The organism is Oceanobacillus bengalensis, from assembly GCF_003628445.1.
GTDB lineage: Bacteria > Bacillota > Bacilli > Bacillales > Amphibacillaceae > Oceanobacillus > Oceanobacillus bengalensis.
In genome coordinates this window covers 173,015-230,685 of the sequence record NZ_RBZO01000001.1, presented here as the reverse complement: position 1 = coordinate 230,685, position 57,671 = coordinate 173,015, and the positions used below count along the sequence as shown (strand labels likewise).

At 36.3% G+C, this 57,671-nt stretch carries 58 protein-coding genes, 1 tRNA gene, 1 other RNA gene, 1 pseudogene, 3 riboswitches and 1 other annotated feature (1 of these 65 cut by a window edge); of the genes and pseudogenes, 13 read left to right on the top strand and 48 right to left on the bottom strand.

Annotation, left to right across the window (positions count from 1 at the left end; all coding sequences use genetic code 11):
- From D8M05_RS01125 to D8M05_RS20860, 12 genes are all read right to left on the bottom strand, one after another.
- On the bottom strand, positions 1-110 hold the 5' end (the start) of the coding sequence (locus D8M05_RS01125) for an acetylornithine transaminase (RefSeq protein ID WP_121127768.1). It extends 1,084 nt beyond the left edge of the window; 110 of the gene's 1,194 nt are visible here — the first part of the coding sequence; its start codon is at positions 108-110; its stop codon lies off the left edge, out of view.
- The gene (gene argB, locus D8M05_RS01120) at positions 103-906 is read right to left on the bottom strand and encodes an acetylglutamate kinase (RefSeq protein ID WP_342772214.1); all 804 of its coding nucleotides are present in this window, start codon (positions 904-906) and stop codon (positions 103-105) included. Before argB ends, D8M05_RS01125 begins: the two co-directional genes overlap by 8 nt.
- A gap of 7 nt (positions 907-913) precedes the next feature.
- Complete coding sequence (gene argJ, locus D8M05_RS01115) at positions 914-2,137, bottom strand: bifunctional glutamate N-acetyltransferase/amino-acid acetyltransferase ArgJ (protein WP_121127766.1); 1,224 nt, start codon at positions 2,135-2,137, stop codon at positions 914-916.
- Between the two features lie 16 nt (positions 2,138-2,153).
- Complete coding sequence (argC, locus tag D8M05_RS01110; RefSeq protein WP_121127764.1) at positions 2,154-3,194, bottom strand: N-acetyl-gamma-glutamyl-phosphate reductase; 1,041 nt, start codon at positions 3,192-3,194, stop codon at positions 2,154-2,156.
- A gap of 636 nt (positions 3,195-3,830) precedes the next feature.
- A complete protein-coding gene (locus tag D8M05_RS01105; protein ID WP_245985100.1) occupies positions 3,831-4,787 on the bottom strand; it encodes an alpha/beta hydrolase in 957 nt (318 codons plus the stop codon).
- Between the two features lie 379 nt (positions 4,788-5,166).
- A complete protein-coding gene (locus D8M05_RS01100) occupies positions 5,167-6,279 on the bottom strand; it encodes an ABC transporter permease (protein WP_121127760.1) in 1,113 nt (370 codons plus the stop codon).
- Positions 6,276-7,541 carry an ABC transporter permease gene (locus D8M05_RS01095; RefSeq protein ID WP_121127758.1) on the bottom strand — a complete coding sequence of 422 codons (1,266 nt, stop codon included), beginning with the start codon at positions 7,539-7,541 and terminating at the stop codon, positions 6,276-6,278. The genes D8M05_RS01100 and D8M05_RS01095 overlap by 4 nt, the downstream gene beginning before the upstream one ends.
- A 14-nt stretch (positions 7,542-7,555) precedes the next feature.
- A complete protein-coding gene (locus D8M05_RS01090; protein WP_121127756.1) occupies positions 7,556-8,488 on the bottom strand; it encodes an ABC transporter ATP-binding protein in 933 nt (310 codons plus the stop codon).
- 149 nt (positions 8,489-8,637) lie between these two features.
- Entirely contained in the window at positions 8,638-9,450 is an 813-nt protein-coding gene (locus D8M05_RS01085; protein WP_121127754.1) for a cytochrome c oxidase assembly protein, read from the bottom strand.
- A gap of 98 nt (positions 9,451-9,548) precedes the next feature.
- Positions 9,549-10,187, bottom strand: coding sequence for a response regulator transcription factor (locus tag D8M05_RS01080; RefSeq protein WP_121127752.1), 639 nt, complete (start codon positions 10,185-10,187; stop codon positions 9,549-9,551).
- A gap of 1 nt (position 10,188) precedes the next feature.
- Positions 10,189-11,274: a sensor histidine kinase gene (locus D8M05_RS01075; RefSeq protein ID WP_121127750.1), complete on the bottom strand. Its 1,086-nt coding sequence runs from the start codon at positions 11,272-11,274 to the stop codon at positions 10,189-10,191.
- A 106-nt stretch (positions 11,275-11,380) separates the two neighbouring features.
- A complete protein-coding gene (locus D8M05_RS20860) occupies positions 11,381-11,551 on the bottom strand; it encodes an SAM hydroxide adenosyltransferase (RefSeq protein WP_379543546.1) in 171 nt (56 codons plus the stop codon).
- Positions 11,552-11,874: 323 nt separating this feature from the next.
- On the opposite strand from D8M05_RS20860, the pseudogene D8M05_RS20470 reads away from it, so the two are divergent.
- Positions 11,875-12,080, top strand: a pseudogene (locus D8M05_RS20470) (group II intron maturase-specific domain-containing protein); the annotation flags it as partial.
- A gap of 106 nt (positions 12,081-12,186) precedes the next feature.
- Here the strand turns inward: D8M05_RS20470 and D8M05_RS01060 are convergent.
- Entirely contained in the window at positions 12,187-12,708 is a 522-nt protein-coding gene (locus tag D8M05_RS01060; RefSeq protein ID WP_121127748.1) for a hypothetical protein, read from the bottom strand.
- A 695-nt stretch (positions 12,709-13,403) separates the two neighbouring features.
- Positions 13,404-13,676, bottom strand: a binding site (T-box leader).
- A gap of 109 nt (positions 13,677-13,785) precedes the next feature.
- On the opposite strand from D8M05_RS01060, the gene D8M05_RS01055 reads away from it, so the two are divergent.
- Positions 13,786-14,886: an SDR family oxidoreductase gene (locus tag D8M05_RS01055; RefSeq protein ID WP_121127746.1), complete on the top strand. Its 1,101-nt coding sequence runs from the start codon at positions 13,786-13,788 to the stop codon at positions 14,884-14,886.
- 72 nt (positions 14,887-14,958) lie between these two features.
- Here the strand turns inward: D8M05_RS01055 and D8M05_RS01050 are convergent, their stop codons facing one another.
- From D8M05_RS01050 to D8M05_RS01035, 4 genes are read right to left on the bottom strand one after another with little or no spacing between them, the layout of a single operon-like run.
- Positions 14,959-15,471, bottom strand: coding sequence for a DNA-deoxyinosine glycosylase (locus D8M05_RS01050; protein ID WP_342772213.1), 513 nt, complete (start codon positions 15,469-15,471; stop codon positions 14,959-14,961).
- Positions 15,472-15,495: 24 nt separating this feature from the next.
- Entirely contained in the window at positions 15,496-15,912 is a 417-nt protein-coding gene (locus tag D8M05_RS01045) for an HIT family protein (RefSeq protein WP_121127742.1), read from the bottom strand.
- A gap of 22 nt (positions 15,913-15,934) precedes the next feature.
- Positions 15,935-16,666, bottom strand: a complete 732-nt coding sequence (locus D8M05_RS01040; RefSeq protein ID WP_121127740.1) for a class I SAM-dependent methyltransferase — start codon at positions 16,664-16,666, stop codon at positions 15,935-15,937.
- Positions 16,667-16,669: 3 nt separating this feature from the next.
- Complete coding sequence (locus D8M05_RS01035; protein WP_121127738.1) at positions 16,670-17,197, bottom strand: hypothetical protein; 528 nt, start codon at positions 17,195-17,197, stop codon at positions 16,670-16,672.
- Between the two features lie 209 nt (positions 17,198-17,406).
- Between D8M05_RS01035 and D8M05_RS01030 the strand changes: the two genes are divergently transcribed.
- From D8M05_RS01030 to D8M05_RS01020, 3 genes are all read left to right on the top strand, one after another.
- Positions 17,407-18,366: a DMT family transporter gene (locus D8M05_RS01030; protein ID WP_121127735.1), complete on the top strand. Its 960-nt coding sequence runs from the start codon at positions 17,407-17,409 to the stop codon at positions 18,364-18,366.
- A 79-nt stretch (positions 18,367-18,445) separates the two neighbouring features.
- Positions 18,446-18,542: riboswitch (guanidine-I (ykkC/yxkD leader) on the top strand.
- Between the two features lie 70 nt (positions 18,543-18,612).
- Positions 18,613-18,954, top strand: coding sequence for a DMT family transporter (locus D8M05_RS01025; protein WP_121127733.1), 342 nt, complete (start codon positions 18,613-18,615; stop codon positions 18,952-18,954).
- Complete coding sequence (locus D8M05_RS01020; RefSeq protein ID WP_121127731.1) at positions 18,954-19,268, top strand: DMT family transporter; 315 nt, start codon at positions 18,954-18,956, stop codon at positions 19,266-19,268. Before D8M05_RS01025 ends, D8M05_RS01020 begins: the two co-directional genes overlap by 1 nt.
- A 498-nt stretch (positions 19,269-19,766) precedes the next feature.
- On the opposite strand, the gene D8M05_RS01015 is transcribed toward D8M05_RS01020, so the two are convergent.
- The 7 genes from D8M05_RS01015 to sspL all read right to left on the bottom strand — a co-directional run bounded on the left by D8M05_RS01015 (position 19,767) and on the right by sspL (position 25,257).
- A complete protein-coding gene (locus D8M05_RS01015) occupies positions 19,767-21,068 on the bottom strand; it encodes a nucleobase:cation symporter-2 family protein (RefSeq protein WP_121127729.1) in 1,302 nt (433 codons plus the stop codon).
- Entirely contained in the window at positions 21,065-21,649 is a 585-nt protein-coding gene (locus D8M05_RS01010) for a xanthine phosphoribosyltransferase (protein WP_121127727.1), read from the bottom strand. The genes D8M05_RS01015 and D8M05_RS01010 overlap by 4 nt, the downstream gene beginning before the upstream one ends.
- Before the next feature lie 121 nt (positions 21,650-21,770).
- A riboswitch (purine riboswitch) is annotated at positions 21,771-21,872 on the bottom strand.
- A 108-nt stretch (positions 21,873-21,980) separates the two neighbouring features.
- Positions 21,981-22,349: a VOC family protein gene (locus tag D8M05_RS01005; RefSeq protein ID WP_121127725.1), complete on the bottom strand. Its 369-nt coding sequence runs from the start codon at positions 22,347-22,349 to the stop codon at positions 21,981-21,983.
- A gap of 89 nt (positions 22,350-22,438) precedes the next feature.
- Positions 22,439-24,424 (bottom strand): methyl-accepting chemotaxis protein, encoded by a 1,986-nt coding sequence (locus tag D8M05_RS01000; RefSeq protein ID WP_121127723.1) that lies wholly within the window; start codon positions 24,422-24,424, stop codon positions 22,439-22,441.
- A 175-nt stretch (positions 24,425-24,599) separates the two neighbouring features.
- Positions 24,600-24,785, bottom strand: a non-coding RNA gene (gene ssrS, locus D8M05_RS00995) — 6S RNA.
- 64 nt (positions 24,786-24,849) lie between these two features.
- Positions 24,850-25,098, bottom strand: coding sequence for a sporulation protein (locus D8M05_RS00990; RefSeq protein ID WP_121127721.1), 249 nt, complete (start codon positions 25,096-25,098; stop codon positions 24,850-24,852).
- A gap of 18 nt (positions 25,099-25,116) precedes the next feature.
- The gene (gene sspL, locus D8M05_RS00985; RefSeq protein WP_121127719.1) at positions 25,117-25,257 is read right to left on the bottom strand and encodes a small, acid-soluble spore protein L; all 141 of its coding nucleotides are present in this window, start codon (positions 25,255-25,257) and stop codon (positions 25,117-25,119) included.
- 131 nt (positions 25,258-25,388) lie between these two features.
- Between sspL and D8M05_RS20055 the strand changes: the two genes are divergently transcribed.
- Positions 25,389-25,553 carry a hypothetical protein gene (locus tag D8M05_RS20055; protein WP_183072669.1) on the top strand — a complete coding sequence of 55 codons (165 nt, stop codon included), beginning with the start codon at positions 25,389-25,391 and terminating at the stop codon, positions 25,551-25,553.
- Between the two features lie 875 nt (positions 25,554-26,428).
- Here D8M05_RS20055 and D8M05_RS00980 read toward each other — a convergent pair.
- From D8M05_RS00980 to menC, 9 genes are all read right to left on the bottom strand, one after another.
- Positions 26,429-27,907 (bottom strand): DHA2 family efflux MFS transporter permease subunit, encoded by a 1,479-nt coding sequence (locus D8M05_RS00980; protein WP_379543540.1) that lies wholly within the window; start codon positions 27,905-27,907, stop codon positions 26,429-26,431.
- A 2-nt stretch (positions 27,908-27,909) separates the two neighbouring features.
- Complete coding sequence (locus D8M05_RS00975) at positions 27,910-28,461, bottom strand: TetR/AcrR family transcriptional regulator (protein WP_121127715.1); 552 nt, start codon at positions 28,459-28,461, stop codon at positions 27,910-27,912.
- Positions 28,462-28,659: 198 nt separating this feature from the next.
- The gene (locus tag D8M05_RS00970; RefSeq protein WP_121127713.1) at positions 28,660-29,277 is read right to left on the bottom strand and encodes a 3'-5' exonuclease; all 618 of its coding nucleotides are present in this window, start codon (positions 29,275-29,277) and stop codon (positions 28,660-28,662) included.
- 17 nt (positions 29,278-29,294) lie between these two features.
- Entirely contained in the window at positions 29,295-29,981 is a 687-nt protein-coding gene (locus tag D8M05_RS00965; RefSeq protein ID WP_121127711.1) for a CBS domain-containing protein, read from the bottom strand.
- Between the two features lie 17 nt (positions 29,982-29,998).
- Positions 29,999-30,934, bottom strand: a complete 936-nt coding sequence (locus tag D8M05_RS00960) for an MBL fold metallo-hydrolase (RefSeq protein ID WP_121127709.1) — start codon at positions 30,932-30,934, stop codon at positions 29,999-30,001.
- 335 nt (positions 30,935-31,269) lie between these two features.
- A complete protein-coding gene (locus D8M05_RS00955) occupies positions 31,270-32,019 on the bottom strand; it encodes an amino acid ABC transporter ATP-binding protein (protein ID WP_121127707.1) in 750 nt (249 codons plus the stop codon).
- A gap of 15 nt (positions 32,020-32,034) precedes the next feature.
- Positions 32,035-32,739 carry an amino acid ABC transporter permease gene (locus tag D8M05_RS00950; protein ID WP_183072668.1) on the bottom strand — a complete coding sequence of 235 codons (705 nt, stop codon included), beginning with the start codon at positions 32,737-32,739 and terminating at the stop codon, positions 32,035-32,037.
- Positions 32,723-33,556 carry an amino acid ABC transporter substrate-binding protein gene (locus D8M05_RS00945; protein WP_121127705.1) on the bottom strand — a complete coding sequence of 278 codons (834 nt, stop codon included), beginning with the start codon at positions 33,554-33,556 and terminating at the stop codon, positions 32,723-32,725. Before D8M05_RS00945 ends, D8M05_RS00950 begins: the two co-directional genes overlap by 17 nt.
- A 679-nt stretch (positions 33,557-34,235) precedes the next feature.
- Positions 34,236-35,354 (bottom strand): o-succinylbenzoate synthase, encoded by a 1,119-nt coding sequence (menC, locus tag D8M05_RS00940; protein ID WP_183072667.1) that lies wholly within the window; start codon positions 35,352-35,354, stop codon positions 34,236-34,238.
- Between the two features lie 161 nt (positions 35,355-35,515).
- Positions 35,516-35,617, top strand: a riboswitch (SAM riboswitch).
- 95 nt (positions 35,618-35,712) lie between these two features.
- On the opposite strand from menC, the gene D8M05_RS00935 reads away from it, so the two are divergent.
- The 3 genes from D8M05_RS00935 to D8M05_RS00925 all read left to right on the top strand — a co-directional run bounded on the left by D8M05_RS00935 (position 35,713) and on the right by D8M05_RS00925 (position 38,368).
- Positions 35,713-36,477 (top strand): SDR family NAD(P)-dependent oxidoreductase, encoded by a 765-nt coding sequence (locus D8M05_RS00935; RefSeq protein ID WP_121127703.1) that lies wholly within the window; start codon positions 35,713-35,715, stop codon positions 36,475-36,477.
- A gap of 52 nt (positions 36,478-36,529) precedes the next feature.
- A complete protein-coding gene (locus D8M05_RS00930; RefSeq protein ID WP_121127701.1) occupies positions 36,530-37,822 on the top strand; it encodes a Na+/H+ antiporter NhaC family protein in 1,293 nt (430 codons plus the stop codon).
- A gap of 78 nt (positions 37,823-37,900) precedes the next feature.
- Positions 37,901-38,368 (top strand): S-ribosylhomocysteine lyase, encoded by a 468-nt coding sequence (locus tag D8M05_RS00925; RefSeq protein WP_121127699.1) that lies wholly within the window; start codon positions 37,901-37,903, stop codon positions 38,366-38,368.
- Positions 38,369-38,605: 237 nt separating this feature from the next.
- On the opposite strand, the gene D8M05_RS00920 is transcribed toward D8M05_RS00925, so the two are convergent.
- The 3 genes from D8M05_RS00920 to proB are packed head-to-tail and all read right to left on the bottom strand — an operon-like array spanning position 38,606 to position 41,432.
- Positions 38,606-39,028, bottom strand: coding sequence for an OsmC family protein (locus D8M05_RS00920; RefSeq protein WP_121127697.1), 423 nt, complete (start codon positions 39,026-39,028; stop codon positions 38,606-38,608).
- Between the two features lie 41 nt (positions 39,029-39,069).
- The gene (locus D8M05_RS00915; RefSeq protein ID WP_121127695.1) at positions 39,070-40,317 is read right to left on the bottom strand and encodes a glutamate-5-semialdehyde dehydrogenase; all 1,248 of its coding nucleotides are present in this window, start codon (positions 40,315-40,317) and stop codon (positions 39,070-39,072) included.
- Entirely contained in the window at positions 40,314-41,432 is a 1,119-nt protein-coding gene (proB, locus tag D8M05_RS00910; RefSeq protein ID WP_121127693.1) for a glutamate 5-kinase, read from the bottom strand. The genes D8M05_RS00915 and proB overlap by 4 nt, the downstream gene beginning before the upstream one ends.
- A gap of 391 nt (positions 41,433-41,823) precedes the next feature.
- On the opposite strand from proB, the gene D8M05_RS00905 reads away from it, so the two are divergent.
- Positions 41,824-42,594, top strand: a complete 771-nt coding sequence (locus D8M05_RS00905; protein WP_121127691.1) for an NRDE family protein — start codon at positions 41,824-41,826, stop codon at positions 42,592-42,594.
- 144 nt (positions 42,595-42,738) lie between these two features.
- Here the strand turns inward: D8M05_RS00905 and D8M05_RS00900 are convergent, their stop codons facing one another.
- From D8M05_RS00900 to D8M05_RS00885, 4 genes are all read right to left on the bottom strand, one after another.
- Positions 42,739-43,128 carry a hypothetical protein gene (locus D8M05_RS00900; protein ID WP_121127689.1) on the bottom strand — a complete coding sequence of 130 codons (390 nt, stop codon included), beginning with the start codon at positions 43,126-43,128 and terminating at the stop codon, positions 42,739-42,741.
- Between the two features lie 59 nt (positions 43,129-43,187).
- Positions 43,188-43,260: transfer RNA gene (locus D8M05_RS00895), tRNA-Lys, on the bottom strand.
- A 64-nt stretch (positions 43,261-43,324) separates the two neighbouring features.
- Complete coding sequence (locus D8M05_RS00890; RefSeq protein ID WP_121127687.1) at positions 43,325-43,546, bottom strand: YdbC family protein; 222 nt, start codon at positions 43,544-43,546, stop codon at positions 43,325-43,327.
- 690 nt (positions 43,547-44,236) lie between these two features.
- Entirely contained in the window at positions 44,237-45,700 is a 1,464-nt protein-coding gene (locus D8M05_RS00885; RefSeq protein ID WP_121127685.1) for an amidase, read from the bottom strand.
- 178 nt (positions 45,701-45,878) lie between these two features.
- Between D8M05_RS00885 and thiD the strand changes: the two genes are divergently transcribed.
- Both thiD and D8M05_RS00875 read left to right on the top strand, forming a co-directional pair.
- Positions 45,879-46,694, top strand: coding sequence for a bifunctional hydroxymethylpyrimidine kinase/phosphomethylpyrimidine kinase (gene thiD / locus D8M05_RS00880; RefSeq protein WP_121127683.1), 816 nt, complete (start codon positions 45,879-45,881; stop codon positions 46,692-46,694).
- 702 nt (positions 46,695-47,396) lie between these two features.
- The gene (locus D8M05_RS00875; RefSeq protein WP_121127681.1) at positions 47,397-48,647 is read left to right on the top strand and encodes an MFS transporter; all 1,251 of its coding nucleotides are present in this window, start codon (positions 47,397-47,399) and stop codon (positions 48,645-48,647) included.
- Positions 48,648-48,961: 314 nt separating this feature from the next.
- Here D8M05_RS00875 and D8M05_RS00870 read toward each other — a convergent pair whose 3' ends face one another.
- The 5 genes from D8M05_RS00870 to D8M05_RS00850 form a co-directional block, all read right to left on the bottom strand.
- Positions 48,962-50,377 carry a DHA2 family efflux MFS transporter permease subunit gene (locus tag D8M05_RS00870; RefSeq protein WP_121127679.1) on the bottom strand — a complete coding sequence of 472 codons (1,416 nt, stop codon included), beginning with the start codon at positions 50,375-50,377 and terminating at the stop codon, positions 48,962-48,964.
- 258 nt (positions 50,378-50,635) lie between these two features.
- Complete coding sequence (locus D8M05_RS00865; RefSeq protein WP_121127678.1) at positions 50,636-51,244, bottom strand: RlpA-like double-psi beta-barrel domain-containing protein; 609 nt, start codon at positions 51,242-51,244, stop codon at positions 50,636-50,638.
- Positions 51,245-51,331: 87 nt separating this feature from the next.
- The gene (locus D8M05_RS00860; protein ID WP_121127676.1) at positions 51,332-52,498 is read right to left on the bottom strand and encodes a D-alanyl-D-alanine carboxypeptidase family protein; all 1,167 of its coding nucleotides are present in this window, start codon (positions 52,496-52,498) and stop codon (positions 51,332-51,334) included.
- Between the two features lie 316 nt (positions 52,499-52,814).
- The gene (locus D8M05_RS00855) at positions 52,815-53,534 is read right to left on the bottom strand and encodes a hypothetical protein (protein ID WP_121127674.1); all 720 of its coding nucleotides are present in this window, start codon (positions 53,532-53,534) and stop codon (positions 52,815-52,817) included.
- Between the two features lie 119 nt (positions 53,535-53,653).
- The gene (locus tag D8M05_RS00850; protein ID WP_121127672.1) at positions 53,654-54,214 is read right to left on the bottom strand and encodes an NADPH-dependent FMN reductase; all 561 of its coding nucleotides are present in this window, start codon (positions 54,212-54,214) and stop codon (positions 53,654-53,656) included.
- Positions 54,215-54,453: 239 nt separating this feature from the next.
- Between D8M05_RS00850 and D8M05_RS00845 the strand changes: the two genes are divergently transcribed.
- Positions 54,454-55,491, top strand: a complete 1,038-nt coding sequence (locus D8M05_RS00845) for a C45 family autoproteolytic acyltransferase/hydrolase (protein WP_121127670.1) — start codon at positions 54,454-54,456, stop codon at positions 55,489-55,491.
- A gap of 157 nt (positions 55,492-55,648) precedes the next feature.
- Here the strand turns inward: D8M05_RS00845 and fosM are convergent, their stop codons facing one another.
- The 3 genes from fosM to D8M05_RS00830 are packed head-to-tail and all read right to left on the bottom strand — an operon-like array spanning position 55,649 to position 57,456.
- Positions 55,649-56,068: a FosM family fosfomycin resistance protein gene (gene fosM / locus D8M05_RS00840; RefSeq protein ID WP_379543558.1), complete on the bottom strand. Its 420-nt coding sequence runs from the start codon at positions 56,066-56,068 to the stop codon at positions 55,649-55,651.
- 26 nt (positions 56,069-56,094) lie between these two features.
- Positions 56,095-56,568: a GNAT family N-acetyltransferase gene (locus D8M05_RS00835; RefSeq protein ID WP_121127666.1), complete on the bottom strand. Its 474-nt coding sequence runs from the start codon at positions 56,566-56,568 to the stop codon at positions 56,095-56,097.
- A gap of 9 nt (positions 56,569-56,577) precedes the next feature.
- A complete protein-coding gene (locus tag D8M05_RS00830) occupies positions 56,578-57,456 on the bottom strand; it encodes a TetR/AcrR family transcriptional regulator (protein WP_121127664.1) in 879 nt (292 codons plus the stop codon).
- Positions 57,457-57,671 lie beyond the last annotated feature (215 nt).

The following is a 57,671-nucleotide window of genomic DNA, read 5'->3' as shown; positions in this document are numbered from 1 at the left end:
TATTTCTTACCATTTTCATCCCAAACATAGCTTCCTTTTCCTTTGACAAGTTTGATAGGGAATCGATTGTATGTAGACATTAGTGCGGATTGCGTGGTTGTATTAGACATGACGAACCTCCCCTGTAGTTATTTTCGTACCAACTTCATTTCCTTCCAAATACTCCTTTAAATCTGTAGGAGTTAAACCATTAATAATCATAGACTCCTCAACGCCTGCTGATAATGCATTCATTGCAGAACGGACTTTTGGAATCATTCCGCCATAAATCACACCAGAATCAATCATTTTATAAATTTCTTGCTCTGCAAGTTTTTTGTGGACAATAGGATTTCCATCAACTATTTCCATAACACCTGGAATATCACTGACAAAAACTAACTTCCCCTTTAATGCAGAAGCTACAGCTGAGGCCGCCATATCACCATTTATGTTATAATGCTGCCCACTATCATCCATACCAATCGGTGATATAACTGGAATCATTCCCTGCTTCATGATAAGTGTTAGTAACGATTCATTTACTTTACTAACCCGACCAACAAACCCGAGGTTACCAGAAGAATCTACAGGTGTTGCTTCTAGTAAAGATCCATCAACTCCGCTTAAACCGACCGCTTCTCCCCCAGCTTTTTTCAAGTTGGTCACAACCTGCTTATTAATGGAACCGCTCATGACCATTTCTGCAACATGTAAAATTTCTTTTGTCGTGACACGGAGCCCTTCAACGAATGTGCTTTCCACATGAGATTTTGTTAGCACCTGGTTGATTTCTGGTCCGCCTCCATGAACAATAATTGGATCACAAATATTCGCATTCTTTAAAGCGACAACTGTCCTGTAGAAGTTCTTTGGCAGTTTTGCAAGAACACTTCCACCCACTTTTAATATGACTCTCTTCAACATCATCACCTCATGTTCTATAGGAAGCATTTATTTTTACATAATCATAGGTCAAATCACAGCCCCAAGCCGTGGCTTCAGATGAGCCTTCTTGTAAATCAATAGAAATATTTATCGTTCTATTTTCCAAGTAGCGGGTTCCTTCTTCTTGATCAAAGTTAACGGCAAGGCCATCTTTTACAACAACAATATCCCCTAGTGATACACTAACCTTGTCAGGGTCAATTGGTTGTTTACTATAACCAACGGCACATACAATGCGCCCCCAATTAGGATCTGCACCATAGATGGCTGTCTTTACTAAATTAGAAGAAATAACAGCCTTTGCTACTTGTCTTGCATCCTCTTCCGCCTTCGCACCTGACACATTCACTTCAATTAGCTTTGTTGCTCCTTCTCCGTCTCCTGCAATTTGTTTCGCCAACTCTTCACTAACCATTTGTAATCCTTCTACAAACAATGGCCACTGAGGGTGTGATTCGGTAAGTGCTTGGTTTTTTTGATTCCCATTTGCCAATATAAGCACCATATCGTTCGTACTCGAATCTCCATCAACGGTAATCATATTAAATGACTTATCTGTAACAGATCCTAACGCATTTTGTAGACTTTCTGGTTCAACCGTTGCATCTGTCGTTATGAATCCAAGCATTGTCGCCATATTTGGATGAATCATTCCGGAGCCTTTAGCAGCACCACCAATCGTTATAACCTTGCCATCAATTTCCATTTGTACCGCACAATGCTTCGTAACTGTATCTGTTGTTAAAATTGCATGTTCAAAATCATCTACCGTACCACTAACACTGCCCATAGACTCGATAGCATCTCTCATTTTATCCATTTGTAATGGAACACCTATAATTCCAGTTGAAGCAACAGCTACATGGCAGGGGGCAACATCCATTTTTGCTGCAGTAAGACGCTGCATTTCAAGTGCATCGTAGTAACCCTGTTCCCCAGTACAAGAATTGGCATTTCCAGAGTTAACAATAATCGTTTGAATCTTCTTCTCCTTCTCTATACTTGCTTTTGTTACCTTTAAAGGAGCTGCTTGGAAGGCATTTAACGTATATACTCCCGCTGCAGTTGCAGGTACATTCGAATGAATCCAGCCAAAATCAAGCTTGGTTTTTCGAATACCACAATGCACTCCTCCTGCTGAAAATCCATTTGGACTTGTTACATGCCCATCTTTAAGGATCTGAATGTGCTCCTTTTTAACGGTTATCATAGAATTCATCCTTTCATTATGGATAGATAGGGATGTTCTGTAAGCCATGGTCTTCATCCCAACCATTCATTAGATTCGCATTCTGTATCGCCTGACCACTAGCTCCTTTTACCAAATTATCAATAACAGATGCAATGATGATCTGGTTGGTCCGTTCATTCACATGTATACCTATATCGCAAAAATTACTCCCGCACACTTCCTTTGTCGTTGGAAATGAACCTTCCTCTCTTACTCTTACAAATGGGTGTGCTTCATAATACGATTGATATAAATGAATGACTTCTTTGGTTGTTACCCTCTTTTCGAGTGTTGCGTACATTGTACAAATGAGTCCTCTTGTCATTGGGATGAGATGTGTCGTAAAAGTCGTTTTGATTTCTTCTGTTGCAATAGCAGATAAATATTGTTCTATCTCAGGAATATGTTGATGTGCACCAATCTTATATGGTTTTACATTCTCATTTGTCTCTGAATAATGTGTCATAGTCGTTGCCTTTCCACCAGCACCAGATACTCCTGTTTTTCCATCGATAATAATGGAATGCGGTGAAATAATTTGATGCTCAATTGCTGGAATTAAACCTAATAAAGCCGATGTTGGAAAACAACCTGGATTAGAGATAACCTTCGCATTTCTAATTTTTTCTTTATACATTTCTGGTAATCCGTAAATTGCGTTATCTAACGTTGCTTGTGGGGCAGCTTCCTTTTCGTACCATGTTTCATACACTTTCCGTGACTGAAGTCTTAAATCACCTGAAAGATCAATACACTGTACAGAGGAATCACAAAATTTTGGAACAATGTCTTTTGCGACCCCAGCTGGTGTGGCAAAAAAGATAATATCCACTTCTTCTTTTAATCTATCAATATCTAATTCCTCCATTGGATCATCGTAGAATTCCGTCAAATGCGGATAAAACATTGCAAGTCGTTCCCCGTACCTCGAATGAGAAATAATTTTATTTATATGCATATATTCATGCGACCCAAGTAAACGTATTAATTCAATTGCCCCGTACCCCGTACCACCGATAATTGCTACTTCCTTCAATGAATACCTTCCTCCCACTTTTTGAATTATCCATAATTATAGATTTATAAAACTATTTATGCAAGTATATTTATAACAAAATATTTATATTTATGCATTATTTTTTGTAAAAAGCTCTTTTCGCATATTTCGTTGCTTTTTTTATCATTAGCATTTTGTATAAACTTCGGATCTATTTAATTTAGTATTGTGCAAAACACGTCGTTCCGGAAACACACTTCGCTTTCCACGGGCGGCTGGTGAGCCTCCTTCGTGCTAACGCACTCCGTAGTCTCACCTAGGCCTGTCCTCCCGTAGGAGTCTACGTGTGTTTCCTCCACTAAGATTCTGCTCTACTTGATTTCAACTAAAAATATGCTGTTTTGCGAGAAAAGCACGTGTCCGAAGACCCCGCAGCGGTGGTCTTTCCGCGAGGAGGCTGAGGCCGTGCCCGCGGAAAGCGAAGTATTCTGCCGCAGCGAAAGATGACATAAATCAAACATAAGTGTTAGCGAGAACTAAATAATTCTGAATTAAGTAAGTCCACAATTAATATCAACTATGAATTTGATATACAATAGCTGAAGAAAACAATCTTTTAGAAAACAGCCATATAAAAAAATGCTTTACCATCAAATTGACAGTAAAGCATTCCATCTAATCTACATATTTTTCTATAAATCCATATAACGTTTCTAAATATTTATCTTCTGCTAGTATTATCGATTCACCATGGCTTGCTCCATCAACAATTAAAACCTCAGCATTGCTTTTCGTATTTTTATATAACTCCTCGGTCATTGCCGTTGGTACGAAGGTATCATTGCTGCCATGAATATAAAGAATTGGTACTTCAGCCTTCTTCACTTGCTCCAGTGCCGATGCTTCTTTTAATGCATAACCCGCCTTCATGTTTGTAACAAGACCAACTGTTGGTAGAATCGGAAATTCTGGTAAGGTAAACATCCGTTCAAGCTGATAAGCAAATAAATTATAAACATCGGTATAAGGACTATCAGCAACCATTGCTTTAACATTTTTAGGAAGCTCTTCTCCGCTAGCCATTAACATCGTTGCAGCTCCCATGGATACACCATGTAATACAATTTCAGTATCCTCACCAACTTCATCTGTCACCTTATCAACCCAATCAATGATATCTATTCGATCATGCCAACCAAATCCAATGTAGTCACCTTCACTTTCTCCGTGTCCTCTTAAGTCTGGTGTAAACATATTATATCCTAAATCCTCATAATAATATTGCCCAAAAAGCCCCATATCGCTAGCACGCCCTAGATAACCATGTGCGAAAACTACTGTTTTATTTGTTGGCTTTTCTGCTTCTAGATAATACCCATTAAGCGTTAGACCATCATAAGACTCCATTTTCCATTCTTCAAAATCCTGTTCTCTTACCCAGTCCTTCCAAGACCCCTCTGTAAATACATTCATTGCCTCTGCAGAAACTTCAAGGTCTTGATTACCTGATAAGAAATCTTTAACATTTCGCTCAATTGCTAGGTCATATAAATAAAATCCAATACCGAAATCTATGATTAATATAAAGACAATTAGTCCAGCACCAATTTTTAAACCTTTTCTCTTCCTCACACCATGTTGCCCCTCTCCTGCAGTATGATTTAAATCTATTATACTATCAGGATAGAACGAATTGTATGATAGATTGGCAACTATTAGCGTGCAAAATGCACCAACGTTGCTAATTTGTGGGAATAGATTGAGTGAATGTCGTCGCATGGCAACCTGTGTTATGTGGAGGGCAGGAATAGGGTTGTGCCCCGCAAAATTATGAACTTTGGCGAATCAGTTATGAACTTCGGCGATAACATTGTTAACTTCAGCGATTTTCCTGTGAACATTGGCGAAATCACTGTGAACTTCAGCGAAAACCACATCCTCTAGCTTTGCAAGGTACTTTTACAAGAAACAAAAAAACGAACAACCCGCAAGACTGTTCGTTTTCCGCTCTCTACACATGCCTTCTTTCCATTAAGTGAATGCCTATCCCCATAAATACAACACCCATTAAAATCAGAATACTTATTGGAAACAACAGCTCTTCCAGTGAGTAGCCATACACTGCTACACCATTTAATATTTCCATCCCATATGTCAGCGGATTAATCTTCGCTAAAGCAAGTAAGATTTCTGAACTGACAATTTCAAGTGGCCAGTACGCACCACCAATCATCGCCATACTGACAGCAATAATCGGTAAAACCGCATTAAATTGCTGTGTATTTTTCACACATGCTGTAATGAAAATCGACAGCGCTACGATAGAAAATACATATGGAAAAAGTAACAACAACATTTCTAAAAATCTTCCATTGAAATCAATGCCAAACCAATAACGGAAGACGAGAAAAATTACAATTACCTGCAAATAACCTTCGAAAAAACTGTAAAGTAAGTTTGAAACATACATTTCCCATTTTTTCACAGGAGATAATATCATACGATCCCATATTCCATCTTTCTTTTCTATCAGGATAGATAATACATTATATGCAATCGTGTAAATGACAAAAAATAACGTAAAACCGAATAAAGAATGGGAAGCACTATCATGAACAACTGCATCAGCACTTCTAAAACTACTTGCCTCTATGGAAAAGACTGGTGATTCAATTGACTGTTCCATATTATCTAAGAACTCTTGTTGTGAAGATTCCGTATCAGCACCCATCATTTCAAGAAGTTTTTCATTTTGTCGTTTTTCTACATATACTCCCTGGATAGTTTGTTCAATCATTTCTACGTTAGATGACGCAACACCGACAATCACTTCATAGCTATCTTCCTTTAAAATGACCCCTGCTTCTGCTTTCCCACTTGATACTCGCTTCTTCATTTCTTCCTCTGCCATCCAATTAAACGTATATACTTCATTTTCTTCTAATGCTTCACCGATTGCTGACTCCTTGATATCATCAGCACTAGAAACAGGAACAGGGATAGACGACATTCCTCCCGTACCACCTATCATCAGTGCGAATACAATCGACATTCCAGTAAAAATGAAAAACGTCCAAGGGTTACGAATAAATGTCTTGAATTTTGCTAATAAAATTCCAATCATGCTGATACCCCCCTTCTCGGAAAACTAAGCACAGCGATAATAATCGATGTTATTGCAAAGAGAAGAATGTACACAATATGATTTGAAATTGCAACCATTGCATCTCCTCGTATAATACTTAAATATGCAGACATTCCAGCACCATTCGGCGTTAAGTTACCAATCACTTGAAGAATCTTGGATGAATCCCCAATTGGAAAAAAACTACCGCCTAAGAATGCCATCATCGTTACAATAATGCTTGAAAAGAAATCTGTTAGAACTTCCGAATGAAATCGATAACTCACTGCAGTCAATAATACCGCTATCCCTCCAACTGAAATAGACAAGGACAAGGTGACAATAAAAAAGGAGAATAGATTTGGCCATGTAATATCAAATACAATCCAGGCAAAAGCAAACACCAACATTGACTGGATAAACGCAAAGATCATTCCAGTAATTAACACACCAGTAAAATAAACCCACCGAGAAACATTTGCTAAAATAATGCGATCAAATACATGGGTCTGTTTCTCATTAAAAGATATCGTGCCAATTGCTGTAGCCATAAACAAAACATTCATTACTACCATACCAATGGTGTAATATGCTTTTGATGATACTGGATTACCTTGATTAACCACAGTAACTTCACTATCAAGTTCATCAACATCAACTTGCATCGCTCTTTGGTCAATACCCTGGTCAGCTAAGAAAACTCCCAATGTGAGCTGCTCCCCAAATTGCTGTAGAATTTGCCCTACAATATTTGCTCCTATTTCTTGTTGTTCATTTTGAAATACTTGTAAATTTATTGAAGATTCCTCGTCTAGAAATATTTCATTCAATGTTTCATAAGTAAAGTTTTCTGGTACTTCAATAAGGGCTGCATATGAATCATCATCCAGTACATCCTGTTTTTCTGAAGGATTTACTTCATGCAAGACAATCATTTCAGATAATTCCTCACTTACAAAAACATCTTTTAACATTCGAATTGGAGCCGTCTCTATTGCACTTTCTTTTATCGCTACAACTGCTTCCTCAGGTAATCTAGCTTTATCCATATCTGAAACAAATCGAGCGACTTGTTCTTCTTCCGTTTCATGTTCAATCAAAGCAACCTTAAGATTAATTTCGATAGAATCTCCATTCATCCAACTACCAAGAGCCGTTCCTAAGATAGCAATTAGGATCATCGGTAATCCAATTAATAATAGGAGTTGCACTGGATTTCGGAGTAATATAAGTGCTTGTTTTTTAATAATTTGTCCTAACATTTATCGTTTCACCCCTAATCCCTTAAAGCTCTTCCAGTTAAGTGGAGGAATACATCCTCGAGCGTTGGAGCATTAATGTCTACCGATCTTAATTCTAAATCTGCTTCTTCCGCCATCTTTGCAAGTGTCGCGAACATATTCACTTCCTTTGGAACAACAATTGTAATTTCCCTGTCTTCAACCTTTACGCGGTGTATCGTTGGATTATTTTTCAATTTCTCAATAAACCTATCGTTCCAACGATCTGCCTTAATCGAAATCGTATGTTCAGATGATAAAATTTGTTTGATTTCCTCTTTCGTACCTGAAGCGATTAAATTCCCCTGATCCATAATGTAAATTCTGTCGCAAAGAAATTCGACTTCTTCCATGTAATGACTCGTGTATAATACAGTCATCTGCTTTTCTTCATTTAAACGCTTTACTGTTTCTAAAATATAATTTCGTGACTGGGGATCAATACCAACGGTCGGCTCATCCATAATAATAATCTCGGGGTCATGTAGCATGGCAACACCAATATTCAGTCGGCGCTTCATCCCACCAGAGAATGTTTTTACAATATCCTTCTTCCTGTCCGTAAGTCCAATTTGCTCAAGTACCTCTGCAATCTTAATTTGTAGTTCTTTCCCTTTTAGCTTGTAAATCCTACCGAAAAACTGTAAATTTTCAAGTGCTGACAAATCATCATATAACGCAATCTCTTGAGGTACCATTCCTAATACCTCTCGAATCGGTCCAGGATTTCTTAAAATACTTTTATTGTTATAGCGTACATCGCCACTTGTTGGTTCTACTAATGATGAGAGCATAGAAATTGCAGTAGATTTACCTGCACCATTTGGACCTAATAGCCCTACAATCTCACCTTTTTCTATAAACATATTTAAATTTTTAACCGCTTCATTTTGTTTAAATCGCTTAGTTAAATCAACTAATTCAAGCACACGTATCCCCTCCTGACACTTATTCTACGGGAATAAGGTCGTGCAGCATACTATCTGGAGTCACTTTATCTATTTGCTTTATATGACCTAAGTCATTTTTTGCCTTAAAATAAAAGAACCCTCCAAAATAAAGAGGGGTCCACCTAATCTTATTTACTTATTTTCCTTCCATAAACAATGCCCAAAGCAAAAATAACAATTTGACTCAGTAACAAAATGACTCCACCTAGTTGTTGCTCCTTCACTGGGTCAAATGGCAGAAGTGATTGGAAGAAATCTGGTGTTAATAGATCCGCATTAGGTAAACAAACAACCAATGATGACATAAATAAATCAATATCTGTATATAAAGAATAGATTCCTTCACCTTGCGTAAATAAAATAATACTATACGGAATGATTAAAATGATATTTAGCAGCCCATAAACACCTTTTTGCTTAGCCGTCAGATAATTTAGTTTCAGAATTGGAACCCATAGAAGAATTGCTGCAATAAATAAAGCCAACAATACGAAATAATTCAGATATAAATCTAACCTTGCATAGTTAAAAATAACTGGAATATGATACCCATAAAACAATACATAAAATAAAATAATTGCCACAATCGGTTTTGTGAGCACCTGAATAAGCTTACGAGCGAATGCCATCTTCTTTATCGCTTTTCTGATAATCTCATTCTTAAATCCTATGATTACTAATGGTGGTGCTACAAGTAACAGCAATACAATCTGGATCATATGTGTACTAAATTTGATCCTACCAATAATATTTAATGGACTTCCTAGTGAGGCGTAAATAGCAATTAGCCCTAATAAAAATACGAAAGACTTCCATATCGAATGCCTTCCTGAGGATGGCAATAATAAGAAATAAATGATTATTGCAAAGGCAGTAAAAATAAAGATACCACCGTTCCACAATGTTGACGCATGGAATTCGTCTAAAATAATTTCTAACATCGTTTTACACCAACCTTCTTACCTGCTTCTATAATCAGTATAAAGGATGTATGTATTCATTTGGAAAGTTAGTTATAACAATATCATGACATTCTCTTTCATTCACCGATATAATGTTTTACTGCGAATATTGCGAGTTGTGTTCGGTCTCTAAGTCCTGTTTTTTGTAAAATCATGGTTAGATGGTTTTTAACTGTACCGACAGATAGATGCAGCTCAGCAGCAATTTCTTTATTTGTCCATCCCTCACCAACTAGTTTTGTTACCTGTACTTCCCTTGGTGATAATTCTACCGTCATTTCAGGTTTTTTTGTCTCTTTATTCAATAACCTTGGCATGACCTTTGCTGCTACTTCATCATGTATCGTTAATCCGCCATTCATACAACTATAAACAGCCTCAATTAGCTTGTTTGGTTCTGCTGTTTTCAGTAAAAATCCATTTGCACCTTCTTTTAATGCTTGAAGTGCATATTCATCATCATTAAACGTAGTTAATATAAGAATCTTCACAGATGGCCAACGCTTTTTAATGATTCTCGTTGCCTCAATCCCATTCATCTTTGGCATCCTAACATCCATCATAATAAAATCAATCATATGTTTTTCTAGTATCGCGACTGCGTCAAGCCCGTTTTCTGCTTCATGTGTTACAGTGATAGTTGGATCTTGTTCTAGAATTACCTTTAGACCTTGTCTTACAATCGTTTGGTCTTCAACCAATAGAACACGCCACATCTTAAGCCTCCTCACTAGGAATCGTGCCCGCTACAACAAATTCCTTCTTCGTTTGATACACATTTAGTCTTCCATCTACTTGCTCAACACGTTCCTTCATACTGTTTAATCCAAATCCGAATGTGAAATTTTTAGGATCAAATACAGTGTTTATTATTTCAAAAGATAAATCTGCCGTTGCAGATTTCCCTAATGTTATTTGCACCTCTCTTGAACGAGCATGTCGCATTGCATTCGTCAGTGATTCTTGTATTACTCTAAATAATGTCACATTTTTTTCATTTGAAAGTGGAATAGATAATACCCCTTGCTTCATCGTAAATTGAACTAGGATATGACTTTCCGCTTCCAATTTACGAATAAGATGGACAACCGTTGCAATCCCTTCATTTTCTTCTGCTTGTAAGGTCTTAACAGCATGCCTTGTCTCTTCTAAACTATCCTTCGCCATTTTCTTCAAATCTTCGTATTCATTACTTTTATTTTGTATCGTTAACATCTCCAATTGCATGATCAATGCAGTTAACCTATGTCCAACTGAATCATGGATATCTCGAGCAATTTTCGTCCGTTCCTCCACACGTGCATTATGTTCTACAGACAAATTCATTCGCTTTAATTTCCGATACTCACCTAATAACATTTCATAGGTTTCCTTTTGTTCCTTCCTCTCTACATTCATTTGGTTCACAACCAAAGTTAGGTAAAACAGGAAAATACCTACAATAACTATCTCAAGATTAAAATCATTATGGAAAGTAAAAAGTATAGGTATGAATATCAAAGAAATAACAAAATAGACTCGGTATTGTATCTCTCTTAAATGTATGGAGGCATCTATTACCAAATATAGAATAAGTACAATCGTTAGGCTTGAATAATTGGTCAATAACAAACTATGAATAATTAATATAACGAATATGCTACTATATAAGAAAAGTATTGCTTTCTTTGTCGATACAAAAAAATATATCCCCATTGATATAGCGAAGGCAATGATACTATATGGAATAAAATTACTATCCAATATTATTAATAGTATCCATAAAATACTGAAGGAAATAAATCGCAGGCCGAATAACTTCATAAGTAGTTGTACACCTCCACCTTGTTACCTCTTTATTTAACATACCAAAGAACGAAACATTTTGAAATAAAAGAAGTGCTAATAACAGAATGACTTCTATCTGTTGTTACTTCCTGTTCGTTTTGCGTATGCTTATTTTCAAATTTGCACCTGTTTCAATATGATAGGCCTTAGCAAATAACTCTTGATTAATTGCTACGCCAATATTATCCAGGGAATTCACAAATAATAAGGCTTCACCCAAACGACTATCTGCAAAAGAACGAGCAAATTTCATGATGTTTTATAAATGTGGCGGTGATTGTTTTCCATCATAACTTCCAATGAGTTGCCTTATTCAATCCCTGCATTCTTGAATAATTTATGGTTAATATTTGTCCATAAATTTCCAAATCGGATATCTAATATATCAATATTTCCTATGATTATACCTTCATTGTTCGTTGCATTCGCTAAAGGTAGTTCTACTAGTTCATTTACATGAAGTTCTGGACCTACGTCCTCAATTGAAATAACATCAGAAGCTAATCTTGCAGCCGTATGTTGAAGACGATGCCGAAACCGTAAAGTATGTTCATGAAAATCTAGGATATTATATTAGAATGGAAACTACCAAGAACCAAAGTGAGGAAATTAATCTCACTGGGAGCATCGCCACAAAAGGCATATGAATGGGGAAATTCCAGGAAAGCATATTGGCGTATAGCAAGAAGTCCAATACTACACAAAACCCTAGCTATCGCCTATTGAGCGAACCTAGGGTTAAAGACATATCCGCAAGATATGAACTTTTGCGTTTGACATAATTGGAACCGCCGTATACGGATCCGTACGGTGGTGTGAGAGGGACGGAGGTTAACACCTCCCCCTATCTCTATTTCAAAATTAAGCTATGTTAATGGAGAAGTGTATTTACTTTTTGTGCAAAGAACTCAAAAAATCTCCAATACCAATTTCCATATATTCTATCTTATGTTCATCATTTAAATTAGCTTCACCGGACACCATTTCAACTTCCGATTCTTCACTGCCCTCTTTTTGGTACTGTAAATTAATTGTGAAATTATAAATGTTTTCTTTAGAATCTGTCTTTTCATATTCAATGTTTTTTATCTTTAATTTAAACTGATTCCTTGTAGGTTCGATCATTAGCGTTGAGCCATAGCTATTAACAAATTCTAGATAGGACGTATCGTTGGCAAAATAATCTTTGTATAGATTTTCTTCATATTGCACTAAATCTTCGAGCCCTTTACTTTCCAACATTTGTTTTAATTCTTCACTAGGCCCTGTAAGAGCATTCTGTAATACAGCTTCAATTGACTTTATATTTTCATCTTGTACTTTCGTTTCTGTTTCCGTACAACCAACCACCAATAACAGAAGTGGAGTAAATAAAGCGATTACAAATAATTTATACATTTGTTTTTTCATAATAACTCCTCCTTATAATAATACGATGAAACCTGTTAATAGGTTTCAATCACTTATGCGCTGAGGGTTATCTAGACGCTTCAACTGTGCATAAATAAACGTGTTCATAAACGTAAGTACATCAAGCTTATTGTCACATTTATCAATTTCATCGATCAATCATTTTTTGTATAACTTTGGAATCTAATGGATAGATGTGTTCCTTGAATACAGTTTTTATGGTATGATTGTCCACGTTTAAATCTCCTTATCGTTAGGTATTTGGACTGGACTACCCAACCCTATTTATAAGGGTTTTTTTATGGTTTTAGCAACATTTAGCCCTAAAATTGCCAAACTTCAATAAATATATCTTTGCTTGACTTTTGATAAAAAGTTATTGGAACGCTAGTCCAATTTTATATTAAAGATGAATAGTGCAAGCGCCCGTGTAGCGACGAACTAACTGCGCCCACGTAGATGAGCGTGGGTGGTTCGATTTTAATTGAACAATCCTACTAGAAGATAAAGGAAACATGCCCCTTCAAGGGGTATGCCGACGTTGATGATGCCTGCCTTTAGTCGGCCTTCCTTTTAAACTTATTCAAGGAAGTTCGATTAATCGAACTGTTATCGTACGGAGGTGAGGGAAGTCTTACTAGTCGCTGGTACGCTTGCGCTAGAAATTAAAAAACCACGCCATTACCGCAATAAACGATAAGGACGTGGATGGATATACGTGGTACCACCTTACTTTACTGGATGTATGCAGCCTCAGACAAGTACTTTAAGTTACTAAACCCCTTTATATTTATACTGTGGTATTGATAACAAGTACCAATTCTCGTCTGTACCTACTCATATCAGTGATATTTCCAGCACGAAACTCCGAGGCCATTGTTCAGATTTGTATTGTTGCTTCTTTTCAGCTACCGAAGCTCTCTTCTGAAAAATACTTGAATCTTACTTTTTCTCATCAACGCTTTTTAAAGTGATCATTTATTAAATTAAGAATATTAAAGGAAATTAATTTATAGAAAGCAAGCTATTTTTTCAATTATTTTAACTGCTATAATATATTGAAAAGGAGTTGTAAATATGTCGCAAACCTATCTCATAACTGGATTTCCAGGATTTCTTGCTAGAAATTTAATCAAACAGCTTATCCATGATCACAGTAACAAGATCGAACATATCTACTTACTAGTTTTACCGACTCAAGAACATCAAGCTTCAAAGGAAATAGAAATGCTTTCCACAAGTGCTGGTGTTGAAATAGATTCATTTACTATTATATCTGGTGATATAACGTTGCCTGAGTTAGAAATGACAAAGGAATGGAGTCAAAAGCTACAGAATACGGTAACACACGTCTTCCATCTTGCAGCAATTTATGACTTAGCTGTTCCAGAGGAAATTGCCTACAGTGTTAACGTCCAGGGGACAAATTATGTTAACAATTGGGTTAAAAATGTTAAGAACCTTAAACGTTACATCTATTTCAGTACAGCATATGTATCAGGAACAAGAGAGGGAAAGATTTACGAAACAGACCTTAAAAAAAGGCAAACGTTTCGAAATCATTATGAAAGAACAAAATATGAAGCCGAAATCCTAGTTGAAGCATTAAAAGATGATGTACCTACGACAATTATTCGTCCAGGAATTGTTAAAGGACACTCAAAAACTGGGGAAACGATTAAATTTGATGGACTGTATTTCGTGCTAAATATGCTCGACCAATTAAGATTTCTACCTGTCATTCCTTATTTAGGGAAAAATAGCGCGGAAGGCAATTTTGTACCATCTGATTATGTCCTTCGTGCAACGAGTTATTTAGCAATTGCTGAAATTGGTGAAGGAAAAACCTACCATTTAACAGACCCAAATCCGTACACAATGAATGAAATTTATCAAATGCTCACAGAAGCTTATTTAGGTATGACACCTAAAGGCGCACTCCCGCTTGCATTAGCTAAATCGGCTCTAAATATAGGTGTGATACGTAAATGGCTACAAGTTGAAAGAGAAGCAATGGATTACTTCTCCATTCACTCATCCTATGATGCAAGCATAGCTGTTAATGACTTAGCTGGAACTGGGATTACTTGTCCAGATTTAAAAGATACAATTGAACCAATGATTTGTTTTTATAAAAAGTATAAAGATGACTCAAATAAACATATTCAAATTCTCTAGCCAATTACAGTTACAAGTCGTACGTAGACACTTACGACTTGTAACTGTAATGATAACAAATTCTCTTTATTCTTAAAGATAAATTAAAATTTCGCTCCAAGATTCCACTTTCTCCATAAAGGACTTCGTATAGCGGCCAGGAATTGGACTTGTTGACGGCATTTTAATAACACGTACGTCATCCCAATCTGACAAATCAACGTTCTTCTGGAAAGTAGTATAGGATTTCGTACCATTACAAGCTATTAACCGAATGGTCGGATGGTCTCTTAGTAACCCAATAATATCATTTGGTTCCTCATCCAGAATGCTCGTATCCAAGCTACCTTCTCGATAACAAGCACCGATCGAATCCCAAAGAGCAATACCATGTCTTTTTACAAAGTCTATTTTTTCATTATAATCTTCAAGTGGTACCTGATGAAATAATTCAAATAATATCGGCCAAAAATGATTACGAGGGTTTCCATAATACTGTTGTTTTTCTAATGATATTTTTCCTGGCATCGATCCAAGGATCAATACCTTTGGTTTGTCTGGTAGTATAGGTGGAAAAGAAATAAGCTTTTTGTCCAATTCATTCACTCCAATGATGTTTGCATATTTCCTTTATCGAAACGAATCAACTTTTTCCACTATTCTTGTTTTTATTTCTGACAGTTCCGTTTCACTAACTGAAACATCTGGTTCAATCCATGCAAATCCATCGTCTTTAAATCTTGGAACGATATGCATATGGTAATGTTCGACATCCTTAAATATTCCGTTGTTTTGCATGATGGTGATGCCATCTGTTTTCAGTACATTCTCTAAAACAATTGCTATTTTTTGTGCTGTGTGAATGATGGCAGTTAGAGCCTCCTGATCAACAGCATTAAATTCTTGATCATGCTTTTTAGGTACGACAAGAATATGACCTTTGTTTATTGGATATTTATCTAAAAATGCACAGACTAGGTTATTTTCATAAACGATATGTGCTTCACTTTCCCCTGAAATAATTTGGCAAAAAATACAAGACTTCATCACTGCACCCCATTCGGCTTAATTAATGTATTTTTCCCGATTTTGCTTCAACAATCAAAAAATGTGGGTTTGTCATTAAATAATGATAGCTGTTCAGATTTTTTTCCTTAAATGATTCCTGTGGTTTAGGTTCTACAAGTTTTTCAAGTGTAAAGAATTGTGTTGTCGTGTTAACAATATCCTGCATTGCTCTTCTGTAAAATTGAACATCGATTACGATATCCTGCTTTTTCCATCTATCTGTTAAGCGTTCCTTTTGAAAGTAATTTTCCCGTTTAAAGTTATTAAAATCCATAAAAGGATGATGAACAGAGAATAATAGCATTCCATCTTGTTTCAGTACCCGATGAAATTCTGAAAAAGTATATTCCCAATCTTTTAGGTAGTGTAACGTTAGAGAGCTTATGATTATGTCAAACTGACTTTCTTTAAATGGAAGGTTCTCTTCTAAGTTGTGACAAAGAAATTCTGCTCGGTCTCCAACTCTTCTCTCAGCAGCGCTGATCATTTCTTCACTAATATCAATACCTGTTACATCTGCACCCTGATTCGTCAGATATTCCGAATACCAACCAGCAGCACATCCTGCATCAAGCACTGTTTTTCCAGATAGATCATCTGGAAGTTGATGAATCATTGCTGGTCTCTCATAGTCAGTATTGTATGGACTATCGTGGTCAACATCCTGTTCATAACTTTTTGCTAATTGATTATACGTTTCTTTTATATCCATTTCAATTGCTTGTCCTTTCATTAATTATTCACCACCGACTTTTTCCTTTTCTTTTTTATCTTCTATCTTTTTCCTCATTGGTATTTTTTCTTTTAATTTATCTAGCATATTTTTCGTGAATACAGAAACTTTTTCCAATATTTCTTTCGTTGATACTGAAATATTTACAAATACTTTTTTTGCTAATAACGAACATTTCCTCCAAAGGATTTTAAACTTACGGTTGATAGAAGGTAATTTACACAAATAAATACAAAAATCAACCATTAGTAACACAAGCCAGGCGATTAAGTATATGTAGCCACTTGTTAAAAAAATTGCCCAATTATCCCCCATTTGAAGTTGTTCTTTTAAGAAGACGTATTCATCCATTCCCCATGGCCTTTGGGCGTAATAGATGAAAGCTACTAATGGAATGAGGAGTGATAATATAATTGTAATCACTGCAAGAGCACTAAATCGCCTGTAAATCCAATACATGATACTAGAAGCTAATGCAATAATAAGAACGACGATATACATTGTCCAAACTGTATCCGCAAGTGTTTCCATCCCTACTCACACTCCCCTGTTAATCTCAGGTCCCCAATCTATATATTCGTCAAACATGTCCAATTTCCTGCTAGAGTCCATTGGTTCGCATCTTTATTATATGAAAGAATTATACTTGTATATGTTATTTGTCATATTTTTTAAATAATCAAATAAATTAGAGGTGATTTATGTTATAATTGCTCATTATTATGTTCAGGAGTGAGTATATGCGTGCAATCATAATTGGCCTACTTGGTGCTTTGTTTTTCTCAGTTACCTTTGTATTGAATCGTTCCATGGAGTTAGAAGGTGGGAGCTGGGCATGGAGTGCTTCTCTTAGATTTATCTTTATGCTTCCGCTTCTATTTATCATTGTTGGATATAAAAGGAACATCAAGCCTGTATTCTTGCATTTGAAAAAGTATCCAACCGCCTGGTTACTCTGGAGCACAGTCGGTTTTGGGCTATTTTATGCACCCTTAACATTTGCAACGATTTATGGTCCAGGATGGCTTGTTGCTGCAACCTTTCAACTCACCATTGTTGCAGGTTCATTAATTGTGCCATTCTTGAACAAAAACAACGACCGGCAATCCATTCCTTTTCGAAGTATCATTATTTCACTTATTATTTTAGCTGGTGTATGTGTGATGCAAATTGAACATATGTCATCCATTCCACTAATTAGTGTGATTCTTTGCGTGATCCCAATTATCATATCATCCTTTGCATATCCACTAGGGAATCGAAAAATGATGCAAGTAGTTAAAGCTGATTTAAATACATTTCAGCGGATATTAGGTATGACCATTGCTTCCATGCCTTTCTGGATAATCCTTTCTATTTACGGACTCGTTACAGATGGTCTGCCCTCCGCTAGCCAAATATCCCAAACTTTTATTGTCGCAGTTTCGTCTGGAATCATAGCGACAGGTTTATTTTTCTATGCAACAGAACTCGTACGAAATGACAATCAAAAATTGGCTGGTGTTGAAGCGACACAGTCTGGTGAAGTAATATTTGCTCTGATTGGTGAAATACTATTTTTAAGTATACCAATGCCAAGTATCGTTTCATTTATTGGAATTCTACTTGTCATCATTGGCATGATTTTGCATAGTATTGTTTCTCCTTACAGTACTAGTACAAAGGCACCACTAATAAAACATGCTTCTGGGAACGATTAACCTTTACATTATTGAAGATTTTTAATTAGCTATTGTATGAAAAGTTAAAAGTGTGTATAATACAATGTAATTTCATATGTTGAATGTTTTCTAGGGTTCCGCAACGAATTGTTGGCCTGGTCCGAGAGAAAACTCATAGCTTAGCTGTGCCACGGAAGGATAAAAGCCTGGGAGATAACTGTTTATCAGTGTCTCTTAGGCTTCTTTGTTTTTTTGGGGAAGAATAAAATCGGAGGTGTCATTTATATGAACACAGATTGGATTAAAGTAATGATTGCTGCTGTATTTGAAGTGTTTTGGGTTATTGGATTGAAACACGCATACGATTTTTGGACTTGGTCTGGAACAATTATTGCTATTATCGTGAGTTTTTACTTAATGATTATGGCAGGTAAAAAACTCCCTGTGGGAACCGTCTATGCAGTGTTTGTAGGACTAGGTACGACAGGAACCGTTATCTCTGAAATACTATTTTTTGATGAAGCCTTTAAATTGAGTAAGATACTTTTGATTTTACTTTTACTAGCAGGTGTAGTCGGCTTAAAATTAGTTACAAAGGATAACGAACAGGAAGGAGCTGAATCCTAATGGCATGGGTTTCTTTAGTTTTCGCAGGATTATGTGAAATGTTTGGTGTAGCTATGATAAATAAACTTCATAGAGAACGGAATTGGAAATCACTGTCTCTTTTAGTTCTTAGTTTTGGAGCAAGCTTTCTATTTCTAGCTTATGCAATGGAAACTCTACCAATGGGAACAGCTTATGCAATCTGGACAGGGATAGGTGCATCTGGTGGAGCAATATTGGGAATGCTGTTATACGGAGAATCAAAAGATTGGAAAAGGCTTGTCTTCATAGCGATGGTGTTAGGTGCAGCGGTTGGGCTGAAACTTGTTTCGTAAAGAACGTGAACGCAGAAAATGTTTCTTAACTAATGCTCTCTCAAGTTTAAAATGGCGCTCATTCGCCTTCAAAATAACTTGATAGGCGCTCTCTAGTTCATTTCGGTGCTCATTCCCCTTCAAAAATAACTTGATAGGCGCTCTCTAGTTCATTTCGGTGCTCATTCGCCTTCAAAATAACTTGATAGGCGCTCTCTAGTTCATTTCGGTGCTCATTCGCCTGCAAAACTATCTTGATAGGCGCTCTCTAGTTCATTTCGGTGCTTATTCGCCTGCAAAACTATCTTGATAGGCGCTCTCTAGTTCATTTCGGTGCTCATTCGCCTTCAAAAATAACTTGATAAGAGCTCTCTAGTTCATTTCGGTGCTCATTCGCCTTCAAAAATAACTTGATTAATTTAAGCATGACCAATTGATGGTCAATAAAAATTAGCAGTTCAATTTACGTATAAATTGAACTGCTAAAAAGATATTTATTCTTCAATTAAAACGAATAATCTATGCTACATTCGTTTGTTGTTCTATACTTCCTTTTCCTTCAACAGTTTTTCCATACGGAATCATATTATATATAATATTTAAAACAATAGCTGTTACACTTCCAGCAACAATTCCGTTACTCGTCAAAATTTGCACACTATTTGGTAGTTGTGCGAATAATTCTGGAACCACCGTTACACCTAACCCCATTCCCACTGAACATGCAATGATCATCGAATTACCCGGGGATTTTGTAATCTCGCTACTTAACATTTTAATACCTTGAGAGATTACCATGCCGAACATCGCAATCATGGCCCCACCTAATACGGAAGTTGGAATGATCGTTGTTATTGCAGCTATTTTAGGAACCAGTCCTAATCCAACAAGCATAATCCCTGCCACAGCAATTACTTTACGAGATTTCACACCTGACATTTGCATTAACCCGACATTTTGTGAAAAAGCAGTATATTGAAAGGCATTGAATATTCCACCTAGAAATACGGCAAATCCTTCCGCACGATAACCTTTTGTTAAATCTTTTTCCGTTAACTTTTTATCGGTTATATCACTAACCGCAAAATATACTCCAGTTGATTCAACTAAAGAAACCATTGCAACTAATATCATCGTAATAATTGCTGACCACTCAAACGTTGGCATTCCAAAATAGAACGGCTCAACCATGTGAAAATAGGATGCTTCTGAGACAGCTGAGAAATCAACTTTCCCCATAATTGTAGCTATAATTGTACCTACTAATAGACCGATTAAAATAGAAATAGAACGCATGAAGCCTTTTGAAAAACGATAAAGTAAAACAATAAAAATTAATGTCCCAAAACCTAATGAGATATTGGCAATGGAACCAAAGTCTGGCGCTCCCTGTCCACCACCTAAATTATTAATGGCTACAGGAATAAGCGTGATCCCGATAATTGTTACGACTGTACCTGTAACAATCGGCGGAAAGAAACGAACCAGTTTCCCGAAGAAGCCTGCAATAACAACGACAAACAGACCAGAAACAATAATTGACCCGTAAATCGCTGATATCCCGTATTCTCCACCAATTGCAATCATTGGCCCTACTGCAGTAAACGTACAACCTAACACAACAGGCAAACCAATTCCAAAAAATCGATTAGACATAATCTGTAGAAGTGTAGCAACTCCACACATAAAAATATCAATTGCAACCAAATATGTAAGTTGTTCTGAGGTTAACCCTAATGCGTCACCGACAATAAGTGGAACCAAAATTGCTCCTGCATACATTGCAAGGACATGTTGGAGACCTAATGCTGCTGTTTTCATCGTGCTACCTCCTCCTTAAACATTACTTCTCCATCTGTTAATGATGCGATATTAGCTAGTGATTCAATACGAATGCCACGTTTTCTAAGTTCATCTCCACCTTCTTGAAATCCCTTTTCAATAACAATCCCAAATCCAGCTAATGTTGCACCCGCTTGACTTACAATATCCATTAATCCTAATGCAGCTTGACCGTTTGCTAGAAAGTCATCAATGACAAGCACCGTATCATTAGAAGAAATATATTCCTTTGAAATTGATATTTCGTTTGTCTCTTGTTTTGTATATGAACGAACTTCTGCTGAATAAAGATGATCAATTAACGTTAACGACTTACGCTTTCTTGCAAAAACAGTTGGAACCCCCATCTTTAATGCTGTCATAACAGAAGGCGCAATTCCAGAAGACTCAAGGGTGAGTATTTTCGTTATTCCCGCATCTTTAAATCGTTTGGCGAATTCCTCACCAATTTCCAGCATAAGCTCTGCATCAATTTGGTGATTTAAAAATGCGTCTACTTTTAAGACGGTATCTGATAATACCTTTCCTTCTTGCGTAATTTTGTTCTTCAATGTTTCCATGATTATGTCCCCTTTCCAAGCAACAAAAAAGCCCGCTTACTGCGCTTCTACAAACCATGAAGAAGCAAAGTAAACGGACTTTAATCCGACATAAATAAAGAATCACTATAATAGTGTCCAATGATTTATACTGCTTTTTCATAGTCGGTTCATTTACGGTAAACCGGTAGAAACTTGCAGGCCTTATCCCTGCGATTATATGAAAATAGTATTCTGTTAAGTTGTTGTAATTAGTATAACATGAAATTTTATAATTACAACCCGAACATTTCATAAAATATCATTCGAGTAATTCGGAAACTAGCGGCACCTTTTACATACCAATAAAAAGTCATAACCATTCTAAAAATTCAATTCTGTTTCCGAATGGATCTGAAAGATAAAACCGATTTGCACCTGGTAATTTATTATCTACTTGAAATGAGACATTTTGATCCATAAGATATTTTTTCATTGAAGCTAGATTCCGTACGCGTATCGCGGGATGTGCCTTTCTTGCAGGAATAAATGGATCCTCAATTCCAATGTGCAGGTGTACAGCACCAATCGCAAACCATACCCCACCATTTTTCTGTAATAATGGGGCTTTTTCAATTTCCTGAAATCCTAGTAATCCTTTGTAAAATTCACGAGCTTTTTCTTCTCCACCCACTGGAGCTGCTAATTGAACATGATCTATCGATTCAATATTAAACTTCAATTTTATTTCCTCCCTATATTTACAGGGTAACAATGAACTAATTTTAAAAATAATATATATATCTTATTATTCATGAAAAGCACTAGTTATCAACTTAGTTTAAATTTTTTAACGATATCACTTAACCTGTCTGCTAGATCACTGAGCTCACTTGAACTAGCGGTCACTTCTTGTAATGCGCTATTTGCTTGCTGTTGGCTTGCGGATGTTTCTTCTATACTGGCAGCAGATTCTTCAGATATGGATGCAATTTCTGCAAAAAATATATTCATTTTCTGACTGTTAGTTGAAATATTAGATATACTTTCAGAAATCGTAATAATATTTGTTGTCATATCTGACATAGCCATTCTAATTTCCCCAATCGTTTCTTGGGTCGTTTCTATTTGTGTTGTCCCTTTCTCTACTTCTCGATAGCCATCCAGTAATGAGGTCGAAACGACTTTTGAATCTTGTTGAATCGTCTCAACAAAACCTTTTACATCTGTTATGGAAGCTGCAACTTGTTCCGCTAGTTTCCTTACTTCATCTGCCACCACAGCAAATCCTTTACCATGCTCTCCCGCTCTTGCTGCCTCAATAGCAGCATTTAATGCAAGTAAATTTGTTTGATTCGCAATCTCTTCTATGACTATAACAAGTTTGGAGATCTCCTTCGTTTGCTCGTCGAATCGTTCCATTTTATGAACAGCTTCTTGAATAATGCCATCAATTTTTCTCATTTGGCCAGTAGAGGAATCCATTAATTTTTTCCCTTCATTTGTCATTCGAAGGACTTCCTCAGAAAGGGTTTGTACGTTTTTCCCCTGTTCATTTGCTTTCATAATATTCGATTCAAATTGATTCATACTAGAAGTAAAGTCTGTTGTATAGTTTGCCTGTTTTTCACTACCTGAAGCAATCTCCTCCATTGTCGTAGATATATGCTCTGATCCCTTAGCAACCTCATGTATAGATTGTTGTAATTCTTCACTTTGTGTTGCAACATTGTTAGATGCATTTGCTACTTCCTTTATTATTGTATGCAATTTATTTTTCATTAGTTGAGTAGAATTCGTAAGTTGTCCAATTTCATCATTACGATTACTGTCCTCTATTGCTATCGACAAATTACCTTTTGATAGTTCTTTCATTCGTTCCGAAGTTTTTCTAATTGGTTTTGCGATTTTTCTACTAATAAAAATGGAAATCATAGAAACAACGATTATTGTTAAAACTAATAAAATAATAGCTGTGATGACAATCTCCGTGTTTGTCCTTTTAATAATTGTGTTATCTTGGCTAACCGCAATCACACCTATAATAGACTGATGTGTAGGGTCATACATTGGCATATACGAGGTTGTACGCTCTTTCTCATCAACAGAAATCGCTTTGCCATTTTGCAATTCTGTAAGAATGGACATATCACTCAATGAATCTCCAACACGACTATCAGCAGTGGAGAAAATAACAGATCCATCTTGATTGTAGAGATCAATCGCTACACCTTGAAGCATATTTTGTAACTCCGCTAAAAATGTATCATCTAGTCCTGTTTGTAACGTTCCTATCACTTCATTATTGTATACAATTGGAACAAAAGCGCGAACAGAAAGTCCACTATTACCAAATTCAAACCCTGCCAACGATTCACCATTTAGGGCTGATTGAATAGCGTGTAAATCACCTTTCTCATCACCGTATTCTTCCAAGTTGTGTCCACGAAGCAGGACCTTTCCATTATTATTACCAACCTCAAAAACATCAAGACCATGTTCTGTTTCCATACGTGAATATATTGGTAATACAAGTTGTTGAAGAGCTTGCCTATCTGCAGCCTGAAGAGCTGTTATCAATTCTTCATCGTCGGCATATTGTTCAGTTAGTTGCAAAAGGTCTCCTGCAACCTTATTAATCTGTGTTTGTACAGTGTGTTCAGCTTCCTCTTGTTGCTTCATAATTAAGTCTAAAAATCCTTGCTGTGTTACATATGAAATAATAATTACAGTAAGGATTAATGGTAGAATAGAAAGCATTAGGTAACTTAAAGTAAATTTCTTCTGTAAACCATTAAAATTATTTAGCTTTTTCATGATATATGCCCCTTTAAGTAGTCTAAAAGCATATTATAAGCTTTTTCAAATTAATTCTCCATTAACCCTACTCCAATGATAAGAAATTTGAATTGCGTGCCAATGTTATTGTAATAAATCAAATAAAAAGGCCAACTTCTGTTAAGAAGCTGACCTTCGTTTTGTTTATTATGTAATACGAGCCACATTTGCCGTATTTATTCATAGTAAGTTTTAAACCACCACTTCACCAAGTGGGTGTCCGCAGAAACCTTCCTGTCTTCCGCTTCATGGGCGGCGCGACATTAGGATCTCAATGTAAAACTCCCTATTCTTTCATTAGAGGTTAAAACTTATTCAAATACGTACAATGTAGCTTGTAAATCTATATTACACCTAGTGGCTCATATTTTCAATAGGTTTTTATTACCAATACTGCGTGATATTCAAAACAACAATTCATAAACCTCTGTAAGCTCCCTAACCCGAACATCGTTTTGTACATTCTTTGCATAATTTAATTCATTGTCTAAAACGTTGTCTAGGTATGCCATTTCTTCTTCATCCAAATCTCTAACAAACTTTCCTTCGCTAGAATATTGACGTGATTCCATTTTATTTAATATCTGCCTGCAAAGTTCATTTTCACTATAGTTAGACAAGGATTCGCGCAAATATTTTAGTGTATTATCTATGACCTTTCACCTCTACAATCAAATCTTTGTATTCTTCTTTTTAGCCCGTTGCTCTAATTGTGATTTCGGCTCTTGATTCCCCACATCTTCCGTTAACCCTTGGGGATTAATGCTTGAATTTACTCGCTTTTTACTCCAGTTATCATTCTTTTTGCTCATGAAGACACCTCCTGATGTTAGTGTTACAAAAAATATTTATTATATGCTCTGAATATCTGTTTTTATCTAATTGATTCTACAGAACGTTCAAATATGTTACGATGTTTAAAAATACTTGGAGGTTAATTTTCGTGGAAAACGAATACTTTGTCGGGTGGGGTACACTTGCACTAATTAATGCTGGTATTGCTCAAGGAAAAAATAGAACTGGGCTAAATTGGTTTCTACTTTCTTTAGTTTTTGGTCCAATCGCTACCCTAATATTGCTCTTTGTAGAAAAAAGGGGAAATGATTAAGAACCTGAAATAAGGCTAAACATAACGAAAACTTCCCGATCTTAAGATGAAAGATTATAGGATAAGAAGCTTAGTATATTAACTTTCTATAACTGAATATTACTTCGGAGTTGATAGAAAATGCGACGTAAGATAACACGCAGAAAAGGTATTTTGGCTTATGATCTTAAATTCAGGAACGGAGCCCTCGAGGAAGAGAAAGTAACTTGATAAGCGTCCTCTAGATGAAAACGGAGCTCAAAATCTGAATTTGTAACTTGATAAGCGTCCTCTAGATAAAAACGGAGCTTAAAATCAGAATTTGTAACTTGATAAGCGTTCTCTAGATAAAAACGGAGCTCAAAATCAGAATATCTAACTTGATAAGCGCTCTCTAGATAAAAACGGAGCTCAAAATCAAAATTTGTAACTTGATAAGCGTTCTCTAGATGAAAACGGAGCTCAAAATCAGAATTTGTAACTTGATAAGCGTCCTCAGATCAATTTATTTCCGAATCCTTTTAATGATTAGCCTACATCTAATTCGTATTTTATATCAAATACGAAAGCAATCTTTATTCAGAGGATTCTGAATGATATTTAGATTTTTCTATAATAAATTTCTTTTGTTCAGCTTCATTGTATTTATAAATAGCACAAAATCGACTTTTCTATCCAATAAAAGCAAATACTTTGTAGTTATCCTCTCTAATTCTATCTCTATTCCTTTATTGCTATATATGTTCTCACCTTACTTTTTTTAATTTAAAACCCATTATACTAAAATAGACCCCAAATCAGTTGAGGGTCTATTTGATAAATTATTCTGAGTACGGATTACTAAAACATCACATATAGTAGAGCGTACAATTGCCATTTAATACATTCTAGCGATTCTACATCTTTTGTACAGGTTCCGCTACTTTAATTTTCGATTTTTGCTTTGCCTCTATAAGAGCTGCACTATTCTTTACAAATAACGAACAAATTAATCCAACTACTGAAATTCCTGTAATAAAATAGAAGGTAAATTTAACACCGGCAGCTAATACTTCTGGCTCGGTGGCATTAGGGACATCCATTACAAAACCGCTTTGTCCAGCAGTAAATAATGTTATCGCAATTGCGGTACCAGCTGCACCTGCAACCTGGTTTAATGTATTCATTGCAGCAGAACCATCTGCATATAACTCACGTGGTAATTGGTTAAGTGCATTCGTTTGTGCTGGCATTGTTGTCATTGTTAAACCAAAGAATAAAATCATGAACGCAGCAATGATTTGCCATACGGCTGTAGATGCTGAGATTGTTGTTAAGAAAATAATATTAGCAATTAATACACAAATAAATCCGATAACATTGAATGTACGTGGGCCAATTTTATCAAACATTGATCCAACGACTGGTGACATTGCAAAGTTTACAGCGTTTCCTGGAAGTAATAATAGCCCTGCAACTAAAGCGGTGAATCCTAAAGCACTCTTTAAATACATTGGCAATAAAATCGATGTTGATAAAATAACTAAAATACTTAAGAACATAATCAATGTACCTAATGAAAACATTGCATATTTAAATACACCTAAGTTAATCATCGGTTGATCCATTGTTATTTGACGAACACAGAATAATACTAATGCAATTATCCCTACTACGAATGGTAACCAAACTTGTGGTGAAGAGAATGAAACTTCAGCCATTGTCGCTAATGCGTATATAAATCCACCAAATCCGATTGTTGACAACAAAATGGAGACAAAATCGATTTTTGGTTTCGTAATCTCTGATACGTTATCCATTTTTGGTGTCCCAATAATCATTAAAATCACGTAGAACGCAGCGCTAAACCAGAAAATGTAGTGCCATCCTAACGTACTTATAATTAAACCTGACAGAGTTGGACCAAGTGCTGGTGCCGCTGTAATAACAAGCCCAACAAGCCCCATAACAAGTCCACGCTTTTGAATTGGGAAAATTAATAAAACGACACTTAACATAACAGGTAATAAAATACCTGTACCCATCGCTTGTACAATACGACCTAGTAATAAAATAACAAAGCTAGGTGATAGAGCGGCTAAAACTGCACCAATAAGTGATAATCCTAATCCTGCTACTACTAATTGTCTTGTTGTGAACCATTTCATTAAAAGAGCCGAAACCGGTACTAAAATCGCTAATGTTAATAAGTATCCAGTTGTTAACCACTGAGCAATACCTGGTGAAATACTATAATCCTCCATCACATTTGTTAATGCCATGTTTAATGCTGTTTCTCCAAATAATCCGATAAAGGCACCCAACATTAAAATTAGTGCCATCGTCTTTGGACTTTTTACTTGTATATGTGTTTCCATAAAAATCTCCCTTATCATTATTAGACCAGTCTTAATAATACCTGTGAAATCATTTTTAAAGGCTCACTTGTTTTGTTGGTTAAACAAAGTAATATTCCACCCTCGATTGCAGCCGTCATCGTGACAGCAATGGAATTAGCCGATTCTTCTGATAACCCATCAGATTGTAACTTATTCGAATAAATCCCTTCAATCTTTGTGTAAAGGTTCGAACAGGCAATTCGTACGGCTTCACTAAGTGAACCCATTTCGCTAACGATACTGCTAAATGTATAGCTCGTAATCGTTCCTTCCGTTTCAAATTTTGCAATTAATTTCTCAATCATTGCCTTCATTGCTTCTTTTATTGTAGGATACTGGTCAAATATTTCTTCAATATCCTTCGTAATCACTTCATTCAAAGATCCGAGGCAAGCGATTAGTAGTTCTTCTTTTCCATTCGGAAAGTGGTGATACAACGCCCCTTTTGAAATTTTACAGGCATTAATAATTTCATTTAGTCCAACACCGTTATATCCTTTTTCCTGAAAAAGAGCTGTCGCGATTTCTATTATCTGCGATTTTGTTCCCATCTCCGTAGTACACCTCCACCATACCAAACGGTCTGTTTATTACAATATCAAAAATAATTTCTATAAGTCAACACTTTTTTACCTTATATCAGTAGTGACTTTCACATTTTAGACACATTTATAAGATGTATCCCCTTACAATCAATATTTTTACAAAAAATTAAAAAGCACTACATCCGCAGTGCTTTTTAGACTGTACTATTTCAAATAAATTTTTGTCTTTATACCTGGAGATTTCTTTACTTTTGGCGGCATATATCCATGCTCATAAATTCTTCCTTTTGACATTGAAAGGTTATCTAATACAGTATCAATCGAGTTTGTTTGGTAAACCTCTAATGCTTTCATGAATATTTTTGCTGCGACTCGAGCATCTTCTAATGCATGGTGGTGTTCAAGTTCAAACCCATGATACGCTGCAAGGGTGTTTAATTTATGATTTTCCATATATGGCAAAACTTTTTGGGAAACCTTAACTGTACATAGGTATTCCATTTCAGGATATGGAAGATGGAAATAATCTAGCGTATTGCGAATGACACTCATATCGAAGCTAGCATTATGTGCAACAACGAGGTTGTTCAATAAAAACTTGTTTAATGTTGGCCATAATTCAGTGAAAGTTGGAGCACCAATAATGTCCTGTTCCTCGATCCCATGAATATATGCATTATAAGGATTAAAAGCCATCATCGGATTTATCAAACTATAGAACTCATCAATAATTTCCTTTTCATTTGCTATGACAACACCAATAGCACATGGACTGTACCGCTTTTCATTCGCAGTTTCAAAGTCAATGGATACAAAGTTCATATGTACCCTCCTTTACGTTAAATATTCATAATATCCCAATTTGTAATAATTCCAATTAACTTATCTGTCTGGTTATCATCTGCCGTTATTAATAAGGCTTGCAATCTGTTTCCTTTTCCAATCTGCTCTTTAAAAATCTGCTCCGCTTTATAAACCGATGTTTCACCTGCGATATGCCTATAATTATCGTCTTCTTCATATACCAAAACATCTTTTATTAATGCATCGCGAATTGATGATTCCATATTATTTGAAAGCCAGACGGTTATTCCTTTTTCCGTAATGATTCCCTTAAATTTCTCCCCTTCATAGATAGGGAATTTCGTAAAACCTTTTTGTTCGATAATGGCGAGCGCATTTGTTAAAGGCTCATTCCCCTGAAAGGAGATTACTTTACGTGAAAATAGTGATGCAACACTTCTCGGCTGCGTTATTTCCATTTCTATTTTCTCGATTTTCTCTACAATTGCATCATGTGGTTCTGCTATCGCGTGGTTCATGTCAATTTTATTATGTACAATCGCATTTCTTAATTCTGCAAACTCCAAGAGGTCATCACTATATTTCTTAACAATGGGGTTCGAATTGCGCAGTATCTTTACAGCCTTTGAAAATCCAACATCTTTTTTATTCATTAAAGAAGATTTAATCTCCTTTTCAATTCGATTAAATGTCGTTAGAAAAATCTCTGAGTTCTTATACATATCCATGTCCCCTAATTTCAAGTTGAAGATAACGCACGAAATGTGTTTACACCATCTACTTCCTTACGCTCCACTTTACCAAGCGATTCTAGATATAATAATCTGGTTACTGTTGCCATAAACGAGCTTAATTGTATGATAACATTCAAAGTTCCATATATTTCATGACATATTTCACTTGCATTCTTATAGTCAGTCTTAATGATATCTACAACCTGTTCTAAGCGATGCTGGTGATTTCTACTGATTTCTGATACACGCTCCTCAAATTCTTCAATCACGTCGCCATGACCCGGTAATGCAATATCTGATTGATATTCTTTTATAAGTTCCAATGATTGGAAGTACTCCACTAATGGATTCTGCTCTTCTCCATTCCACAAACCGATTACTGGAGAAATATCCTTCAATATATGGTCACCAACAATCATTACTTTCTGCTCTTTGTTATAAAAACAAAAATGGTCATATGCATGTCCTGGTGTCCAGATTGCTTCAAATAATTCATCACCAAGTTGTATCATTTGGTTTTTTTCAAAAAATTCATCTGGTACAAAATCATAAATTGTTTTATCATCTTTAAAGTTTTTTGGGATTTTTGGTCCACCGTATTTTGTAATTAAATGATTCATTTTCTCATAGGTAAGTTGTTTCCTTATTTCCATTTGCTCATACCCTAATTTAGAAACGACGATAGGGATGCCATGTGTTTCTTGGAACCACCGTGCCAGCCCTAGATGATCTTCATGTGTATGCGTTAGTACTACCTTTTCTATTACTGCCCCTGAATCCAAAAACTTTTGCCAATTTTCAATTGCTTCTCTGTGGTTTATTCCCGTATCAATTACGGTATATCCATTTTTCCCCTTAATTAAATAGCTATTAACGTCTCCCATCCCCGCAGGAAACGTTACAACAAACTTTTCAATTGTATCTGTAATGTTTGATAACATAAACAAATTCCCCTTCTAATTGCCCCTTTTTTAGATAAATCTATATAGTTTATTTTAACTTTACATATTGCAAATGCAAGACATAGGCCTGAAAAATAAAGACTCTTTGCTCCTTTCGTTTCTTTTTATTCAACAGAATGAATATAAGCTATGACGTAAATTATAAAATTCAAATTAAGTGCACGTTGATTTCCGCTCCGGGCAGTACGCTTGCTGGAACGGTAGAGATACACTATCTCAAATTAATTCGTAGTTTTTATCTACTACATATTAAATTTCAAACTATGAAGAAATCAATGAAAATAAAAAAACCAGTTCTATCACTAGAAACTGGTTTAGCTTGGATTTAATATTCTTTGTAAAAATTGCTGAGTTCTTTTTTCTTTCGGTGACTTTAATACTTCTTCTGGTGACCCTTGCTCTACAATATATCCCCCGTCCATAAATAACACTTTGTCAGAAACCTCACCAGCAAATTGTATTTCATGGGTAACAAAGACCATCGTCCAATCCTCTTTCGCAAGGTCTCTTATTACGGTTAAAACTTCTCCAATTAACTCAGGGTCGAGGGCAGAAGTTGGTTCATCGAATAACATTAATTCCGGTTCCATTGCAAGTGCCCTAGCGATACCTACCCGCTGTTGTTGACCACCAGATAATTGATATGGATACAGATTCATTTTATCCTTCAGTCCGACTTTCTCTAATAGGTTTTCAGCTAATTGTTTTACTTCTGCTTTCTTACGCTTTTGAACAATAAGTGGCCCTTCTATTACATTTTCAAATGCCGTTTTATGTGGAAATAGATTATAGGATTGAAACACCATCCCTGACTTCCTTCTTAAACGTAGAATCTCTTGTTTACTTATCTTATTATCAAAGTTTAAGTTAAACCCATCTTGAAATGTAAATATCCCTTTATCAGGGTGTTCCAGCGCATTGATACATCTCAGTAGCGTAGTTTTACCCGAACCAGAGGGACCGATAATGGATAGTACCTCTCCTTTTTCCACTTCTACATCAATATTTTTTAAAACTTCATTCGTACCAAATGATTTAGCTAACCCATTAATACTTAAAAACACAGAAATACCTCCTTTCTATTTAGCCACGTAGCGATCAAAACGTTTTTCTAAGGCAGTCTGAGCTAATGATAAAATAAAGCAAATAACCCAATAAATAAGTGCCGCTTCGATATATAAAAGTAAGAAGTCATACGTTCTCGCCGCGATTTCTTGGGCTTTCCTAAATAATTCAGCAACTAGAATTAAAGAAGCAAGGGAGGTATCCTTCACCAAGCTAATAAAAGAATTCGATAATGGCGGAACCGATACTCTTGCTGCTTGAGGTAGAATAATTCTCTTAAGTGCAGTTGTTTTCGTCATCCCTATTGTAAAGGCAGCTTCCCATTGTCCTTTTGATATGGATAAAATTGATGCACGAATAATTTCTGACGCATACGCTCCAACATTTAGCGTAAATGCAATAATTGCACTAGGAAATGGATCAATGGTCAGACCTAAACTTGGTAGTCCATAGAAGATGATAAATAATTGTACGAGTAATGGTGTTCCCCTGATAGCTGAAACATAAATAACAGCTGGTGCCTGGATAAGCGCCGATTTCGACAGACGCATCATTGCAGTTAATAATGCTACCAATAACCCTAGTACAAAGGATATCAATGTAAGAGGTATGGTATATTTAATCGCACCAGAAATCATTGGAAGAAGGGAATTAACAAATAATTCCCACCCTTCCATATTTGCACTAATGGTATATAACATATTATTTAGATGAAACATCTTCACCAAACCATTCTTGGGAGATTTCCGTTAATGTACCGTCTTCCCTCATTGCTTCCAATTGTTCATTAATTGCATCTATTAATTCTTCATTTCCTTTGTTAAAAATAAAAGCCATTTCTGAAGAATCTTCTGCTTCTGCAACTATTTTTATACTTTCATCACCTTGTTGATTGATATAATCTAATACAGCCAGTTTGTCATTGACCGTTACCTCAGCACGACCCTGCTTAATTAACTCGATTGCCTGAGCTAACCCCTCTACACCAACAACTTCAGCACCATTTTCTTCAGCAATCGTTGTATAATTACTTGTTAATGATTGAGCAGATTGTCTTCCTTCAATATCTTCAAAAGAAGTAATATCGTTAATCTCTGTAGGCACAACTACCACCGCAGATGAATATGTATAAGGAATAGAAAAATCATAGTTTTCCAAACGATCTTCATTAATTCCTACTTGGTTTGCAATCAAGTCGAATCGCTCTGAATTTAACCCTGCAAACATGGAATCCCATTGTGTTTCTTGAAAATCAACTTCTACTCCCATGCGCTTTGCAACTTCTTTAATCACTTCAACATCATAACCAGTCAGCTCACCTTCTTCATTATGGAATGTGAAGGGTGCGTATGTACCCTCTGTTCCAACAGTGAGCACTCCTTCTTCCATTACTTGATCATAAAGGTTCGCCGACTCCCCTGATTCATTTGTCGCAGCATCGTTATCTGTCGTGTCTTCATTCTCTCCACTTGCACCACATGCTGCTAATATAGATATAAAAATCACCGTGAATAATCCTAAAGTAATTTTCTTCATTTAATATACCTCCAGTAATTTTATTGAAATGATAATTATAGCGCTTGTTTTCTTATTCGTAAATTATTTTTAACTAAAACGAATATCTTATTACTAGATTCATCTATTTATATTAGAAGAAACGATAAAAAGAACAGCCACAAAAATTTGCTGTTCGTTTTTTAAGTATGCTCTTTTCGTATTGTTTGTTTTGTTTTCATCCTCGTAGTTTGATATAAAATGCGACGTAAGTGAAAGGTTTTGCTTAATCATACCGTTCCAGAAAGACACTATTATCTTGCTCTACTTTTATTCACTAGAGATTCGCATTTTATTTCTAAGAGAATAGTATGTACAATAAACGTATATTTATTGCTACAACTATACATTAATCAGAAAACCGAAATTAGCGTAGGAAGAATACGAAGACTCCTCGAAAATAAAGAACAATTTTCTTCGTGCGATGTGTCGCTGTCGAAGCATTCCTTGTCCTACGGGAACAGCACGTGTCCGAAGACCCCGCAGCGGTGGTCTTTCCGCGAGGAGGCTCGGGCCGTGCCCGTGGAAAGCGAAGTATTCTGCCGAAGCGATTCCAAGCACGTAACAATCATTAAAGTGAGCGAGAGCTTCACAAAATAACTTTCTTTACTTCGCATTTTATATCTCTTCTGACAAAGACATCAATCTTATAGAATAGCCTTTAAGAAAAATGATATTCCTTTGCCCATTCTGTATATTTATCTAGAACCTTGAAATTAATTTCATATCCAATGCCAGCCTTATCTGGAACTTGGATCATACCATCTTCAACAATAACTTCTGGCTTTATAATATCTTCATACCAATAATTTGAAGAACCTGCTGTATCACCTGGTAATACAAACCCTTGCAAGGTTGTTAGTGCAATATTATGCGCTCTACCAACACCAGCTTCAAGCATTCCGCCGCACCAGACTTCTATCCCGTACTCGTAACAGAAATCATGAATACGTTTCGCTTCTGACAAGCCACCGACACGTCCGATTTTGATATTAATAATTTTCGAGCTTCCTAACTCATGCGCCTTCTTAACATCTTCCAATGAATGAATACTTTCATCCAAACAGATTGGAGTCTTTATTACTGCTTGTAATTTCGCATGGTCCACAATATCATCATGTCCTAAAGGCTGCTCAATCATCATTAAATGTAAATCATCCAACTTTTTCAAGTGCTGAATATCTTCTAGACTGTACGCCGAATTCCCATCGGCCATGATCGGTATATTTGGAAAATACATGCGTACTTCACGTAATAGTTCAACATCTAGGCCTGGTTTAATTTTTAACTTAATTCGTTTATACCCTTCTTCTAAGGAATGTTCGATTTTATGTATTAATTCTTTCATCGTTGGTTGAATTCCAATGCTAATCCCGACATCTATTTGCTTTTTCTCACCACCAAGTGCACAAGCTAAAGAGATATTTTGTCTTTTTGCATATAGATCCCAAACTGCTCCTTCTATTGCGGCCTTTGCCATATTATTTCGTCTTATTGGTTTAAATAATTCAAATACATCGTCAGGATGGTTTATCACATTTTCCTTTAAAATGGGGATTAGAAAGTCTTCTAACATATGTACCGTAGTTTGGGTCGTTTCTTCTGTATACCATGGTGCAGTAAATGCAACAGATTCACCATATCCATGATTGCCATCATAATCGATTGCCTCTATAATATAAAATTCCTTGTCTTGTAAAGTACCGAAACTTGTTGAAAAGGGATTTTTTAATCGCATCTTTACTTTTCTTAATGTAATTTGTTTTATTGGTATCGACATAGGCTGGTCTCCTATTCATTTATACTGATTCGAATATCCAAAGAATACAATTAAACATACGAAATGGCAAACAAGTAAATCAATCGTCTCAGAAAATTTTAATTGACTTTCATATAACTATCATGTATCTTATGAAATAACAATTTCATATACTATGAATTTTCTTATCCAGAGAGGTGGAGGGACTGGCCCTATGAAACCTCGGCAGCGGACTATTATAAGTACTGTGCCAATTCCAGAAGTGTAATACCTGAAGATAAGAAGAGGATCTTATTTTCGTATACACACCTCTTCTTGCTTTTTAGGGAAGAGGTTTTTTATTTGGATAAGAAAACCCACAGAGAGAGGAGGTTAAACCATGTATACCATGGATTTAACAGGAAAAGTTGCAATTGTTACCGGAGGAGGCAATGGTATTGGAAAGGCAATTGTCCATGCATTTTTAGATTGTGGAGCACTGGTAGCTGTTGTAGATTTATCTTTTAATGAAATGACATCTGATGAGCGCTTATTCTATGTGCAAACAGATGTATCTAATCACGAACAGATAGATACAATGATAGAAAGTGTAATAGATTACTTTGGTAGAATAGATATTTTAGTAAATAATGCGGGCATCTCTACCATGGATTATTTTGTTGATATAAAAGAAAAGGACTGGGATAAAACCATGGATGTTAATGCTAAAGGCGTGTATTTATGCACCCAGGCCGTAGCAAAGATTTTAAAACAACAAGCAAGTGGTGGAAAAATCATCAATATATCTTCTCAAGCAGGGAAAAATGGTTATCGTCTGATGGGAAGCTATGTGGCCTCTAAACACGCTGTTTTAGGAATGACAAAAGTAGCTGCACTGGAACTAGCAAAACATAAAATCAATGTTAATGCGGTTTGTCCAGGAATTGTAGAAACAAATATGAAACGAACGGAAAGAACAATCGGTGGTGAACTTAGGGGGCTCGATGCTGAAGCAATTGAAACAGAAGACAACGCACAAATCCCACTAGGTCGAACTGCTGTCCCCGGGGACATTGCAAACGTTGTGGTATTTCTAGCATCGAAATACTCCGACTACATGACTGGACAGGGAATCAATGTCACTGGTGGAATGACAATGAACTAAGAATAGTTTCAGGAACTAAATAAGACAACATTTAAGATCAGGAGGTTTTACATTGACTAATAAGGCAAAACAAGGAAGTTTTTTAGCATTATTTCCTTTAATCATTTTTGTATTACTTTTTATCGGTACGGGCATTATTTCAGGAGATTTTTCAAACATGCCACTGAATGTTGCAGTTATTATTGCATCAGCGATTGCTCTGGCAATGAATAAAAAAGAAAGCTTATCAAATAAAATTGAAGTATTTACAAAAGGTGCTGGTCATCCAAATATTATGTTGATGGCTGTTATCTTTGTCCTAGCAGGAGCTTTTGCTGAAACAGCAAAAGGAATGGGTGCAGTTGATTCAACAGTAAATTTAGGACTATCTTTCATTCCCGGTAACCTTCTAATGGTAGGGCTATTTATTGTTGGCTGTTTCATTTCTATTTCAATGGGAACTTCCATGGGTACAGTTGCTGCTTTGGCACCAATTGGAATAGGAATAGCTGAACAAACAGGCATTCCCATGGCTTTAGCTATGGCTACTGTAATTGGTGGGGCTATGTTCGGTGATAATCTGTCCATGATTTCAGATACAACAATCGCTGCAGTTCGTACACAAAAAACAAAGATGAGCGATAAATTTAAAACAAATTTTAATATCATTTTACCTGGAGCAATAGTTACTGCCATCATTCTTTGGATTGTAACAATGGGAAATGAAGTGAATTCTCTTGGGGACTACCCCTACGATTTAATACAAGTTCTTCCATATCTAGCTGTATTATTAGCTGCATTGTTAGGTGTAAATGTACTCATCGTACTTACCGGAGGAACGATATTCGCTGGGATAATTGGCTTAATTAATGGGTCATACACGATGACAGGATTTGTAAAAGCTATTTCTCAAGGGATAATAAACATGGAAGATATTGCAATTGTAGCTATCTTTATTGGTGGAATAATTGGTATTATTGAACATAATGGTGGCATCCAATGGTTGTTAAATACTGTAACACGTAAAATTAAAACGAAAAAGGGTGCAGAGTTTGGTATCGCTGGATTAGTTAGTGCCGCAGATATTGCTACAGCAAACAATACGATTTCAATCATTATGACTGGACCTTTAGCAAAAAATATCGCCGACGAATATAATATTGATCCAAGAAAATCAGCTAGTATACTTGATATCTTTGCAGGTTGCTGGCAAGGCCTTGTCCCATATGGTGGTCAAATGCTTGCAGCTGCTGGATTAGCTGCAATATCACCTATAAGCATACTACCTTATTCGTTCTATCCAATAACACTAGGAATCTGTGGTATTATTGCGATTCTTATTGGTTTTCCAAAATTTAAAAAGTGAAATACGGTAAGAATTAAGCAGCAAAATATGTTACTATTAAACTAGAATTAAATTTTCAAATAGATTAGGAGTGGGAAAATGGTTAAAAAAATGAACGTTGAAAGCTTTAACCTTGATCATACAAAAGTACAAGCACCATATATTCGCCTTGCTGGTGTTACTGAAGGGGCAAACGGAGATATTATCCATAAATATGACTTACGTTTTAAACAACCAAATAAAGCACATATGGAAATGCCTGCACTTCACTCTTTAGAACATTTAATGGCAGAGTTAATTCGAAATCATCATAATACGGTAGTTGATCTGAGTCCGATGGGATGCCAAACAGGATTCTATTTAACGGTACTTAACCATGACAACTATGAAGAAATTTTAAATACAGTAGAAAACACATTAAATGATGTGTTAGTTGCAGAAGAAGTGCCAGCATGTAATGAAGTACAATGCGGATGGGCTGCAAGTCATAGCTTAGAAGGTGCGAAGGAATTAGCACGTGAAATGCTTGCTAAGAAAGACGAATGGAAGAACGTATTTGGTGAATAAGAAAAAGCGGAAGTGCCCGTTTAGCGAAGCGACTTCTTGATTTACTTCGTGAACTACTTCTTAGATTGGCTACATGCAGCTTTGCGAGGAACGCGACCTCCCCGAATTAACTTGCAACGTGACGAGCAACATCTGATGTTGACTTATCATACAGAGGTGAGGGAAGTCTCGCTAGCAGCACGGGCGCTTGCGCTAGACAATAAAAAGAACGGTGCACTAGCACCGTTCTTTTTATAATTACAAATCAATATTCTCCCCACCATTTAGTGAATAGCTAGCAGTCATTTCTGCATTTAATGAGTGCGCAACAGAGCAATATTTATCCTTAGATAATTTAATCGCTCGAACAACCTTTTCCTCAGGTAGCTCTCCCTCTAAAATATAATGCGTATGAATCGTAGTAAATCGTTTCGGATGATCATCTGCACGTTCAGCTTTTACATCCATATGGAAAGTTGTGGGTTCTAAGCGCATTTTTGTCAAAATAGAAATAATATCAATTCCCGTACATCCTGCAACCGCATTTAGTAATAACTCAGTAGGCCTTGCACCTGTATTTTGTCCCCCTATCGCTTCTGCAGCATCCATTTTAAGTTCATGGCCTGAAGGTGTCTCCCCAGAAAATGCCATTTTTCCATTCCATTTAACGGACAGTTCCATTACTTATCATCCTTTCGTATAATATCTATTTATAACAACGCTTAATTCCTTACTTGCCCGTTTCCTTTGATAAAAAATTTGCTTGAAGTAAGTGTAGGCAACCCCATCGGACCACGTGCATGTAATTTCTGTGTGCTAATGCCAATTTCAGCACCATACCCGAATTCAAAACCATCTGTAAACCTAGTCGACGCATTATGATAAACAGCAGCTGCATCTACAACTTGTTGAAAAAGGTGTGCATGGCTTTCGTCTTCCGTAATAATAGCCTCCGAATGTCTTGTACCATATTCATTAATATGCCTTACAGCTTCTTCTACACTTTCAACCAATTTCACGCTAATCGCTAATCCCAAATATTCTGTTTCCCAGTCCTCTTCTGTAGCCTTCATTGCCTCCTGAAAAACATCGCATATTTTTTCGTCAGCATAAATATCAACATGATGATCAGCTAATGAATTTAAAAGACGCAATCCATGATTTTCAAACCAGTTAGAGTGGATTAACAGAGATTCCACTGCATTACAAACGGAAGGTCGCTGTAACTTTGCATTTAATACAATTTCTTCAACCATTCGCTCGTTCGCTGTTTCATCAATAAAAATATGACAGATTCCTGCCCCAGTTTCGATTACTGGTACAGTTGATTCTTTCACAACCGTTTCAATTAGATTCTTCCCTCCCCTTGGTATGAGTACATCTAAATAAGCATTCAAGCGAAAAAATTCTTTTGCTGTTTCTCTACTTGTATCTTCAATTAATTGTACTGCAAGGGTGGGAATAGCACTCCCTTCAAGTGCTCGGTGAATAGAAGTAACAAGCACAGTATTTGAGTATTTTGCTGAAGAACTTCCCCTAAGTATCACTGAATTTCCTGTTTTAAGCGTTAAAGTAACAGCATCAACCGTCACATTTGGCCTAGCCTCATAAATCATGCCAACAACGCCAATCGGTACACTTCGTTTCTCTATCTTTAACCCATTCTCTTTTTCAATTACTTCCAACGTCTCCCCAACTGGGTCCTTAAGTGATATTACTTGATGTATACCAGCTGCCATAGCTTCAATTCTTTCTTCAGTTAACAAAATACGATCAAGAACGGATTGGGATAAGCCCTTTTCATTCCCTTGCACAATGTCCTTTTGATTCTCCTCTAAAATAGTTACTTTATCTTGAATCAATTGATCAGCGATAAGACGTAATGCTTCGTTTTTTTGTTCCGTTGTTAGTCCTGTCATTTGATAGCCTGCTAGTTGTGCTCTCTTTCCTAATATTTGCACTTCACTCATAGCATTTCCTCCTCTTCCTTTTTAAATTCGACCCATTTATCACGATGAATAACTTCAAATGAAGATGTAGCTTTCGGGATGTCAATTTTTTGCGTTTCCAATGTGTTTTTTAATTCTATAGAAGAACACTTCACCTCACCTTTCCCAAGGAATCCACTTGATCCAATTACTTCTGCAACATCCCCCACCTCAAAGCTTCCAACAACTTTAAAAACGCCTGCAGACAATAAGCTTTTTCCATGATATAAAATTGCCTCCTCTGCTCCTTGATCAATATATACTTTCCCCTGTGTTTCAGAATGTAGAGCAATCCATTGTTTTTTCGTATTAATCGAGTTTAATGACTTGCTTCCGAGGTAGGTTCCGTCACCCTCTCCTTTTAGAACATCAAGCAGTTTCCCTTTGCCCTCTCCTTTTCCAACAAAAATAGGTACACCTAGAGAAAGGGCTGTTTTTGCTGCTAGTAGTTTCGATTTCATCCCACCTGTCCCTACCTTAGAACCAGTCGAATCAGCAGCATGTAGCAATTTAATTGTCACATTCTCAAGATAATCAAATTTTAATGCACTCGGATTTGACCTTGGATTTCCATCATAAATCCCGTTAATGTCTGTCAGAATAATAAGCCGATCTGCATGTACAAAGCCACTTACCAGCGCAGAAAGCATGTCGTTGTCGCCAAATGTAAGCTCATCAACCGAGACCGTATCATTTTCATTAATAATCGGTAAAATCCCCCGCTCCAATAGCTCACTTATGGTAGCAAAAGCATTGCGGTATCTTAAACGATTCGAGAAGTCGGACCTTGTTAATAAAAGGAGTGCAGCATTTATATCATAAGCATGAAGTTTTTCAATGTACGCCTGAATGAGCAAACTTTGCCCAACTGCGGCGGCTGCTTGTTTTCCTTTAAGTGTAACAGGCTTGGATGAATATCCTAATGTCCGGAAGCCCGCAGCAACTGCCCCTGAAGAAACCAGAATAACTTCATGATTTGCTTCCCTTAATGCAGCAAGTGCATGAACATGATCTGCTAGCTTCTCATGATCGATTTCTCCTTTATTATTCGTTAATGAACTACTACCTATCTTAACTACAATGCGTTCTTTAGCCATTTTGATTACTCCTTTTTCCTAAATAAAAAAGCCCAATCGTCCTTTAGTTAAAGGACGAAAGAGCTTCTCTTCCGCGGTACCACCATTTTTGGATAAAAAAATATCCCGCTTTCCTTCTTTAACGCAGAAGATACGCCCATGTTTACATGAGACACTGATGGTAGGTTCAGGAAACGAATGTGACAAAACCTTTCAGCACGCTAGTTTTGCTCTCTTTCACAACGAAATGCCCTTACTATTCCATCATTAACGTTCATTTATTGTTTTCACTATTATAATAGAAAGAATTATTCTGTCAATAGGTAAAATTTCCGAAACGGAAGTTTTATTAAAAAATTTTATCAAATCTGTATTTAAGATATAATGTTCAAAAGGGGGGGAATACAAAACAATGTGCTTAATAAACTTTCATTTTCATGACCATCCAAATTATAAATTAATCATTGCAGCAAACAGAGATGAAGCCTATAAACGTCCGACAGCCAATGCTACTTTTTGGGAGGATGAGCCAAACATATTAGCTGGGCGTGACTTATTACAAATGGGAACATGGCTCGGTGTAACAAAGGGAGGTCGTTTTGCTGCTTTAACCAATTATCGTGACCCAAACCTACCAGAAACAGGTAAGACTTCAAGAGGTGAAATTGTTCGTAGCTTTTTGACAGGAAATACTCCTCCAAAACACTTTTTGAAGGAATTAGCTAGAAATAGAAAGGATTACGCTGGGTTTAATATTTTGCTAGGAAATGCGGATGAATTGTATCATTACAATAACATATTGGATACAATAACGGAGATTACACCTGGAACACACGGATTGAGTAATCACACCCTAAATACACCGTGGCCCAAGGTAGTCAAGGGAAGAAACATGTTACATACATATGTAAAAGAACATCCAAAAATAGAGCCTGAGAAACTTTTCACAATAACTTCAAATGCTGAGCAGGCCCCTGATGAAGCACTACCGGATACAGGAGTTGGAATCGACTTAGAAAGATTACTCTCACCGCTTTTTATTACATCAGAAGAATATGGCACACGTTCATCGACAGTTGTTCTAATCGACAAACATAATCGTGTAACCTTTGTCGAACGAAACTACCATAACGGGGAGTTTAAACAAGAAAATGCCTTTGAATTTATGTTAGACACTGTATAACTAATTTTTATGGGCGCTCATTGACGAGTCATGAGCGGAAAATTTTATTTTATGAGTGTTTATTAAATTTATCATCGATATGCTAATTTTAAAACCAACCTATTGCAAAAACAGCATAAAAAAAACGAGCCAAATGCTCGTTTTTTAGTTATCCGTGAACAGTTTCTTCATAACATATATGATTAATCCTATAATAGAATATACAAAGAATAGCCCTAAAAAGCCCCACAAACCTGCCACAGCATCAGCAAACTCCATATTCCCACGATTCGTAATCGCCTGCTGCAATTCGATTGCAAATACAAGCACTACCATTCCAGTAAATGTAAAAATGAAAGAAATGATGGTTATGCTCAACTTCATTTTTTCTATTAATTTGAAGAAGAAAAATACGACGAAAAAAGTTATCATCCCAATAACACCAATAATCCAGAAATGTAATTCCTTATCGGTCATATGGACTCCAAGTAAATCTATCAATATATCGTGTATATTATTAACAATTTCGGCCAGCATAATAACAATTTCTTTCATTTTCTCCTCCTAAAAAAAGCAAGGATAAGCTATTTAAGCGTATCCTTGCTTTACATGTATGGGACATGTAGGGATCGAACCTACGACCCGCTGATTAAGAGTCAGCTGCTCTACCAACTGAGCTAATGTCCCGTTATTTCCTTCGACTTAAATATAATATCATACTCGACAGATTATGACAAGCCCTTTTTAAAATTTATTTTCCCATTGATTCTAACGATGATTTCAAGCGTAATAGTTCATCCTTCGTTAGGGTAACACCTTTTCCCATCTTTTCTCTCCCTGGTGCCCAATCCCTTAGATCATATTTTGGCTCTCGCCCATTCCAACTAACTAAATTTAATTCTTTCTTCCATCCTTTTGGTGATTCTGATATTACTGCTATTGTTTCGATGATTTCAAATTTCAATTCAGCCATTATTCATTCCTCCACAAGTTAATATATCTATCTGTATTTATTTTACACTATTATGGGCTATTTTTATAATAATGGATATGATTTTATATTGAAATTTTCTCTGTGTTGATTTTTGTATAGACTTCGGATCTATTTAATTCAGAATAGTGTAGCTCACGCTCACACTTATGAATGTTGTGTGTAGTCATTCGCTGCGGCAGAATGCTTCGCTTTCCGCGGGCACGGCCTCAGCCCTCCTCGGAAGAAGAACACTTCCTGTGGGGTCTTCAGACACGTGCTGTTCCCGCAGGAGTCTACGCATTCTGCCTACGCTATATTGAGTGCTCTAGATGTTATTAAAGCTATCGAACATAAAATTACGTTCTGGGCAGTTTTTCCTCGCAAAAGCATCATTTTTTTAGTGGAAATCAAGTAGAGCAGGAGCTTAGTGGAGGAAAGACACGAAGACTCCTACGGGAGGATAGGCCTAGGTGAGACTGCGTAGTGCGTTAGCACGGAGGAGGCTCACCAGCCGCCCGTGGAAAGCGAAGTGTCTTTGCGGAACGGCGTGCTTAAAACAATTCTGAATTAAATATATATACACTTTACATCAACTATTAATTAAACTTCTATACCTGGAAAATAACGCCCTTATGAAAAGAAGTAATCGCCATAAAAACTTGATTATGACAATTACTTTCAACAGGTTGATTACTTAACTAAATTTGGTGGTCGTCGGTGCAATGTTCCTTGTTCGTAGGAATAGGCGATTTCAATTAATGTTGGCTCATGATATGCCCTAGCAGTAAATGTAATGCCTACTGGTTCCCCCTCATTTGAATACCCCGCTGGAACAGTTATCGATGGATACCCTGCTTTTGCTGCAATTAAAGCCCCATAATAACTTGGAAAAACAATTGCATCCAAGTTATGTTCTAGCAATACTGCATCAATCCCTTTTTCCCTTGAAAGATAGGCATCACTTAATAAGCATTGTAAATATTCAGGCTCTATCAGACTACCACTTGTCGCTTCCGCTTCTAGGAATACTTTTTGACCGTACTTTAATGCTTTCTCTCCTATTTCTTCATTTTTCTTAATCACATCTGCTAATGTTCGAATTCCTATAGCTGGATCGATACTCTTCAAGTACGCTTGCAAGTCATTTTTAAATTCATACAACATCACCTTAATATCCGCTTCATTTTTTTCTGAAGGAATATCCACCGAATCAATTACCTCAGCACCTAAACGACGAAGCTCCTCGATTTCCCTGTCCATGATTTCGATTTTACTATCACTTAACCGATTAAAAAAAGGTTCACGCGCAATTCCAATTCGTTTCCCTTTTAGTCCATCTTTATGTAGGGATGTCGTAAAATCAACATCAACTAACTCATTGCTTAATGTAACTGGATCATTCGTATCTGAACCCTGAATTACATTTAGTAAAATAGCAGCATCTTTCACTGTTCTCGTCATTGGACCAGCAGTATCCTGCGTATGTGAGATTGGAATTATTCCTGTTCTACTAACCAATCCAATTGTCGGTTTAATACCTACGAGAGAATTCTGACTTGCAGGGCTTAAAATAGATCCAGAAGTTTCCGTTCCAATGGAGACAGCGGCCAAGTTTGCTGCAATTGCAGCTCCCGAGCCAGCACTCGAACCACCAACCGTAAAGTTCCCCCCATATGGATTTAATACTTGTCCACCACGTGAACTATAACCGTTTGGCATATCTTCAGCGATAAAATTTGCCCATTCAGTTAAATTGGTTTTCCCAAGAATAATCGCCCCTGCATCTCTAAGTTTCTTCACGAGAAAAGCGTCTTCTTTTGCATAGGAATCCTTTAATACGAGTGATCCAGCACTTGTATGCATCTTGTCCCCTGTATCGATGTTATCTTTAATAACGACAGGAATTCCGTGTAATGGACCTCTTTTCCCAGTTATTTTTCGTTCATAGTCAAGCGTTTCTGCTAAATGTAAAGCATCTGGATTCACTTCAAGGATAGAATTAATCTTTGGACCTGCTTGGTCATATGCAGCAATTCGATTAAAGTACATCATTACTAACGCTTTAGAAGTTATTTCGAAAGAATCTAGTTTTTCCTGGAGTTCATCTATAGTAGCTTCTACTAACCACTTTGGTTCTAGCTTCCGATTTTCCATTTTATAATCCTCCCACTACTAATTTTCTAAATCTTACCACAATATTTTATAAAGGTATAATTCGATTAACACTCACTTTACACTTTTTCTTAAAAAGTATATAGTTTATTCATATACGAATGTATATCCTATTAAATATATATGAATTCATATAATCGGAATATAGGAGGTTTTAAGCATGACAATGAAGAAAACTTTAACACTTGCAGGTAATGATTCAAGTGGTGGTGCGGGCCAAGCTGCTGATTTAAAAACATTTCAGGAGCATGATGTATATGGTATGGCAGCTATTACTAGTATAGTATCCATGAAACCAGACGGCTGGAACCATCAAGTAGCACCAATTGATGGGCACGTTGTAGAAAAACAATTAGACACCATTCTATCTGTTGGCGTTGATGCGGCAAAATCAGGTATGCTTGGGTCTGTAGATATCATTGAACTAGGAGCAAAGAAATTTGCTGAACATAAATTAGATCGTTACGTCCTTGACCCCGTAATGGTTTGTAAAGGTGAAGATGAAGTCCTTCTACCAGAAAATACAGATGCAATGCGTGAATTACTTCTTCCGCTAGCACTCGTAACAACTCCGAACTTATTTGAAGCTTGGCAACTCGCTGGCACTAGCGGACCAATAAAAGATATTGACGGGATGAAAGAAGCTGCAGTAAGAATCCATGAACTTGGAGCAAAAAATGTTGTCATCAAAGGTGGGAGAACCCTTGAAAATGCTGCTGATCTTTTCTATGATGGAAAAGAATTTGTCGTACTAGAAGGAGAAAAAATTGATACAACATACAATCATGGTGCTGGATGTACGTTCGCAGCTGCAGTAACTGCTAACTTAGCCCATGGCAAATCACCAAAAGAAGCCGTTTCTAACGCAAAACAATTTGTTAATGCAGCGATTAAACATGGCTTTAAGCTAAATGAATATGTAGGATCAGTAATGCACGGTGCCTATAACAAATTTCCTGTTGAAGTAAATAACTAAGAAACAATGCAAAAGCCATGAATAGGGTATTCACTCCTATTCATGGCTTTTTTTAAGCTGTTTTCGTAATATTTGTTGCCATTTATCGCAGTTGATACAAATTGTGGAATTATTTAATTCAGGATAGTCTTAAACACGCCGTTCCGGAAAGACACTTCGCGCATCTTAGGGCGGCCGATGAGCCCCCTTCGTGCTGGCGCACTACGTCTCATCTAGGCCTCTCCTCCCGCAGAAGTCTTCGTATCTTTCCTCCACTAAGAATCTGCTCTACTTTTCTTAACTAGAAATATGATGATTATGCAAAATAGGATATCCAAAACGTGTTTTTATGGACTATAGTCTAAAAAATATCTAGAGCAGCTATCTAAGCGTAGGCAGAATACGAAGACTCCTACGGGAACAGCACGTGTCTGAAGACCCCACAGGAAGGGCTCTTCTTCCGAGGAGGGCTGAGGCCGTGCCCGTGGAAAGCGAAGTATTCTGCCGGAGCGAAAGGCAGGGATTAACATTAATAAATGTAAGCGAGAGTTACACAATACTGAATTAAAGAAATCAACAATCTATATAAAAAATGTTTTAACAACAATTTTTTAGAAAAAAGCCTTTTTTTAAAATAGTTATTGTAAATAGTTGGAAAATCCGCTAGAATATCATTCAGACTATTTCACAAATAATTCCATAAGAAAGAAGGGAAGATATCCCTTGTCAAAATTCAGCGCATTACATCAGTCCATCAAGATTCGTTTATACTTGCAATTCGCCACAAGTCTAGCAACCTTAACGATTATGCCTTTTATTGCTATCTATTTTAGTAGATTGGTAGGAGAAACGATTACTGGTATTTTATTAATTTCTGTTATCTTTTCAGGTATTGTAGGAGGCTTAATTGGCGGCTACTGGTCCGATCAAATTGGACGCAAAAAGTTATTAATCTTTTCCGAACTTGGCATTGGCATTTCATTTCTTGCGATCGCCTTTATGAATTCCCCCTGGTTAGTCGCTCCATATATAAGTTTTGGCCTATTTTTAGTGAACATGTTTTGCAGCGGTATTTTTTATCCAGTTTCAACAGCAATGATTTATGACTTAGTAAAAAAGGAAGAACGGAATTATGTTTTTACAGCTATGTACTGGATAACGAACCTTGCCGTAGCACTTGGAAGTATTACGGGAGCATTCTTATTTGAGGATTACCATTTTTATTTGTTTATTTTCGTTGCTATTATTTCCATCGCATCATCGATTATTACCTATTTATTTATTGGTGAAACATTTATAAAGGAAGAGCCTAGTGTATCCGCTGCATCTCCATCAATTTTGGCCAATTATTTAAATGTCATGAAGGACAAAACCTATATGATCTTCTTAATTGGTTCTTTACTCGTTTTTTCACTAGAAGGGCATTTAACCAACTATATTGCAATTCATTTAGAAAAAACGATGGAGCAAACAACTTTGTTTGGTTCTTTTACGATAAATGGCTTAAATATGGTAGGTATCCTACAAGCAGAGAATACCTTGCTCGTCGTATTTACAGTTGCCATTGTTGCTTGGTTAGTAAAAAATAGAACAGACGGATGGAAACTTCTATTTGGCATGGGGATATATGTCATTGGATACGCGCTACTTAGTTATACCAACTCACCATGGATTCTTATTGGTTTAATGGTTTTCATCTCCATTGGTGAATTAATCTATGTTCCCATCCACCAAGGACTGCTTGCCGAATTAGCAGATGGCTCATATAGAAGCTCTTATTTAGCACTTGATAGCCTAGCTGGTCAAGGTCAAATGATCATTGCAGGTGCTGCAGTTACAATTGGTGGTTTTGTCTCCCCTGGCATAATGAGTGGCACCTTTTTCCTTTTTGGATTAATTGGCGTATGTATGATGAGCTATGTCATGAAGGAAATATCAAAGCGGGGAACACAAGAAAAAACAAACGTACAGTAGAGGGTAAGTTTATAATGGCTAAATAAGTGAAGGTTTTGCTTAAACATACCGTTCCGGAAAGACACTTCACTTGTCGCGAGCAACTGAGGCCATGCCAGTGGAAAGCGAAATATTCTGCCGGAGCGAAAGACAGCACATAGCATTCATAAGTGTGAGCATGAGCTTCACAAAATGAATATTATTAGTCCAAAGTTTATATCTTTTACGTCATTGCTTATATTTAAGAAAAAGCAACTACCCTTTAGTAAACAGCCTTTATAATAAACGATGAAGGACAATTCTCATCCTTAGAATTGTCCTTCATTTATATTCATTTATCCAACTTTAATTTTCCTTCTTTGCCTATCTTTAATAAAGAAGGTAATAATCAAACCGATGACAGCTGTGAAAGCTGCCACAACGAAAGATACATTCACACCATGAATCATACCATCGACACCTTCTTCAGGAATTGCAGCAGTTGTCATAATCGTAATTGGCAATGCTGTACCAATTGCTCCTGAAACCTGTCTGAACGTATTGTTTACTGCTGTTCCATGTGAAATGAGATCGCGTGGCAATTCATTTAATCCAGCAGTAGTTGCTGGCATCATCGCCATCGCCACACCTAGCATACGAAATGCATGTGCAGTAGCAATATAGGTAAATGATGTTTCACTAGTAAGGAACGATAGCATAAAAGTTGTAATGACGATTAACGACAACCCGATAATGGTAAGCCATCTTGCACCATATTTATCAAACAACCTTCCAGTTACCGGGTTCATAATTCCTTGCAGAATAGCTCCTGGTAATAATGCTAATCCAGACACAAGGGGAGAGAAACCTAACATATTTTGCATATACAAGGGCAATACAACCGCTGCGCCTATCATTGCAATGAAGGTTACCATTCCTAATGCTGTTGTTAAAGTAAACATCTTATATTTGAATACTCTCATTTCCAAGATCGGTTCTTTTAAATTCAATTGTCTTAAAATAAACCATGTAAGTGTTATTGCACCAACAATAAAGGAAATAATTACTTGCGCACTTCCCCATCCCGCACTTCCTGCAGCACTAAATCCGTACAACAAACCACCAAATCCAAGGGTGGAAAGGATAATCGATAAAATATCGATTTTAGGAAAGGTTTGCTTTGTGACGTTTTTCAGAATAAAGTACGCTACAATAATATCGATGATAGCAATCGGAAGAATCATGTAGAATAACGTTCTCCAAGGGAAGTGTTCTACAATATAACCAGATAAAGATGGTCCGATTGCCGGAGCAAAGGCGATAACGAGCCCAAACATCCCCATTACCGTTCCTCTTTTTTCAATAGGAAAAATTAACATCATAATTGTTTGCATCAATGGCATCATAATCCCAGCGCCTGCTGCTTGGAATACTCTTCCTGAAAGCAACATTGAAAAATTCGGAGCAATAGCCGCAAGCAGTGTTCCTACTGAAAACAGGGTCATTGCAGTTAAAAACAGCCCCCGTGTTGTAAACCTTCCTATTAAAAAGGCTGTTATTGGTATCATAATCCCATTAACTAGCATAAAAGCAGACTGTAACCATTGAACGGTATTCTCATCAATATGTAAATCTTTCATTATATGAGGCAACGCTGTCCCAAGCAAGGTTTGGTTTAGGATTGCTACAAATGCACCTGATATTAAAACGATCATAATTGGTACTTTATTTATTTTTTCAAGTGAATCTGGTGTAGAATTTTGCTCTACCATAAGCTTCCTTCTTTCTTTTCGTTATAGTCAAGGTAACTGCCTTTGTTTAACAAAAGCATAATCTGGTAATTGTAACACAACAAAGTGGAAGAAGACATCATTCCATAGTATGATACCCTAAAATCCCGACAGATTACATTTCCGATAAAAATTGATTATTTACGTTAAACAGCTATAGGGAGTGGAGGTCTTTTGTTAGACCTTCACTCCCTATCCATGTAATCTATTTAGTAGTATACTTCAAACGAATGAACGTTTTCAAACTTGCCGTATCAACAACGAAATAACATCATTCGTATTTGCATCATAAACCAAGTCACCTGCTATGTGCTTGCTTCCTTGTGGTGATTCTAACATGAATTCATACGAGTCTTTCGTTTGAGAGGATGATCCTCCCGACTTTCCAACATGCTCATAATTGGATACCGTATACGCAGGAAATGCCGTTTCAACCACACTGATAAAATAATCTGCCCAGTTTTTCTCCTGTTCATTTGATAATGGAGTCATTTCAACATTAATAACACCTACACTCGGATTTATCCCCAATGCTGCAAATGCTGCCCGATGTAAATTTATCCGATTAATCGGATAGCCCTGTACTTCATCAACAATTTTCACAAAAACTTCTCTTCCGACTGGCGCTGACAAATTCCTAACCTTAATAATTTGCCCACAACGAAAAGGTGAGTCTTCTCCTACAGCTGCTGTCATTTGATTATAATCTGACCATGGTATATTGCACTTCGTTACTTGTCCACCCTCTGTCCAAGTAGCCTGACCTGTTATCGTTTGTCTGTGCTCAAATGAATTAAAATATGGATCATTGTTACGATAATTATTCATATATGGATTGTACGGATACATAACATTTTTCCCCCTATCTTTAAAGCTTCTTATACAAAAAGCCTACCTAATATTCTATGAATTAGGCAGGCTAACTGGTGCAGCTTTTTAGGATTTAACTGTTCTTAAATACTTAAATATAATGAAGACAAAGAATACCAAAGTAAGGATTAATACGACTACAATTATCCATGAATCGATATGAAGTCCAGGAGCCTCATCTACATCTGTTGTTGAAAAACTTTCTACCTGAGTCTCCTTCTGTGGCTCAACTTTCTCTAACTCAAAAGTTGAGGATGTACGCTTATCTTCAATTGTTAAAATTCCATCCTCATTGACATTCTTACTTATCGTATCATTAATGGCGTGAGTATATTGTATCTTTTCTGATGGTATATATTTTTGCCCATCCACCGTAAAGCTTGCACCGTCTTCCATTTGAGAAGTTCGGTAATTATCAAATCCATAATCTAATAATTTAATCGTATCTTCGTATGCTGCATCATCAGTGTTAGCTTTGAGTGTTACTGCAATCAAACTCAATTCATCACGTTCTGCGGTGGTGACCAATGTAAAACCAGATTGGTTTACAAATCCATTCTTACCACCAGTTACTCCGTCATAAGGAAATTCACCTTTCAGTATTCGATGGTGGGTCTGTATCGTTGTATCCCACGACTTCCCATCCCAATCTAATTCCTTGGCACTAAACATATTCATAAAATTTTTATTTTGCATTGCATATTTGGTAATTTTTGCTAAATCCTCCGCAGTTGTCATGTGATCTTCTTCATACAAACCATGTGGATTCTTAAAGTTTGTATTCTTAGTACCAATCTTATCTTTTAAGTATGTATTAAGATCCATTGCAAAGCCTGCCATACTCCCACTAACATGTTCAGCAATGGCTACTCCTGCATCATTACCTGAATTGATTAACATACCCTGGATAAGTTTTTTTAATGCTACTTGTTCTCCTTCTTCTAAAAAAACAGTTGTTCCATCTGCGTTGGTCGCATTTTCACTTACAGTAACATTTTCATCTAGTTTTCCCTTTTCAATGGCAAAAATCGCTGTAGCAATTTTTGTCAAACTTGCAGGATGCATTGCCTCTCCTGCATTTTTTTCGTATAAGACTTGTCCGGTATCAGCTTCGATTAATATTGCAGCCTCACTAACAATTTCAGGCTGACTGGCCTCTTCTGCCGCTGCTTCATCTACAAAAATTCCTGTGCCTAAAAATAAGATAGAAAAAAAGCAAATCATATTCTTCATACAAACACCTATTCTTTAGTAGTTTCACAGTTTACTATAATAAATAAACCACCCTCCATTGTAAAGTGAGAATGCGGAATAATTGTGGCACAACCATAACAAATTGCCTTAAGGAAGATAACAATACACATTTATTATGACTTTTTCCGTAATAGCCAGTTTATTAAAGCCTGTTTTTAGAGGTTGTTGTTTATGTTACAAAAGATATCTACTAGAAGAAAAGCAACAAATTACTAAAAGATTCTTATTAAAAGACAACACAAAAAAAAGCTCAGGGAGTTTGAACTGAACTGCTCCCTGAGCGCTATTCACCATTTTAGTGCATCATATCTGTGAAAGGATATAGCTCCATACCTTTCGCTTCTTCATAATAATTTGTAACGATTTCATTGAGCAAACTTTCAGCATCTCTACTTGTGGTCTTAATTCCTAATTTTTCAGCCGTTTGCATAACTTTCATTGCATGAATCTCTTTTGCTAATTCTTTCAAATCCTTATCTGTTGCATCAACACCGAGTTCTTTAGCTTCCTTCGTTAATTTTGTTTCCATTACTTCTTTTTTGAGTTCTTTCATTTCTTTACCTTCAGTAGCGATACCAAGATCTTCTGCTTTCTTCATTAGCTTCATTTGATGCACTTCTCTCGCTAACGCTTTTGTGTCTTTACCACTAGCTTCAATACCTAATTCCTCAGCCTTCTTAGTGATTTTCGCTTCAAATACTTCTTTCTTTAGTTCCTCTATATCTTTTCCCTCATGTTTAATTCCTAATTCTTCAGCCGCATTCGTTAACATCGCTTCATGGACCTCTTCTTTTAAAACATCTATTTCTTTTCCTTCTATAGCTATACCTAATTCTTTCGCATGAATTTTCAATATAGCTTCACTTTCATAATGGTGATGTTTATCTTTCGTATCTTTCCTGTCCTTTTCGCCCCATACGCTTTCTACATCAACACTTGCTAATGTGTTTGAGACCCCGATAGTAAGCCCCATCATCAGTAATCCAGCAATCAAGATACTACATTTTTTCTTCATCCTTTAACACCTTCCTATGTATGGTAATATTTTCTTTCTACTATAATGTTTCCATAAAGTGAAAAAAGATGTAAAAAAAATGAAAAAAAGCCACTCCTTGTGGAATGACTTTTTTTCTATTAATATGCGCTCTCGTATACAACAGTTTTTTCAACCCATGCAATATAGTTATTAACTACAGTATCGATAAATTGAATCGTTGCCTCATCCATTAAATTTCCATTTTCATCCATTTTCTCATGCACAGAACCCACATATACTTCATTACCTGGAAGTGTTAGCGTAGATACACCTGGAGCATTCAAGATTTGGCGAAGTTGCAATTGTGCTTTCACTGTTCCCAATGCCCCTTGTGATGCACCAACAATCATAGCGGGTTTGCCAATTAATACTTTTTCGACGCGAGAGAACCAGTCGATTGCATTCTTTAGTACTGCTGGAATAGATGCATTATATTCAGGTGTTGCAAATAAGATACCATCAGATTCCTTAATCTTTTCTCTAATTTCCTTAACGATTTCTGGTGGATTTAGCTCATCATCTTCATTATAGAATGGAAGGTGGTCGATTGGTAGAATCTCCAATTCCAATTTATTTGCATATCTATTTTGCATAAAAGTAGTTAGTTTCATATTGTAAGAGTCTTTTCGGTTACTACCAACCAATGCTACTATTCTCATATAAATATTCCTCCATATGTATATTCTTTCTTAGATAACTCTATTATTCCAAAGAATACTTAGGTTAGCAAGTGACGTTTGTTTCCCATTGAGGATATAATTTCCAAGATAAATCCGGTTCGATAGATTAGTGGCCTTGTTAATCAGAAAGGTATGTAGCAATGCGAGTTTAATTTCTTTGTTCTTCTTCTCTTTTCTTGTACAATTTGAAGTAAATAATGTCGATAAGGGTGGGGGAAATGAAGAAAATTCACAGTGATATTATTCAATTTCGTGGGAGTCATTATGATTTAGGGTATAAGCACGGGGAGCAACTAAAGGATTCGCTCATTATGAAGAACAGAAGGAAGCACTGGAAAATCCGAAGACCACGATTTACTATTGATACAAATGATACGAAACATGCATTTATGAAATTCGCACCACGAATATGGGATGAACTTGAAGGAATGCAAGATGCTTTGAAATCCCCAATAGAAGAGATCATACGAGACTTTGGTGGATACCGAATTGAATCGCCAAGAAGCGGGTGCTCTGTTTATACAGGGAAAGATTTCCTCATTCGGAATTATGATTACCATCCAAAAACATATGAAGGGCGCTTTAATGTTTTCGCACCAACAGATGAGGGCTATGCGGTAATCGGCCCAGCCCAACGGATAACAGGCCGAATGGATGGCATGAATGAAAAAGGATTAGCAATGGGCTACAATTCAATCCACCGCAAGAAACCAGGTAGTGGATTTATATGTCATATGATCGGTAGAATGATTTTAGAAACATGTGCCAGTGTTGAGGAAGCAGTAGAATTTTTAAAGGAAATTCCGCACCGTCATACATTTAGTTATGTTGTTCTTGACGAGCAGGAAGAAACGTATATTGTTGAAGCGAGCCCAAGGTCTGTTGATGTACGCCAATCAAACGCCTGTACGAATCACTTTGAAATGAAGCAAGATGAGAACCGACACCATTTAGAGGATTCATATAAACGATTAAATGCAATCATAGAGCAAAAAGATCATGCCACAGATGCCCATAAAGCATTTCGAATGATGAACGATACGGATAAAGGTGTTTTTTCCAATGACTACCGGAATTGGTCAGGAACAATCCATACATCTGCTTACCTTCCCAAAGAGAAGCAAGTTTGGTTTTCTATTGGCGGAGACCAGGAACCGAATATTTTCGATTTTGGAAAATGGTTAGAAGGAGAAAACTTTACCGAAAATCGTATGTACGGAGAAGTAGATACAGACTTAGGATTTGCTCATATTTAAGGTGCCTGTCACTTGTCGAGGTTTGTTAGATTTTGTCGATTTTTTTAAAAAAGGCTGCTTTTCACACGATTTGCAGCCTTCTTCCATATACCTATTCTACTATAAAAACAGTCTTACCAATGGAAATAATTCCACCTGCATATATCTTCCTTCATTTTCAATCAAAAAACTCCATATGTGGCTTTTCTGATTGATAATAATCCAACCTATCCTGAAGTTTTCCCGTATGAAACTCAAATTTATGTCCATCAGGATCCGTAAAATAGATTGATTTTTTGTCACGTTCATCTCTTTGTCTTCCAGGTAAAATATTGACATGTAGCGATTTTAATCTTTCATATATACGTTCAAAATCTTCTTCCTCAATTGAAAAAGCAATATGTGTATAGGAGTGATGAATTTCGTTTCTAGGAATATCTTTTTCTACATTTAACGCAAGCCATAAACCATTTAGGTCAAAATATGCAGTACTCCTCCCTTTTACTAATAACCTTGCATCAAAAACATCTTTATAAAAAGCTATTGATTTATTCAAATCCGTTATAGAAAATAATAAATGATTTATTCCTTTTACCATCATTAACAATTCTCCCCCGAACTTACCTAACCTCTATTTTTTACCATCGTAATAAATTCAACATCCTCTCGCATAAACTCCATTTGCCTTTCAAACCCAAAATTCTCATATAATTTTATCGCCCGTTCATTAAAAGTTGCTACGGTCAGACGAATATCTTTACTATATTTTTCCTGCACAAATCTAAGAACAAAGGAAAAGAAATGATGACCGTTTCCTTTTCCTGTAAGTTCTGGTTTCATCCCAATACCGATATCAATGCAATCATATAAATATGCTTTCGATCGATTCCCATCAGGGACCTGTGCAGGTTTGCCTGTACAGAAGTATCCAATAAGTTGGCTATGGCCATCGAGAACAACAAAGTACTTATTAGTTAATAATTCCATCATTGCCCCACTAGTCAACACATTATTATAAAAATCATAAGGCTTGTCGTATTTCCAACATAATACTTCTATTGCATATTTTTCTGTCATCTTCTTAACTGTTAAATGCATGATACAACCTCACTTCTCAATCATATGCCATATTTTAGACGAGGCTTTCCTAACTTTATGTTCATATGCTGCTCCTTCAACGGCTTTATTAAGGGAAATAATGACACTTTCCAGTAAAAATAATCGTGGATTTTCTTCCAAAAGCTCCTCGATTAAGAAATCAACATAGTCTACAGGTTTTGAATCCATTGCATCTTCCATTGTCTTTTTTAGGTCTACTAATAAATCGATAATTTGTGCTTTTAATTCTGCATTATTTTTCTTATTTTTTAAAAAATGGGAGAAATAATTTTCATAAAAGTACACTTTCCCTAATGTATTCTGTTCATGTATTATCGGCCGTAGTCTCAGTAAAGCAAACTGAACCATTTCTTCTATATTAACCGTTTTTGGTTGCAACTGTTTTACAATCTGTGTACTTTGCTGAAGAATTCCTAAAAAAGTAATCGCATGGTCAATTGCATATTTTTCAACTCTTGATCCATACAGATCAACTAATCGCTTCGCTACCCATTTTAATTCCATAAAGTATTGTTTCGACATGAAATATTTTAGATCTTTATCATCGGAGATAGATACCGAAGAAAAAAGAGCCATCAAATTATGCTTCTTATCTATATTGAATCGTACGGTAAGCTGTTGAGCAAATACAGATTCACTATCCTCATCACTTTCGTACGCTATTGCTATTCTATCATTTGTTATTTCTTCTGTAATTCGTTCAATAATAGCCATTAAACATTCGTTTTTTGTACTGAAATAATTGTAGAATGTTCCTTTTGCAATTTGTGCTTCGTTTAAAATATCTTGAATCGACGTCGTATTGAACCCATTTTTAATAAAAAGTTTCTGTGCTGCATCAATGATTTGCTTTTTCTTTTGGTTCATATAAACCACCTTTATATTTGCATTAAATTCTCAAATTGTAATACTAGTCTATCTTTATTTTATCGCTGACAACCTATAATTACAATATTTTTAATGAAAACGTTATATTAGTATTGCTTTTTTTAGACTATCGGTATAGAATAATTTAAGTCTTAAACATGGTCAAAAATAACAAGAAAGTTTTCCCATTGGGGTATTCCCCGCTTATACACAAT

Bases quoted from the DNA above. Each gene is read 5' to 3' on its own strand.
- argB (WP_342772214.1), bottom strand. From the start codon at position 906: ATGTTGAAGAGAGTCATATTAAAAGTGGGTGGAAGTGTTCTTGCAAAA.
- argJ (WP_121127766.1), bottom strand. From the start codon at position 2,137: ATGATAACCGTTAAAAAGGAGCACATTCAGATCCTTAAAGATGGGCAT.
- D8M05_RS01100 (WP_121127760.1), bottom strand. From the start codon at position 6,279: ATGATTGGAATTTTATTAGCAAAATTCAAGACATTTATTCGTAACCCT.
- D8M05_RS01095 (WP_121127758.1), bottom strand. From the start codon at position 7,541: ATGTTAGGACAAATTATTAAAAAACAAGCACTTATATTACTCCGAAAT.
- D8M05_RS01085 (WP_121127754.1), bottom strand. From the start codon at position 9,450: ATGTTAGAAATTATTTTAGACGAATTCCATGCGTCAACATTGTGGAAC.
- D8M05_RS01080 (WP_121127752.1), bottom strand. From the start codon at position 10,187: ATGTGGCGTGTTCTATTGGTTGAAGACCAAACGATTGTAAGACAAGGT.
- D8M05_RS01075 (WP_121127750.1), bottom strand. From the start codon at position 11,274: ATGAAGTTATTCGGCCTGCGATTTATTTCCTTCAGTATTTTATGGATA.
- D8M05_RS20860 (WP_379543546.1), bottom strand. From the start codon at position 11,551: ATGAAATTTGCTCGTTCTTTTGCAGATAGTCGTTTGGGTGAAGCCTTA.
- D8M05_RS01060 (WP_121127748.1), bottom strand. From the start codon at position 12,708: ATGAAAAAACAAATGTATAAATTATTTGTAATCGCTTTATTTACTCCA.
- D8M05_RS01055 (WP_121127746.1), top strand. From the start codon at position 13,786: ATGTCGCAAACCTATCTCATAACTGGATTTCCAGGATTTCTTGCTAGA.
- D8M05_RS01045 (WP_121127742.1), bottom strand. From the start codon at position 15,912: ATGAAGTCTTGTATTTTTTGCCAAATTATTTCAGGGGAAAGTGAAGCA.
- D8M05_RS01040 (WP_121127740.1), bottom strand. From the start codon at position 16,666: ATGAAAGGACAAGCAATTGAAATGGATATAAAAGAAACGTATAATCAA.
- D8M05_RS01035 (WP_121127738.1), bottom strand. From the start codon at position 17,197: ATGGAAACACTTGCGGATACAGTTTGGACAATGTATATCGTCGTTCTT.
- D8M05_RS01030 (WP_121127735.1), top strand. From the start codon at position 17,407: ATGCGTGCAATCATAATTGGCCTACTTGGTGCTTTGTTTTTCTCAGTT.
- D8M05_RS01025 (WP_121127733.1), top strand. From the start codon at position 18,613: ATGAACACAGATTGGATTAAAGTAATGATTGCTGCTGTATTTGAAGTG.
- D8M05_RS01020 (WP_121127731.1), top strand. From the start codon at position 18,954: ATGGCATGGGTTTCTTTAGTTTTCGCAGGATTATGTGAAATGTTTGGT.
- D8M05_RS01015 (WP_121127729.1), bottom strand. From the start codon at position 21,068: ATGAAAACAGCAGCATTAGGTCTCCAACATGTCCTTGCAATGTATGCA.
- D8M05_RS01010 (WP_121127727.1), bottom strand. From the start codon at position 21,649: ATGGAAACATTGAAGAACAAAATTACGCAAGAAGGAAAGGTATTATCA.
- D8M05_RS01000 (WP_121127723.1), bottom strand. From the start codon at position 24,424: ATGAAAAAGCTAAATAATTTTAATGGTTTACAGAAGAAATTTACTTTA.
- sspL (WP_121127719.1), bottom strand. From the start codon at position 25,257: ATGAGCAAAAAGAATGATAACTGGAGTAAAAAGCGAGTAAATTCAAGC.
- D8M05_RS00980 (WP_379543540.1), bottom strand. From the start codon at position 27,907: ATGATAAGGGAGATTTTTATGGAAACACATATACAAGTAAAAAGTCCA.
- D8M05_RS00975 (WP_121127715.1), bottom strand. From the start codon at position 28,461: ATGGGAACAAAATCGCAGATAATAGAAATCGCGACAGCTCTTTTTCAG.
- D8M05_RS00970 (WP_121127713.1), bottom strand. From the start codon at position 29,277: ATGAACTTTGTATCCATTGACTTTGAAACTGCGAATGAAAAGCGGTAC.
- D8M05_RS00965 (WP_121127711.1), bottom strand. From the start codon at position 29,981: ATGTATAAGAACTCAGAGATTTTTCTAACGACATTTAATCGAATTGAA.
- D8M05_RS00960 (WP_121127709.1), bottom strand. From the start codon at position 30,934: ATGTTATCAAACATTACAGATACAATTGAAAAGTTTGTTGTAACGTTT.
- D8M05_RS00950 (WP_183072668.1), bottom strand. From the start codon at position 32,739: ATGTTTCATCTAAATAATATGTTATATACCATTAGTGCAAATATGGAA.
- D8M05_RS00945 (WP_121127705.1), bottom strand. From the start codon at position 33,556: ATGAAGAAAATTACTTTAGGATTATTCACGGTGATTTTTATATCTATA.
- menC (WP_183072667.1), bottom strand. From the start codon at position 35,354: ATGTCGATACCAATAAAACAAATTACATTAAGAAAAGTAAAGATGCGA.
- D8M05_RS00935 (WP_121127703.1), top strand. From the start codon at position 35,713: ATGTATACCATGGATTTAACAGGAAAAGTTGCAATTGTTACCGGAGGA.
- D8M05_RS00925 (WP_121127699.1), top strand. From the start codon at position 37,901: ATGGTTAAAAAAATGAACGTTGAAAGCTTTAACCTTGATCATACAAAA.
- D8M05_RS00920 (WP_121127697.1), bottom strand. From the start codon at position 39,028: ATGGAACTGTCCGTTAAATGGAATGGAAAAATGGCATTTTCTGGGGAG.
- D8M05_RS00915 (WP_121127695.1), bottom strand. From the start codon at position 40,317: ATGAGTGAAGTGCAAATATTAGGAAAGAGAGCACAACTAGCAGGCTAT.
- proB (WP_121127693.1), bottom strand. From the start codon at position 41,432: ATGGCTAAAGAACGCATTGTAGTTAAGATAGGTAGTAGTTCATTAACG.
- D8M05_RS00905 (WP_121127691.1), top strand. From the start codon at position 41,824: ATGTGCTTAATAAACTTTCATTTTCATGACCATCCAAATTATAAATTA.
- D8M05_RS00900 (WP_121127689.1), bottom strand. From the start codon at position 43,128: ATGAAAGAAATTGTTATTATGCTGGCCGAAATTGTTAATAATATACAC.
- D8M05_RS00890 (WP_121127687.1), bottom strand. From the start codon at position 43,546: ATGGCTGAATTGAAATTTGAAATCATCGAAACAATAGCAGTAATATCA.
- D8M05_RS00885 (WP_121127685.1), bottom strand. From the start codon at position 45,700: ATGGAAAATCGGAAGCTAGAACCAAAGTGGTTAGTAGAAGCTACTATA.
- thiD (WP_121127683.1), top strand. From the start codon at position 45,879: ATGACAATGAAGAAAACTTTAACACTTGCAGGTAATGATTCAAGTGGT.
- D8M05_RS00870 (WP_121127679.1), bottom strand. From the start codon at position 50,377: ATGGTAGAGCAAAATTCTACACCAGATTCACTTGAAAAAATAAATAAA.
- D8M05_RS00865 (WP_121127678.1), bottom strand. From the start codon at position 51,244: ATGTATCCGTACAATCCATATATGAATAATTATCGTAACAATGATCCA.
- D8M05_RS00860 (WP_121127676.1), bottom strand. From the start codon at position 52,498: ATGAAGAATATGATTTGCTTTTTTTCTATCTTATTTTTAGGCACAGGA.
- D8M05_RS00855 (WP_121127674.1), bottom strand. From the start codon at position 53,534: ATGAAGAAAAAATGTAGTATCTTGATTGCTGGATTACTGATGATGGGG.
- D8M05_RS00850 (WP_121127672.1), bottom strand. From the start codon at position 54,214: ATGAGAATAGTAGCATTGGTTGGTAGTAACCGAAAAGACTCTTACAAT.
- D8M05_RS00845 (WP_121127670.1), top strand. From the start codon at position 54,454: ATGAAGAAAATTCACAGTGATATTATTCAATTTCGTGGGAGTCATTAT.
- fosM (WP_379543558.1), bottom strand. From the start codon at position 56,068: ATGGTAAAAGGAATAAATCATTTATTATTTTCTATAACGGATTTGAAT.
- D8M05_RS00835 (WP_121127666.1), bottom strand. From the start codon at position 56,568: ATGCATTTAACAGTTAAGAAGATGACAGAAAAATATGCAATAGAAGTA.
- D8M05_RS00830 (WP_121127664.1), bottom strand. From the start codon at position 57,456: ATGAACCAAAAGAAAAAGCAAATCATTGATGCAGCACAGAAACTTTTT.